The 56,481-nt window shown below is 65.5% G+C and carries 52 protein-coding genes and 1 tRNA gene (2 of these 53 cut by a window edge); 34 read left to right on the top strand and 19 right to left on the bottom strand.

Features of this window, described 5'->3' with window-relative positions; translation table 11 throughout:
- Positions 1 to 928: the 5' portion of an MBL fold metallo-hydrolase gene (locus LQV39_RS14935; protein WP_230026921.1), read on the bottom strand. It extends 125 nt beyond the left edge of the window; the window shows 928 of its 1,053 coding nt (coding positions 1-928); it begins with the start codon at positions 926 to 928; its stop codon lies off the left edge, out of view.
- Between the two features lie 136 nt (positions 929 to 1,064).
- On the opposite strand from LQV39_RS14935, the gene LQV39_RS14930 reads away from it, so the two are divergent.
- The 7 genes from LQV39_RS14930 to LQV39_RS14900 all read left to right on the top strand — a co-directional run bounded on the left by LQV39_RS14930 (position 1,065) and on the right by LQV39_RS14900 (position 8,508).
- The gene (locus LQV39_RS14930; RefSeq protein WP_230026920.1) at positions 1,065 to 1,490 is read left to right on the top strand and encodes a MerR family DNA-binding transcriptional regulator; all 426 of its coding nucleotides are present in this window, start codon (positions 1,065 to 1,067) and stop codon (positions 1,488 to 1,490) included.
- A gap of 242 nt (positions 1,491 to 1,732) precedes the next feature.
- The gene (locus tag LQV39_RS14925; protein WP_230026919.1) at positions 1,733 to 2,917 is read left to right on the top strand and encodes an isovaleryl-CoA dehydrogenase; all 1,185 of its coding nucleotides are present in this window, start codon (positions 1,733 to 1,735) and stop codon (positions 2,915 to 2,917) included.
- 154 nt (positions 2,918 to 3,071) lie between these two features.
- Positions 3,072 to 4,883 (top strand): bifunctional isocitrate dehydrogenase kinase/phosphatase, encoded by a 1,812-nt coding sequence (gene aceK / locus LQV39_RS14920; protein ID WP_230026918.1) that lies wholly within the window; start codon positions 3,072 to 3,074, stop codon positions 4,881 to 4,883.
- On the top strand, positions 4,880 to 6,079 hold the full coding sequence (locus LQV39_RS14915; protein ID WP_230026917.1) for an acetyl-CoA C-acyltransferase: 1,200 nt from the start codon (positions 4,880 to 4,882) through the stop codon (positions 6,077 to 6,079). Before aceK ends, LQV39_RS14915 begins: the two co-directional genes overlap by 4 nt.
- Before the next feature lie 60 nt (positions 6,080 to 6,139).
- On the top strand, positions 6,140 to 6,808 hold the full coding sequence (locus LQV39_RS14910) for an SDR family oxidoreductase (RefSeq protein WP_230026916.1): 669 nt from the start codon (positions 6,140 to 6,142) through the stop codon (positions 6,806 to 6,808).
- A 36-nt stretch (positions 6,809 to 6,844) separates the two neighbouring features.
- Positions 6,845 to 7,972 (top strand): acyl-CoA dehydrogenase family protein, encoded by a 1,128-nt coding sequence (locus LQV39_RS14905; protein WP_230026915.1) that lies wholly within the window; start codon positions 6,845 to 6,847, stop codon positions 7,970 to 7,972.
- Positions 7,969 to 8,508: a GNAT family N-acetyltransferase gene (locus LQV39_RS14900; RefSeq protein ID WP_230026914.1), complete on the top strand. Its 540-nt coding sequence runs from the start codon at positions 7,969 to 7,971 to the stop codon at positions 8,506 to 8,508. Before LQV39_RS14905 ends, LQV39_RS14900 begins: the two co-directional genes overlap by 4 nt.
- 1 nt (position 8,509) lies before the next feature.
- On the opposite strand, the gene LQV39_RS14895 is transcribed toward LQV39_RS14900, so the two are convergent.
- From LQV39_RS14895 to LQV39_RS14885, 3 genes are read right to left on the bottom strand one after another with little or no spacing between them, the layout of a single operon-like run.
- Positions 8,510 to 8,821 carry a type II toxin-antitoxin system RelE/ParE family toxin gene (locus tag LQV39_RS14895; RefSeq protein ID WP_230026913.1) on the bottom strand — a complete coding sequence of 104 codons (312 nt, stop codon included), beginning with the start codon at positions 8,819 to 8,821 and terminating at the stop codon, positions 8,510 to 8,512.
- The gene (locus tag LQV39_RS14890; RefSeq protein WP_230026912.1) at positions 8,818 to 9,057 is read right to left on the bottom strand and encodes a type II toxin-antitoxin system ParD family antitoxin; all 240 of its coding nucleotides are present in this window, start codon (positions 9,055 to 9,057) and stop codon (positions 8,818 to 8,820) included. Before LQV39_RS14890 ends, LQV39_RS14895 begins: the two co-directional genes overlap by 4 nt.
- Positions 9,058 to 9,113: 56 nt before the next feature.
- The gene (locus tag LQV39_RS14885; protein ID WP_230026911.1) at positions 9,114 to 10,130 is read right to left on the bottom strand and encodes a zinc-binding alcohol dehydrogenase family protein; all 1,017 of its coding nucleotides are present in this window, start codon (positions 10,128 to 10,130) and stop codon (positions 9,114 to 9,116) included.
- Between the two features lie 102 nt (positions 10,131 to 10,232).
- On the opposite strand from LQV39_RS14885, the gene LQV39_RS14880 reads away from it, so the two are divergent.
- Together LQV39_RS14880 and LQV39_RS14875 are read left to right on the top strand one after the other, a co-directional pair.
- Complete coding sequence (locus tag LQV39_RS14880) at positions 10,233 to 11,141, top strand: LysR substrate-binding domain-containing protein (RefSeq protein WP_307727853.1); 909 nt, start codon at positions 10,233 to 10,235, stop codon at positions 11,139 to 11,141.
- Between the two features lie 114 nt (positions 11,142 to 11,255).
- Entirely contained in the window at positions 11,256 to 11,795 is a 540-nt protein-coding gene (locus tag LQV39_RS14875) for a PaaI family thioesterase (protein ID WP_230026910.1), read from the top strand.
- Here the strand turns inward: LQV39_RS14875 and LQV39_RS14870 are convergent, their stop codons facing one another.
- The 3 genes from LQV39_RS14870 to LQV39_RS14860 all read right to left on the bottom strand — a co-directional run bounded on the left by LQV39_RS14870 (position 11,796) and on the right by LQV39_RS14860 (position 17,779).
- Positions 11,796 to 12,857: an LD-carboxypeptidase gene (locus LQV39_RS14870; RefSeq protein ID WP_230026909.1), complete on the bottom strand. Its 1,062-nt coding sequence runs from the start codon at positions 12,855 to 12,857 to the stop codon at positions 11,796 to 11,798.
- A 98-nt stretch (positions 12,858 to 12,955) separates the two neighbouring features.
- Entirely contained in the window at positions 12,956 to 15,808 is a 2,853-nt protein-coding gene (locus tag LQV39_RS14865) for a TonB-dependent receptor domain-containing protein (RefSeq protein ID WP_230026908.1), read from the bottom strand.
- A gap of 183 nt (positions 15,809 to 15,991) precedes the next feature.
- The gene (locus LQV39_RS14860) at positions 15,992 to 17,779 is read right to left on the bottom strand and encodes an ABC transporter substrate-binding protein (protein WP_374199435.1); all 1,788 of its coding nucleotides are present in this window, start codon (positions 17,777 to 17,779) and stop codon (positions 15,992 to 15,994) included.
- Positions 17,780 to 17,934: 155 nt separating this feature from the next.
- Between LQV39_RS14860 and LQV39_RS14855 the strand changes: the two genes are divergently transcribed.
- From LQV39_RS14855 to LQV39_RS14845, 3 genes are read left to right on the top strand one after another with little or no spacing between them, the layout of a single operon-like run.
- Positions 17,935 to 19,173 carry a nucleoside recognition domain-containing protein gene (locus tag LQV39_RS14855; RefSeq protein WP_230026907.1) on the top strand — a complete coding sequence of 413 codons (1,239 nt, stop codon included), beginning with the start codon at positions 17,935 to 17,937 and terminating at the stop codon, positions 19,171 to 19,173.
- Positions 19,174 to 19,192: 19 nt separating this feature from the next.
- Positions 19,193 to 20,872 (top strand): D-alanyl-D-alanine carboxypeptidase/D-alanyl-D-alanine-endopeptidase, encoded by a 1,680-nt coding sequence (gene dacB, locus LQV39_RS14850; RefSeq protein WP_230026906.1) that lies wholly within the window; start codon positions 19,193 to 19,195, stop codon positions 20,870 to 20,872.
- Positions 20,869 to 21,429, top strand: a complete 561-nt coding sequence (locus tag LQV39_RS14845; protein ID WP_230026905.1) for a GNAT family N-acetyltransferase — start codon at positions 20,869 to 20,871, stop codon at positions 21,427 to 21,429. Before dacB ends, LQV39_RS14845 begins: the two co-directional genes overlap by 4 nt.
- A 6-nt stretch (positions 21,430 to 21,435) precedes the next feature.
- On the opposite strand, the gene LQV39_RS14840 is transcribed toward LQV39_RS14845, so the two are convergent.
- The 9 genes from LQV39_RS14840 to murQ all read right to left on the bottom strand — a co-directional run bounded on the left by LQV39_RS14840 (position 21,436) and on the right by murQ (position 31,136).
- Positions 21,436 to 22,164, bottom strand: a complete 729-nt coding sequence (locus LQV39_RS14840; RefSeq protein WP_230026904.1) for a hypothetical protein — start codon at positions 22,162 to 22,164, stop codon at positions 21,436 to 21,438.
- A 100-nt stretch (positions 22,165 to 22,264) separates the two neighbouring features.
- Positions 22,265 to 22,888 (bottom strand): M15 family metallopeptidase, encoded by a 624-nt coding sequence (locus LQV39_RS14835; protein WP_230026903.1) that lies wholly within the window; start codon positions 22,886 to 22,888, stop codon positions 22,265 to 22,267.
- Positions 22,885 to 23,790: a LysR family transcriptional regulator gene (locus LQV39_RS14830; RefSeq protein WP_230026902.1), complete on the bottom strand. Its 906-nt coding sequence runs from the start codon at positions 23,788 to 23,790 to the stop codon at positions 22,885 to 22,887. Before LQV39_RS14830 ends, LQV39_RS14835 begins: the two co-directional genes overlap by 4 nt.
- A 59-nt stretch (positions 23,791 to 23,849) precedes the next feature.
- Complete coding sequence (locus tag LQV39_RS14825) at positions 23,850 to 24,776, bottom strand: N-acetylmuramoyl-L-alanine amidase (protein WP_230026901.1); 927 nt, start codon at positions 24,774 to 24,776, stop codon at positions 23,850 to 23,852.
- Positions 24,777 to 24,813: 37 nt separating this feature from the next.
- Entirely contained in the window at positions 24,814 to 25,749 is a 936-nt protein-coding gene (locus tag LQV39_RS14820; RefSeq protein WP_230026900.1) for an N-acetylglucosamine kinase, read from the bottom strand.
- 252 nt (positions 25,750 to 26,001) lie between these two features.
- The gene (locus tag LQV39_RS14815) at positions 26,002 to 27,612 is read right to left on the bottom strand and encodes a glycoside hydrolase family 10 protein (protein ID WP_230026899.1); all 1,611 of its coding nucleotides are present in this window, start codon (positions 27,610 to 27,612) and stop codon (positions 26,002 to 26,004) included.
- A 16-nt stretch (positions 27,613 to 27,628) separates the two neighbouring features.
- Positions 27,629 to 28,771: an acyltransferase family protein gene (locus tag LQV39_RS14810; RefSeq protein WP_230026898.1), complete on the bottom strand. Its 1,143-nt coding sequence runs from the start codon at positions 28,769 to 28,771 to the stop codon at positions 27,629 to 27,631.
- A gap of 155 nt (positions 28,772 to 28,926) precedes the next feature.
- Positions 28,927 to 30,192: an MFS transporter gene (locus tag LQV39_RS14805; RefSeq protein ID WP_230026897.1), complete on the bottom strand. Its 1,266-nt coding sequence runs from the start codon at positions 30,190 to 30,192 to the stop codon at positions 28,927 to 28,929.
- A 62-nt stretch (positions 30,193 to 30,254) separates the two neighbouring features.
- Positions 30,255 to 31,136 carry an N-acetylmuramic acid 6-phosphate etherase gene (gene murQ, locus LQV39_RS14800; protein WP_230026896.1) on the bottom strand — a complete coding sequence of 294 codons (882 nt, stop codon included), beginning with the start codon at positions 31,134 to 31,136 and terminating at the stop codon, positions 30,255 to 30,257.
- 155 nt (positions 31,137 to 31,291) lie between these two features.
- Between murQ and LQV39_RS14795 the strand changes: the two genes are divergently transcribed.
- The 12 genes from LQV39_RS14795 (at position 31,292) to LQV39_RS14740 (ending at position 45,705) form a co-directional block, all read left to right on the top strand.
- Complete coding sequence (locus LQV39_RS14795; RefSeq protein ID WP_230026895.1) at positions 31,292 to 32,659, top strand: serine hydrolase; 1,368 nt, start codon at positions 31,292 to 31,294, stop codon at positions 32,657 to 32,659.
- A 95-nt stretch (positions 32,660 to 32,754) separates the two neighbouring features.
- A complete protein-coding gene (locus tag LQV39_RS14790; protein ID WP_230026894.1) occupies positions 32,755 to 33,984 on the top strand; it encodes a D-amino acid dehydrogenase in 1,230 nt (409 codons plus the stop codon).
- Between the two features lie 392 nt (positions 33,985 to 34,376).
- Positions 34,377 to 34,829, top strand: coding sequence for a YchJ family protein (locus LQV39_RS14785; RefSeq protein ID WP_230026893.1), 453 nt, complete (start codon positions 34,377 to 34,379; stop codon positions 34,827 to 34,829).
- Between the two features lie 17 nt (positions 34,830 to 34,846).
- Positions 34,847 to 36,454, top strand: coding sequence for a carboxyl transferase domain-containing protein (locus LQV39_RS14780; protein ID WP_230026892.1), 1,608 nt, complete (start codon positions 34,847 to 34,849; stop codon positions 36,452 to 36,454).
- Between the two features lie 2 nt (positions 36,455 to 36,456).
- Positions 36,457 to 37,245, top strand: a complete 789-nt coding sequence (locus tag LQV39_RS14775; protein ID WP_230026891.1) for an enoyl-CoA hydratase/isomerase family protein — start codon at positions 36,457 to 36,459, stop codon at positions 37,243 to 37,245.
- Between the two features lie 5 nt (positions 37,246 to 37,250).
- Positions 37,251 to 38,600, top strand: coding sequence for an adenosylmethionine--8-amino-7-oxononanoate transaminase (gene bioA / locus LQV39_RS14770; protein WP_230026890.1), 1,350 nt, complete (start codon positions 37,251 to 37,253; stop codon positions 38,598 to 38,600).
- Positions 38,597 to 39,802, top strand: a complete 1,206-nt coding sequence (gene bioF / locus LQV39_RS14765) for an 8-amino-7-oxononanoate synthase (protein WP_230026889.1) — start codon at positions 38,597 to 38,599, stop codon at positions 39,800 to 39,802. The genes bioA and bioF overlap by 4 nt, the downstream gene beginning before the upstream one ends.
- Positions 39,799 to 40,623: a dethiobiotin synthase gene (bioD, locus tag LQV39_RS14760; RefSeq protein WP_374199434.1), complete on the top strand. Its 825-nt coding sequence runs from the start codon at positions 39,799 to 39,801 to the stop codon at positions 40,621 to 40,623. Before bioF ends, bioD begins: the two co-directional genes overlap by 4 nt.
- Positions 40,602 to 41,675, top strand: coding sequence for a biotin synthase BioB (bioB, locus tag LQV39_RS14755; protein WP_374199433.1), 1,074 nt, complete (start codon positions 40,602 to 40,604; stop codon positions 41,673 to 41,675). Before bioD ends, bioB begins: the two co-directional genes overlap by 22 nt.
- 134 nt (positions 41,676 to 41,809) lie before the next feature.
- On the top strand, positions 41,810 to 43,855 hold the full coding sequence (locus LQV39_RS14750) for an acetyl/propionyl/methylcrotonyl-CoA carboxylase subunit alpha (RefSeq protein ID WP_230026887.1): 2,046 nt from the start codon (positions 41,810 to 41,812) through the stop codon (positions 43,853 to 43,855).
- A 9-nt stretch (positions 43,856 to 43,864) separates the two neighbouring features.
- Positions 43,865 to 44,794, top strand: a complete 930-nt coding sequence (locus LQV39_RS14745) for a glyoxylate/hydroxypyruvate reductase A (RefSeq protein WP_230026886.1) — start codon at positions 43,865 to 43,867, stop codon at positions 44,792 to 44,794.
- A 2-nt stretch (positions 44,795 to 44,796) separates the two neighbouring features.
- Positions 44,797 to 45,705 carry a hydroxymethylglutaryl-CoA lyase gene (locus LQV39_RS14740; protein ID WP_230026885.1) on the top strand — a complete coding sequence of 303 codons (909 nt, stop codon included), beginning with the start codon at positions 44,797 to 44,799 and terminating at the stop codon, positions 45,703 to 45,705.
- Positions 45,706 to 45,809: 104 nt separating this feature from the next.
- Here LQV39_RS14740 and LQV39_RS14735 read toward each other — a convergent pair.
- Positions 45,810 to 45,886, bottom strand: a tRNA-Pro gene (locus tag LQV39_RS14735).
- 100 nt (positions 45,887 to 45,986) lie between these two features.
- Here LQV39_RS14735 and LQV39_RS14730 point away from each other — a divergent pair.
- Entirely contained in the window at positions 45,987 to 46,622 is a 636-nt protein-coding gene (locus tag LQV39_RS14730; RefSeq protein WP_230026884.1) for a hypothetical protein, read from the top strand.
- A gap of 96 nt (positions 46,623 to 46,718) precedes the next feature.
- Here the strand turns inward: LQV39_RS14730 and rsmI are convergent, their stop codons facing one another.
- Complete coding sequence (gene rsmI, locus LQV39_RS14725; RefSeq protein ID WP_230026883.1) at positions 46,719 to 47,627, bottom strand: 16S rRNA (cytidine(1402)-2'-O)-methyltransferase; 909 nt, start codon at positions 47,625 to 47,627, stop codon at positions 46,719 to 46,721.
- Between the two features lie 10 nt (positions 47,628 to 47,637).
- Here rsmI and LQV39_RS14720 point away from each other — a divergent pair, with 10 nt between their 5' ends.
- The 7 genes from LQV39_RS14720 to LQV39_RS14690 all read left to right on the top strand — a co-directional run bounded on the left by LQV39_RS14720 (position 47,638) and on the right by LQV39_RS14690 (position 52,100).
- Positions 47,638 to 48,918, top strand: coding sequence for a penicillin-binding protein activator (locus tag LQV39_RS14720; protein WP_230026882.1), 1,281 nt, complete (start codon positions 47,638 to 47,640; stop codon positions 48,916 to 48,918).
- Position 48,919: 1 nt separating this feature from the next.
- The gene (locus LQV39_RS14715; RefSeq protein WP_230026881.1) at positions 48,920 to 49,282 is read left to right on the top strand and encodes a YraN family protein; all 363 of its coding nucleotides are present in this window, start codon (positions 48,920 to 48,922) and stop codon (positions 49,280 to 49,282) included.
- A 63-nt stretch (positions 49,283 to 49,345) separates the two neighbouring features.
- Positions 49,346 to 49,942 carry a phosphoheptose isomerase gene (locus tag LQV39_RS14710; RefSeq protein WP_230026880.1) on the top strand — a complete coding sequence of 199 codons (597 nt, stop codon included), beginning with the start codon at positions 49,346 to 49,348 and terminating at the stop codon, positions 49,940 to 49,942.
- Positions 49,932 to 50,558 carry a BON domain-containing protein gene (locus LQV39_RS14705; protein WP_230026879.1) on the top strand — a complete coding sequence of 209 codons (627 nt, stop codon included), beginning with the start codon at positions 49,932 to 49,934 and terminating at the stop codon, positions 50,556 to 50,558. The genes LQV39_RS14710 and LQV39_RS14705 overlap by 11 nt, the downstream gene beginning before the upstream one ends.
- 68 nt (positions 50,559 to 50,626) lie before the next feature.
- Positions 50,627 to 51,148, top strand: a complete 522-nt coding sequence (locus tag LQV39_RS14700; protein ID WP_230026878.1) for a peroxiredoxin — start codon at positions 50,627 to 50,629, stop codon at positions 51,146 to 51,148.
- Positions 51,149 to 51,229: 81 nt separating this feature from the next.
- On the top strand, positions 51,230 to 51,862 hold the full coding sequence (locus tag LQV39_RS14695; protein ID WP_230026877.1) for a hypothetical protein: 633 nt from the start codon (positions 51,230 to 51,232) through the stop codon (positions 51,860 to 51,862).
- 34 nt (positions 51,863 to 51,896) lie between these two features.
- Complete coding sequence (locus LQV39_RS14690; RefSeq protein WP_230026876.1) at positions 51,897 to 52,100, top strand: hypothetical protein; 204 nt, start codon at positions 51,897 to 51,899, stop codon at positions 52,098 to 52,100.
- Positions 52,101 to 52,238: 138 nt separating this feature from the next.
- Here the strand turns inward: LQV39_RS14690 and LQV39_RS14685 are convergent, their stop codons facing one another.
- Positions 52,239 to 54,224, bottom strand: coding sequence for a helicase-related protein (locus tag LQV39_RS14685; RefSeq protein ID WP_230026875.1), 1,986 nt, complete (start codon positions 54,222 to 54,224; stop codon positions 52,239 to 52,241).
- A gap of 200 nt (positions 54,225 to 54,424) precedes the next feature.
- Between LQV39_RS14685 and LQV39_RS14680 the strand changes: the two genes are divergently transcribed.
- Positions 54,425 to 56,242, top strand: coding sequence for a sensor histidine kinase (locus tag LQV39_RS14680; RefSeq protein ID WP_230026874.1), 1,818 nt, complete (start codon positions 54,425 to 54,427; stop codon positions 56,240 to 56,242).
- Positions 56,239 to 56,481, top strand: the 5' portion of a protein-coding gene (locus LQV39_RS14675) for a response regulator (RefSeq protein ID WP_230026873.1). It continues 168 nt past the right edge of the window; 243 of the gene's 411 nt are visible here — the first part of the coding sequence; its start codon is at positions 56,239 to 56,241; its stop codon lies beyond the right edge, outside the window. Before LQV39_RS14680 ends, LQV39_RS14675 begins: the two co-directional genes overlap by 4 nt.

Here is a 56,481-nt window from a genome sequence, read left to right as displayed (position 1 = left end):
GCTGGCGCCGGAACATCAGCGGGACAATGTCAACTGCCGAGCGCGGCTCAGTGCAGGCTGCACGGACCTCCTCCAGACGCGCAACGTGGTGTGCGCGCAACTGTTCGATCCGCACGTGCAGGCCGCGGAAGGGTTTGCCATGCGAGGGCAGCACCAGGGTGTCGTCCGGCAGATCGGCAAACTTGTCCAGCGAGCCCAGATATTGGGCAAGCGGATCGCCTTCCGGCTCGACCGCGAACACCGACACGTTGGTCGAAATGCGCGGCAGCACCATGTCGCCGGAAATCAGGATATGCCCCGCCTCCGCATACAGCGAGACGTGTTCGGGCGAGTGGCCGAAGCCGGTGATCACGCGCCATTCGCGGCCGCCGATGTCGACGCGCTGGCCGTCCTGCAGCCGGGTATAGGCGGGCGGCACGGCCGGCACCAGCGAGGGATAATAATTGCGGCGGCCCTGCATCTGCTCGAGCATGGCCGGATCGACCAGGCCGTGGCGCTGGAAGTGGTGGATTGCCGATGGGCCGTCCACGCCCGGCAGCGCGGCCGCCATCATGCGTGCGAAGCCGAACTCGGCGGCGCTGGTCCAGAACGGCGCCTTAAAACGCTCGCACAGCCAGCCGGACAGGCCGACGTGGTCCGGATGGCAGTGGGTCGCGAACACGCGCAGCAGCGGCTGCTGAGCCATCGCGCCCTTAAACAATTGCTCCCAGGCGGCACGCGTAGCCTCGGTGCTGGCGCCGCAGTCGACCAGCGCCAGCCCTTCCCTTCCCTCGACCCCGTCGTCCATCAGCCACAGGTTGATGTGGTCGAGGGCGAAGGGCAGCGGCATGCGCAGCCAGCGCAAGCCGGGTGCGATGTCGTGCACGGTGCCGATGGGCGGGATCGTATCGCCGAAGGGGTAGCTGAGCTGGGATTCGAGAGGATTCATGCGAAGTTCTTTCGTGGTGGATCGGCGCTGCACGCTACAATGCAATCAAGATTGCCGTTGACGTTAACGGAAACTAAAATGCGGGAAATAGAAGCGCAGCCGCGATTCTATGTGATTTTCGACTATGCAGAATAATATGGGCCCCACCTACACCATCGCCGAACTGGCGCGCGAATTCGACATCACCGCCCGCGCCATCCGCTTCTACGAAGATCAGGGTTTGCTGAGCCCGATGCGCGAGGGACAGGGCGGCCGCAACCGCGTCTACACCCCGCGCGACCGCACGCGACTGAAACTGACCCTGCGCGGCAAGCGCCTGGGGCTGACCCTGTCGGAAATCAAAAGCATCGTCGACATGTACGAGTCGCCGAAGGACACCACGGCCCAGATCAACCGCTTCCTCGGCGTCCTGGCGCACCAGCGCGAAACGCTCGAGCAGCAGCGCGCCGACATCGAAATGTCGCTGGCCGAGATCGCCGTCCACGAGGAAGAATGCCGGCGCCTGCTGGCGGATGCGGGTCGCGATGGGGATGCGGAGCCGCAGGAGCGGAGTGCGGCGTAAGTAGGCGCTCACCTACTAGCTCGTCGTTCCCGCGAAAGCGGGAACCCATGCTGAGTTTCCGACAAAGCTAAGGTTCGCTTTACGCGTACTCAGCATGGAGGGAATAGTGCCGGGGGCACTATTCCCACTTTCGCGGGAATGACGTGTTGTTTGGTTGACGTTTACGTTAACGTCACTCCGCGCTATCATCCCACCTAGCCACCCCGCCAACCATAACGACACACGAGACACGAGAGGACGACATGCTGCATCTGCCAGGCTTGACCTTTGACCACGGCGAGGACATCGCCGCGCTGCGCGAAGCAGTGCAACAGTTCGCGGCGAGCGAAATCGCGCCGCGCGCTGCCGAGATCGACCGTACCGACCAGTTCCCGATGGACCTGTGGAAGAAGATGGGCGAACTGGGCCTGCTGGGCATCACCGTCGGCGAGGAATACGGCGGCGCCAACATGGGTTACCTGGCCCACATCGTCGCGATGGAAGAGATCTCGCGCGCCTCGGCCTCGGTCGGCCTGTCCTACGGCGCCCACTCGAACCTGTGCGTCAACCAGATCAAGCGCAACGGCAGCGAAGAACAAAAGCAGAAATACCTGCCCAAGCTGATCTCGGGCGAGCACATCGGCGCACTGGCCATGTCCGAGCCGAACGCCGGCTCCGACGTCGTCAGCATGAAGCTGCGCGCCGAGCTGAAGGGCGACCGCTACGTCCTGAACGGCACCAAGATGTGGATCACCAATGGCCCGGACGCCGACACCCTGGTGGTCTACGCCAAGACCGACATCGACGCCGGCCCGCGCGGCATGACCGCCTTCCTGATCGAAAAAGGTTTTAAAGGCTTCTCGATCGCGCAAAAGCTGGACAAGCTGGGCATGCGCGGCTCGCACACCGGCGAACTGGTGTTCCAGGATTGCGAAGTGCCGGTCGAGAACGTGCTGGGCGGCGTGGGTAAAGGCGTCAACGTGCTGATGTCGGGCCTGGACTTCGAGCGCACCGTGCTGTCCGGCGGCCCGCTGGGCATCATGTCGGCCTGCATGGACGCGGTCGTCCCCTACATCCACGAGCGCAAGCAGTTCGGCCAGGCCATCGGCGAGTTCCAGCTCATGCAGGGCAAGATCGCCGACATGTATTCGACCACGATGGCCTGCCGCGCCTATGTGTATGCAGTCGGCCAGGCCTGCGACCGCGCCGATAACGCCGCCGCCGTGCGTGCCCTGCGCAAGGACGCCGCCGGCGCCATCCTGTACAGCGCCGAGAAGGCCACCTGGATGGCGGGCGAAGCGATCCAGACCCTGGGCGGCAATGGCTATATCAACGAGTATCCGGTCGGTCGTCTCTGGCGCGATGCGAAGCTCTACGAAATCGGCGCGGGCACCAGCGAGATCCGCCGCATGCTGATCGGGCGTGAGTTGTTTGGCGAGACGGCGTAAACTTGCTCGTCATTCCCGCGCAGGCGGGAATCCATGCTGAGTATGCGATAACCGCACCACTAACTCTGTCGAATATTCAGCATGGATTCCCGCTTTCGCGGGAATGACGATGTTCGCAGCATTTCGATATTCCTCCACCGCGCGATAGAAACCGATGACACAAGCTGCCTTCCCCAAGCTGCTGTCCTCCCAGATCGCCTTCGACATCGCGCAGACCATCCTGGATGGCTTCGACCGCCACTACGCGCTGTTCCGCCAGGCCAGCCAGGCAGCAAAGGCGCATTTCGAGCGCGCCGACTGGGCCACCGCCCAGCGCGCCGCGCGCGAGCGCATCGATTTCTATGACAAGCGCGTGCAGGAATGCGTGCGCATCCTCGAGGACGAATACGCGCCCGGGGAGTTCAACGACGCCACCTGGCGCGAAACCAAGCTGCATTACATCGGCCTGCTGACCGGCCACAAGCGCCCGGAGCTGGCCGAGAGCTTCTTCAATTCCGTCAGCTGCCGGCTGCTGCACCGCAGCTACTACCGCAACGAGTTCATCTTCGTGCGTCCGGCCGTCTCGACCGAGTACATCGAGACCGACGAGCCGCAGCCGACCTACCGCGTCTACTACCCGGCCGCGGACGGCTTGCGCTTTGCTCTGCGCCGCATCGTCACCAACTTCCAGCTGGCCCGTCCCTTCGCCGACCTCGATCGCGACATTGGGCTGGTCGAGCGGCGCATGATGGAAGCGTTCGGGCTGGACAAGGCGGAGCCGAACCAGCAGCTGCAGGTGCTCTCGAACCTCTTCTTCCGCAACAAGGGCGCCTACATCGTCGGCCGCGCCATCGACGGCGCCCGCGAATATCCCTTCGTGATCCCGGTGCTGCACGACGGCCGCGGGCAGCTGGTACTGGACACGGTGCTGACCGAGCCGGACCATGTGCTAACCCTGTTCTCGTTCACGCGCGCCTACTTCATGGTCGACATGGAAGTCCCCTCAGCCTATGTCCAGTTCCTGCGCAGCCTGATGCCGAAGAAGCCGAGAAGCGAGATCTACACGGTGCTCGGCCTGCAGAAACAGGGCAAGACCCTGTTCTACCGCGACTTCCTGCAGCACCTGAAGCACAGCTCGGACCTGTTGCGCATCGCCCCCGGCATCCCCGGCCTGGTGATGCTGGTGTTCGAGCTGCCCTCCTTCCCCTATGTATTCAAGGTGATCAAGGACTGGTATCCGCCCCCAAAAGAAACCACGCGCGAGAACATCAAGGAAAAATACCTGCTGGTGAAGCACCACGACCGCGTGGGCCGCATGGCCGACACCCTCGAATACTCGGACGTCGCCTTCCCGCTGGCGCGCTTCTCGGACGGGCTGCTGGCGCAGCTGCGCCGCGACGCGCCCTCGCTGCTCGAGCTTGAGGCCGACCGGGTTATTATCAAGCACCTCTACATCGAGCGCCGCATGGCGCCGCTGAATCTCTGGCTGCAGGACGCCGAGCGCAGCGGCGACCAGGCCCGCCTCGCACATGGCGTGATCGAATACGGCAATGCGATCCGCGACCTGGTGGCGGCGAATATCTTCCCCGGCGATATGCTGTACAAGAATTTCGGCCTCACACGCCAGGGCCGCGTCGTGTTCTACGATTACGACGAGATCGAGTACCTGAGCGACTGCCAGTTCCGCGACATCCCGGCCGCGCGCAACGAGGAGGACGAGATGGCGGCCGAGCCCTGGTACCCGATCGGCAAACACGATGTCTTTCCCGAGCAGTTCGAACGCTTCCTGCTTGGGAATCCGAACATCCGCACCATCTTCATGCAGCACCACGCCGAACTGCTTCAGCGCGCCTGGTGGCAGTCACACAAGGAGCGCATCCAGGCGGGCATCGTCGAGGACGTGTTCCCGTATGCGCAGCAGATCCGTTTTCAACAATCCAACCCGGCGGCCAGTCCGCAACCTTCCTTTTTGGAGCACACACAATGAATGATCCAGTCGTTATCGTCGGCGCAGCCCGTACCCCGATGGGCGCCTTCCAGGGCGATTTCTCCTCGAAGACCGCAAGCGACCTGGGCGCGGTGGCCATCAAGGCCGCCGTCGAACGCGCTGGCGTCGATCCGCAAAAGGTCGAACACGTCTACTTCGGTAACTGCCTGATGGCCGGCCAGGGCCAGGCCCCGGCGCGCCAGGCGCTGATCAAGGCCGGCCTGCCGATGTCCACCGGCGCCGTGACCCTGTCGAAAATGTGCGGTTCCGCGATGCAGGCCGCGATCTTCGGCTACGACGCGCTCGCAGCCGGCAGCGCCGACGTGATCGTCGCCGGCGGCATGGAGTCGATGACCAACGCCCCCTACCTGATCCCGAAGGCGCGCGGCGGCTACCGCATCGGCCATGCGCCGATGTTCGACCACATGATGCTGGACGGCCTCGAAGACGCCTACTCGCGCAACGAGAAGACCGGCGAAGGCCGTTCGATGGGCACCTTCGCCGAAGAGTGCGTGGCCACCTACCAGTTCTCGCGCGAAGACCAGGACAACTTCGCGATCGAATCCGTCAAGCGCGCGCAAGCCGCCAACAACGACGGTTCGTTCGCGTGGGAAGTCGCGCCGGTCAGCGTCGCCAACCGCCTGGGCGAGCAGATCATCGAAAAGGACGAAGGCCCGCTGAAGGCCAAGGTCGACAAGATCCCGTCGCTGCGTCCGGCCTTCAAGAAGGACGGCACCGTGACCGCCGCCTCCTCCTCGTCGATCAACGACGGCGCCGCCGCGCTGGTCATGATGCGCGAATCGACCGCCAAGGAACTGGGCCTGACCCCGATCGCCCGCATCGTCGGACACGCCACCCACGCACAGGAACCGAACCTGTTCACCACCGCGCCGATCGGCTCGATGCAGAAGCTGTTCAAGAAGACCGGCTGGAAGGCCAGCGACGTCGACCTCTTCGAGATCAACGAAGCCTTCGCCGCGGTGCCGATGGCCGCCATGCGCGACCTCGACATCCCGCACAGCAAGGTCAACATCCACGGCGGCGCCTGCGCCCTGGGCCACCCGATCGGCGCCTCGGGCGCGCGCATCATCGTCACCCTGCTGGGCGCGCTGAAGAAGACCGGCGGCAAGCGCGGCGTGGCCTCGCTGTGCATCGGCGGCGGCGAAGCGACGGCGATGGCGATCGAGATGGTGTAAGCAGGACGCAACGCAGCGTGGTAGGGTGGGCGGATTCCGTCCACCCCACAGGAGAAGAACATGTCCACCGCACTCATCATCGGCGCTTCCCGCGGCATCGGCCACGAAATGGTCCGCCAGTACCGCGCCGACGGCTGGCGCGTCATCGCCACCGCCCGCAAGCCGCACGACTGCGAGGAACTGCGCCAGCTGGGCGCCGAGGCGCACCAGCTCGACGTGACCAATCCGGAAGCGATCGGCGGCCTGGGCTGGAAACTGGACGACGAGAAGATCGACCACGCCTGGCTGGTAGCCGGCGTCTACGGCCCGCGCCATGATGGCTTCCCGACCCAGCAGGAGTTCGACGAGGTCATGCACACCAACGTGCTGGCGGCGATGCGCCTGCTGCCCATCGTCGGCCCGCTGGTGGCGAATGCGCGCGGCAGGCTGGCGGTGATCTCCTCGCGCATGGGCTCGATCGGCGAGCGCACCGGCGCCGGCGGTTCGCTCTACCGCGCCAGCAAGGCGGCGCTGAACTCGGTGCTGAAGGACGCGGCACTGACCTTCGGGCCGCAGGGCGTGACCTGCATCAGCTTCCACCCGGGCTGGGTGCAGACCGACATGGGCGGCGCCGGCGCGCCGCTCAGCGTCGAGGAAAGCGTGCGCACGCTGCGCGCGACCCTGGCCGGCGCCGATCTCTCGCAGCACGGCTCTTTCCTGAACCACGACGGTACACCGATCGCCTGGTGAACCGCCACTGAATAACGATAACGACACACGAGACATATGATCCTGAGCGAAGAACACCAGATGATCCGCGACGCCCTGCGCAGCTATTCGCAGGAGCGCCTGGCGCCCAACGCAGCACGCTGGGACCGCGAGCAGCATTTCCCGAAAGAAGAGCTGAAGGAACTGGCCCAGCTGGGCGCCTTCGGCGTGGCCGTGCCGGAGCAGTATGGCGGCGCTGGCCTCGACTACGTGTCGCTGGCCCTGGTGCTGGAAGAGATCGCGGCCGGCGACGGCGGCACCTCGACCATCATCTCGGTCAACAACTGCCCGGTATGCTCGATCGCGATGATGTACGCGAACGAGGCGCAAAAGGAAAAGTGGCTACGCCCGCTGGCGCAAGGCGAAATGCTGGGCGCCTTCGCCCTCACCGAGCCGCACACCGGCAGCGATGCCGCCGCGCTGCGCACGACCGCCGTCCGCGATGGCAATGAATACGTCATCAACGGCACCAAGCAGTTCATCACCAGCGGCAAGAACGGCGACGTCGCCATCGTCATGGCCGTCACCGACAAAGCCGCCGGCAAGAAGGGCATCAGCGCATTCTGGGTGCCGACCAATACGCCCGGCTACATCGTCGCCGGCATCGAGCACAAGATGGGCCAGCATTCGTCGGACACCGCGCAGATCGTGTTCGAGAACTGCCGCGTTCCGCTCGAGAACCTGATCGGTGAAGAGGGCCAGGGCTACAAGATCGCCCTGTCCGGCCTGGAGGGCGGCCGCATCGGCATCGCCTCGCAATCGGTGGGCATGGCGCGCGCTGCTTTCGAAGCGGCGCTGGCCTACGCCAAGGAGCGCGAGAGCTTCGGCACCCAGATTTTCGACCACCAGGCCGTGCAGTTCCGCCTGGCCGAGATGGCGATGCAGATCGAGGCCGCGCGCCAGCTGATCCTGCACGCTGCATCGATGAAGGACGCGGGCGTGCCCTGCCTGAAGGAAGCGGCGATGGCCAAGCTGTTCGCTTCCGAGATGGCCGAGCGCGTCGTCTCCAGCGCCATGCAAGTGTTCGGCGGCTACGGCTACGTGGCCGACTTCCCGGTCGAGCGCATCTACCGCGACGTGCGCGTATGCCAGATCTACGAAGGCACCAGTGACATCCAGAAGATCCTGATCGCACGCGCACTGTGATCATCCGGCCGGCAGAGGCGGCCGACCTGCCGGCCTTCTTCGTCTACCTCGAAGACCATTTGCGCGACAACGGCCGCGATGGTGCGCCGCTGTTCCAGCCCTTGTCGCGGGCGCAGTCGCCGCTGCCGCAGGGCTTGAAAGCCTCCTTCGTCGACGGTGTCGCGATCCCGGTCGGCCAGCCGCGCTGGCGCCGCCTGTGGCTGGCGCTGGATGCGCGCGGTTCGATTGCCGGGCATATCGACTTGCGTGCGCGGCCCGAGCCGGGGGCGCGGCACCGGGCGATGCTGGGGATGGGTGTGCATCGGGCTTACCGCCGCCGCGGGCTTGGTGCGCAGCTGTTGGGCACCGCGATCGATTGGGCGAGTGGTGAGGAGCGTCTCAAATGGATCGACCTCGAGGTGCTGTCCGAGAACCATCCGGCTGTCGCGCTCTACCTGCGTGCAGGGTTCACGATGACAGCGCGGATCGAGGACATGCTGGAGATCGATGGGGAGAGTCTTGATCTCAGCTATATGAGCTTGTCTTTGCGCACCTGAATCAGTTCAGCGTGCGCGGCATGTCTCGATGCTCGTGAAGCACGCGCAATATGTCGATATATTCCTCGTGTTCCACATAAAAGATCAGAAAAGGGAACTTGCCCATCTTTTGGAACCGCAAGCCGGCAATATTCAGCTCATGCGAATAGCGTAGCGACCCGATGCGTGGCGTCTTGCCAATCAACTGGACATGCCGCTTTAACTCGTCGATGAAACGATCTGCAGTCGCGACCGATTCGGCCGCATAGTAGTCGACGGCTTCTCCGATATCCTCGTCGGCGGCGGCGCGACGGATAACGGGCTTGGAGATCATTTTCGGCCGTTACTTCGTGCCCGGTCGCGCAGCGAATCGAAATAATCGTCGTCCGCCACGCCGGTTTGCGGCGATTCCGCCCCTTCGACCAACAACTTACGCAGCTTCTGCTGTTCGTGGTCTTTCCGGATCAGTTCGCGGATGTACTCGCTGCTGGTTCCATAGTGGCGCGTCGCAACTTGCTCATCCACGAAAGCCTTCAGGGCATCGGGTAGGGAAATATTCATCGTGCTCATGAATCCATCCTACCACTCTTGCCAATTTTTGGCAAATTTTGCCAAGCGGTGTCTGCTTAGAACCCTTCCAGCACAATCTTGCCGCGCGCCTTGTTCGACTCAATCAGCGTATGCGCCCGCCGCAAATTCTCCGCATTGATCTGCCCGAAGTTCTCATTGGCCGTGGTCCGAATCGTCCCCGCATCCACCAGCTCCGCCAGCCGGTTCAAAATGCGATGCTGTTCGATCATGTCCTCCGTATTGAATAGCGAACGCGTGAACATCAGCTCCCAGTGCAGAGAAATCGCCTTGCGCTTGAACTTCATGATGTCGATCGGCGTCGCCGGGTCGTCGATCAGGCTGTACTTGCCCTGCGGTGCGATGGCCTCGACCACCTGGTCGAAGTGAGCGTCGCTGTGGGTCAGGCTGGTCACGTACTCCGGCGCAGGCAGCCCGGCGGCGGCGATTTCCGCGGCCAGCGGCTTGCTGTGATCGATCACGTGATGGGCGCCCAGCTCGCGCACCCATTCACGCGTTTCGACACGCGAAGCGGTGCCGATGATGGTCAGCTGCGTCAGCTGGCGCGCCAGCTGCACCAGGATCGAGCCGACGCCGCCGGCCGCGCCGATGACCAGCAGGGTCTTGCCCTTGCCTTCGGGACCGGTGGGTACCTGCAGGCGGTCGAACAGCATCTCCCAGGCCGTCAGGCCGGTCAGCGGCAGCGCCGCGGCGGCGCCGAAGTCCAGCGACGCAGGCATGCGGCCGACGATACGCTCGTCGACCAGCTGCAGCTCGCTGTTGCTGCCGGCGCGGGCGATCGAGCCGGCGTACCAGACGCGGTCGCCCGGCTTGAACAGGGTCACGTCCGGGCCGACGGCCTTGACGATACCGGTGGCGTCCCAGCCCAGCACCTTCCACCCATCGCCTTCCGGCTTGGCGCTTTTCCTTACCTTGGTGTCGACCGGGTTCACCGACACCGCGCGCACCTCGACCAGCAGGTCGTGGCCTTCGGCGACCGGGTCGGGCAGCGTGATGTCGACCAGCGATGCGGCTTGATCGATGGGGAGGTTGTTCTGGTATCCGATGGCTTTCATTTAAAGCGCTCCTGGTTGGATTAACGATGCGATGGATGCCATTCTGACCAGCCCGCGCCTTTTGATAAACTGGGCAATCCTGATATCACTTTCAATAAAATCTTGAAAATCCGGAATTTGCAGGACCTCGCCACCTTCGTCGCCACCGCCGAGCAGGGCAGCTTGTCGGCAGCAGCACGCATGCTCGCGCTGTCCCCGGCCGTCGCCAGCGCCAGCCTGAAGCGCCTGGAGGCCGACCTTGGTGTCGCGCTGTTCATCCGCAGCACGCGCAGCATGCGCCTGACCCTGGCCGGCGAACGCCTGCTCGGACGCAGCAAGGCTTTACTGGACGGCCTGCGCGAAGCGGAAGACGAGCTGCGCGCCGGCCAGGACGCCATCGAAGGCCAGCTGCAGATCTCGATGCCCTCCGACCTCGGGCGCCACGTGGTGCTGCCCTGGCTGAACGATTTCCAGGCGCGCTACCCGGGCGTGAAACTGCGCCTGCAGCTGACCGACCGCCTCGCCAACATCTACCGCGAGCCGGTCGACATCGCGCTGCGCTTCGGCGTGCCGCCCGAATCGAGCATGGTGGCGCTGCCGCTGCTGGCCGAGAACCGGCGCGTGTTGTGCGCTTCGCCCGCCTATCTGGCGCGGCGCGGCGTGCCGGCCTCCCCGCGCGAGCTGGAGGACCACAACTGCCTGTGCTTCATGCTGGACGAAAGCGTCAACGACCGCTGGCGCTTCCGCAAGGGAGACGAGGAGATCGAAGTCGTGGTGCAGGGCGACCGCCTGGCCGACGATTCGGAAGTCGTGCGGCGCTGGTCGCTGGCGGGACTCGGCATCTGCTACCGCTCGCGCATCGACGTGCACGCGGACCTGGCCAGCGGCCGCCTGCGCCTGATCCTGCCGGAGTGGCAAGGTGTGAATGCGCCGCTGACGATGCTGGTGGCGAACCGCAAGCAGGTATCGCCGGCGGTGCGGGTGCTGCGCGAATTCCTGGTGGCGCGCTGCAAGGCGCTGACGAGCGCCTGAAGGCCGGTGAGGCCTCCGCCAGCAGAGATCACGCCGGCAGTGCAGAATGCTTCTTTCAAGGCCACACGTGGGCACAGGGTGCCCACCCTACGCACAACACAATAAGGAGACAGCATGGACGCACAGGCGACGATCGAACAATGGCAGCAGGAGCTGGACGCGGTACGCACGCGCGCAAAGGAAAACGGCGCGCACGCCGGCGTGGTCCCCTTTGCGCAGGCGCGCGAGATGAAGGGCCTGGACATCATGCAGGCACTGCTGGAGGGCCGCTTCCCCTATCCGCCCATCGCGGAGACGCTGGATTTTTCTCTCGTCAAAGTCGAGCGCGGCCAGGCGACCTTCCAGGGCGCGCCCCAGCAAAAACACCTGAACCCGATGGGCACCGTGCACGGCGGCTGGTACGCCACCCTGCTCGACTCGGCGGTCGGCTGCGCGGTGCAGACCATGCTGGAGCCGGGCCAGGGCTATACGACGGCGGAGCTGAGCGTGAATCTGGTGCGCGGCGCGCGCCTGGATGGCGGGCCGCTGCGCGCGATCGGCACGGTCCTGCACTGCGGCCGCCAGCTGGCCACCGCCGAGGGCAAGATCGTCGATGCGCAGGGTCGTCTGATCGCGCATGCGACCACGACCTGCCTCGTGTTCGAGGCCAGGTAATCAGCTGACCGCCGGCTCCAGCAAGGTCAGCGTCTGCCGCTCCGTATCGAGCGTGGCGCGCACGCCAACCGGCATCGTGAACTGGTTGCGGATGTGGCCGAAGGAGTAGCCGGTCACCGCCGGCGCCTGCAGCGGCTGCAGGTGCACGTCCAGGGTCTCGTCCAGCGTCAATGAGGAACCGTTGCCCTGCGGGCCGCAGTTCTCGCAAATGCCGATCATGACGCCGGCCGCCTTGTCCAGGCCGACGGCCAGGTCGAGCTGGGTCATCCAGCGGTCGATCCGATACGGCTCCTCGTTCACCTCTTCGATGAACAGCAGGCTGTCCTTGAAGTCGGCCGCATACGGCGTACCGGCCAGCGCGGCTACCAGCGACAGGTTGCCGCCCATGAGCGGGCCGGTGGCGCTGCCGCCATGCACGGTGCGCACCGCGTACTGCGGCTCCAGCAGGGCGCGGCGTGCGTTCTCCTGGGCCATCGGAATCGTGTAGCTGGCACGCGGGTCGCTCAGCACCGCCAGCATGTGCTCGTTCGAGTACTCGGACGGCGTGCTCGAGGCCACCGGGCCGTGGAAGGTCACCACGCCGGCATGGCGGTGGATGGCCAGGTGCAGGGCCGTGATGTCGGAGTAGCCGAGCAGGATCTTCGGGTGCTTGCGGATCAGTTCGAAGTCCAGGTGCTTCAGCAGCGAGATGCAGCCGGAGCCGCCGCGGATCGCCCAGATGGCTTTCACGTCCGGATCGCGGAACATGCCGTGCAGGTCAGCAATGCGGGCGGCGACGGTGCCGCCGTAATTGCCCCAGACCTCGCGCAGGTAGTTGCCCGGTTTGACGCGGAAGCCCAGCGCCTCGATGTTCTTGACGGCCTTCTGGATCGAGGCGTCGCTGGTGTAGCCGCCGGGCGCGATGAGGCCGACCAGGTCGCCTTTCTTGAGGCGCGGTGGTTTGATCAGGTGTTTCATGGGAGAGGTGGGCGCACGCCTGGGCTTGGCGCTGGAAAAGGAGGCCGGCAGCAGCAGCGAGGCAGCTGCGAGCTTCCCGAAACCGCGTCTGCTGATGTTAGACATGTCCGTTGGCGTCCGAATTAAACAATGAAAAACGGCCCGCGGGCCGGGGAGACTGGCTCCCCGGTCGACGGGCCGTTGCTGTCAGCGCTTGAAGCCGATCAGAAGAACTTGTGGTTCACCATCAGGGTGAACGAACGGCCACGCGGGTCCGCTACGCGCGGCTCCCAGGTGCTGCCCGCGCCCGAGTTGCTGTCGTAGGTGATCGCGAACGGCGGGTCCTTGTCGAGCAGGTTCTTGATACCGGCCGTGATGCTGGTACCCGGCACGCCGGTGTAGGTCAGGCTCAGGTGGAAGATCGAGTACGGCTTGACGTCCGGATCGAGGTCGGCCGGATGGACGACACCGTTGGCAACGCCCGGCAGCACCTGGTCCTTGTAGCCTGCACGGTAGACGTTGGTCAGCGTGCTGCTCCAGTCACCCTGCTTGTAGGTCACGAAGGCGGTGTGCTTCCACTTCAGGCCGAGGTCGCCGGTAAAGAGGAACTTGCCGATTTCGCTAGGACCGAAATCGCTGGTCGTGGTAGCGCGCGACTTCTTCTCCAGCAGGCGGGTGCCGTCGATGCTCGCGGTCCAGGTACCCTGGCCCAGTTTGCCGTTGGTGCGGGCGCCCAGTTCCAGGCCGCGGGTGATGCGCTCACCGGCGTTGACCCAGCGCTGGTCGACGGCGAGCAGGTTGCCGGAAGCGTCACGCAGGAACTGGTCCTTGAACAGGCCGTAGTTCGCGGTCATGGTCGCCAGCGTGAACGAGTCGATGGTGTTCTGCTTGCGGATTTCCCACAGGTCGGCATTCATCGAGAAATTGGCCAGCGGCTGCCAGACCACACCCAGGGTGCCCTGCTTGGCGGTCTCAGGACCCAGGGTAGTTTTGCCACCCGTCAAAATCACCGGGGTGATCGATTCGCAGCCCGGCTTGGTGCTGTCGACCTTCAGGGTCGGGCACTTTTCCGGATCGGCCAGGTCCTTGCCGGCGTACTGCGACTCGGTGATGCCGTTGAACAGCTGGTTGAACGACGGTGCGCGGAAGCCGGTGTTGTACGAACCACGGAACATCAGCGAATCGATCGGCTGGAAGCGGAACGAGTACTTCGGGTTGAAGGTGTTGCCGAAGCCCGAGTAATGGTCCTGGCGGCCGGCGATGTTCAGCTCGAACGACTTGGTGACCGGGATCAGGAATTCGAAATACACGGCCTTGACGTCGCGGCTCTTTTCCTTCAGCGCGTTCTGGTCGTCGAAAGGCGCGTTCAGGATAGCAGGGCGGGCAGCAGCTGCGCGTCCGTCGCCGTTGAACTCGTAACCTTCGCGGCGCAGGTCGGTACCGATGGCGGCCATGACGGCGCCGGCCGGCAGGTTGAAGATCTCGCCCGACAGCGCGGCGTCGGCCTGCGTCAGGGTGGTCTTGCCGCCGTACATGGTGACGCCTTCAGCCGAAGTGCTGTTGATCAGGTCGATCGCGGCCTGGCTCTGCTTCTCGCCCGGCAGCAGGAAAGGATTGATGATGCCGGTGCCCAGCGCATTGGCCAGGGCGACGGTGTAGTTGTAGCCCTTGCCCAGGTGCGATTCAGCTTCGCTGTAGGCCTTCGATGCGCCGATGCGGTAGTCGAAGCGGCGGCCGAACAGGGTCAGCGGACCATCCGCGCCGACTTGCAGGCGGCCTGCCTTGCTTTCGGTCTCGATCTCGCGGTTGCCGCACTCCATGCAGCGCCAGCGGTAGGCGATCGGCTTGCCGTAGTTGGCGGCGATGCTCGGGAACACCTTGACCAGCTCGTTGTACACCATGTTATAGGCGGAGCCGGTGCTCGGGTAGAACGAGCTGTACGGGAAGTTGACGGTCGACGGCGAAATCTGGTTCGGCGAGAAGCTCTTCTTCGAAGTCACTTGCGAACCGACCGCTTCGACGAACAGCTGGTGCTCGCCGCGCTGGATGGTCAGGCGCGCCAGGCCGTTATTGCTGGTTACCGGCTGCTGCAGGACGGCCGCACGGCCCGTGTCCCATGCGCAGCCATAGGCCGCGCCCGGGGTATCCCACAGTTTTTCGTCGTAAGCCTGCATGCCGTCGATGCTGTTGCAGCCCTTGCCGCCCGGCAGGTCGAGGATGCTGATGCCGTTGTACAGGGTGGTGCCGCCCGGCGCCGCCACGCCGCTGGCGTTGGTGCCCAGCAGGGTCGGGCCGTAGGAGGTCGGCGACACGCCGTACACGTTGGCGAAAGGCGCACCGCGGGTATCCACCGACACGCCGCGGTTCGGCTGGAAGGTCTGGACGAAGTCGCGCTGGTTGCCTTTCAGGGCGTTGTTCTCGGCGCGGGCGCCGGTCGCCAGCAGGTTCCAGCCGTCCTTGTCGAGGTCGCCCCAGCCGCCGGTCAGGGAGGCGCGTGCGATGTTCGAGCCGCCGTGCTGGGTGGCGTCTTCGAAGACGTTGGCTTCCAGGCCATGGTAATTTTTCTTGGTGATGAAGTTGATCACGCCGCCGATCGCGTCGGTACCGTAGATCGCCGAGGCGCCGTCCTTCAGCACCTCGACGCGCTCCACCGCCGCGAACGGAATCGCATTCAGGTCGACCGCCGAACCCTTCATGCCGTAGGTCGCCACGCGGCGGCCGTTCAGCAGGACCAGGGTCGAATCGGCGCCCTGGCCGCGCAGGTTGGCGCTCGAGGCGCCGTTGTTGCCGCGCTGGGCGCCGGTGGTGACGTCGGAGTTCGACGCCAGGTTGTCGGAGCCGTTGCCGTTGACGTTCAGGTTGGCGATCAGCTGCTCGGCGGTGACGATGCCCTGGTCTTCCATCTGCTTGCGGCTGATGATTTCCAGCGGCAGTGCGCCTTCCTTGGCGATGCGCTTGATGCTACTACCGGTGATTTCGACGCGTTGGATCGGTTTCGCCTGCTCCGCTTCCTGTGCGATGGCTGGGCTGACGATGCCGATCAGGGCAATCATCTGTGCTAACTTCTTTAACTTCACGCGTCTCTCCTTGGTAGTGCTGCAGCGTTTGTCTTGGGATAGTTTTACTGTCACGTAATGTCAATGCATTACGTTATTATTAATTTCGAGGGTACGCGGACGTATTTGCGCGTTCCAATGAAAAATCCGGAATCGAGTATAACTACAGGGAATGTTTTGCTAGGGAAAATCTAGCGGAAACTATCATTTCGCTAGGGTAGCGCGTGCTCTTTCTGCAACATCGAGGTCGAGATAACGCCATTGCGTGAATTCCACGGGATGGCGTTTGTAGTTTTTCAGCCACGGTTGACGAATATCAGCCGACAAAACATGGGTCAGCGGCACCCACGGGTTATAGGCGTGGATCAGCTGGTTCATCTCGAAATACAGCTTCTGGCGCTCCGGGCCGTCCTGCAACGCATGCGCTTTTTCGTAGCGTTCGTTATAGGCCGGCAGGTTGAAGCGGGAGTAATTGGCGCGGCCCGCGTTGGGCCCGTAGAGCAGCTGGTAGAAGTTGTCGCCATCGGGGAAGTCGGCCACCCAATTACTCTCGAACATTTGCACCTTGCCCAGGCGCGAGGCCTTGATGATCTCCGGCTTCTTGTCCGACTTGAACACCACGCGCAGGCCGATCGCGTTCAGGCATTTTCTCCACAGCTCGTCGCGCAGGCGGCCGCCGACGGTGGCTTCGCTGCTCATCACCAGGGTCAGCGCCTCGCCGTTCGGCTGGCGGCGAAAACCGTCGGCATCGCGCTTGCCGTAGCCGTAGCGGTCGAGCAGCGCGTTCGCCAGCGCCGGATCGTAGGGCACGGGGCTGTGGTAGTTCGGGTCGTAGCCGAGCACGCCGGATGGCAGCGGCGAATCGGCCTTCATGGCAAAGCCCTTCTTCAGCAGGGCAATATCCTCGGCATTGTTATAACTCAGGGAGATGGCCCGGCGCAGCGCCACCTTTTCCTTGCCATAGCCGCCGACCACCGGGTCCTGCATGTTCATCCACATGTAGTAGGTCTGCAGCACCGGGAAGCGGTACAGCTGCATGCCGCGCGCCGACAGCTCGGGCTTCAGCTTGCCGTCCCGGATGACCATGTCCGTCATCGATTCCGGCACCTGCTCCATGTAATCGTATTCGCCGTTCAGGAAACCCAGCATGCGGCCCTGGAATTCCTCGGCAATCTTGACCTCGACGCGGTCCACGCGCGGCAGGCGCTGGCCCTCGAGACTGGCGGCCAGCGCCTTGTCCCCGGCATCGTTGCCGGCGCCCAGGCTGGTGTGGAAGACGGCGCTGGAATCCGGATTTTTCAGCAGCACGATGCGGTCGCTGTGCTTCCAGTCGCCGATCATGAAGGGGCCGGTGCCGACCGGATGGTTGCCGGCCTGGCCCGGATAGGCATCCATCACCTCACGCGCGACCACGGATGCGGCCGGCATCGCCATGTAGAACAAAAAGTTATTGTCCGGCTCCTTTAAACGGATGCGCAGGGTGTAACGGTCGACCGCCTGCAGGCCGGGGATCTCGGTGGCATAGCTGAAATTCTTCTTCAGCGCCTCGTCGCCTTGCAATTTGCCGTCGAAGATATAACCGAAGGGCGAGTGCAGGCTGGGGTCGTACAGGCGCTTGAAGCTGTAGACGTAATCCTGGGCAGTGACTTCGCGCTTTTTGTCCTTGAAGGCGGGATCCGGCGTGAAATGGATGCCGGGACGGAGGCGGAAGGTGTAAGTGCGGCCGCCATCCTCCACGGTCGGCAGGCCGGTCGCCGTGTTGCCCTGCAGTTTCACGGGCCGCGCCAGGTAGTCGTAGCGCAGCAAGGGATCGAACAGGTTTTCCAGCAAGGACAGCGTGGCCAGGTCCGAACCGACCGCCGGGTCGAGGCCGGCTTCGCTGGTCGACAGGAACATGTGCAGGACCTTGGCTTCCCCGGCTTGAGCGGACTGGACAGGCAGGTGCAGCAGGGAATAAGCCAGCGCGGCGGCGGCGAGGGTGCGGAATTTCATCCTTCTATCATAGGCCGAGCGCTTAGCGGCAAGCAATACATAACTTTTTCACATAGCCTCGGCGCATTCTTTCATCATGGCAGCTTGCGCTGCGCCTATACTCTCCGCTGCACAATCGAGCGCACGCTCGCGCTTGGTGGAACAAACGACATCACATGGCTCTGAATTACATCTGGATCGGCTTTTTCCTGGTTGGCTTCGTCGCGGCGCTGGCCCAGTGGATCTTCCTTGGAGATACCGAAATCTTCAAGCGCATCATCGACGGCACCTTCGATTCCGCCAAGATGGGCGTGATGGACATCGCCCTGCCGCTGGCCGGCGTGATGACGCTGTGGCTGGGCATCATGAACATCGGCGAAAAAGCCGGCGCGGTCGGCTGGCTGGCGAAAGTCATCTCGCCATTCTTCTCGCGCATCTTCCCGGAAGTCCCGAAGGATCACCCGGCCACCGGCCACATGGTGATGAATTTTTCCGCCAACCTGCTGGGCCTGGACAATGCCGCTACCCCCTTCGGCCTGAAGGCGATGGAAAGCCTGCAGACCCTGAACCCGCAAAAGGACACGGCCAGCAACGCCCAGATCATGTTCCTGGTGCTGCACACCTCGGGCCTGACCCTGATTCCGCTGGCCATCATGGCCCAGCGCGCCATCCTCGGCGCCAAGGATCCCTCGGACATTTTCATTCCCTGCATGATCGCGACCTATGTCGCCACCGTCACCGGCATCATCGCCGTCAGCATCCGCCAGCGCATCAACCTGCTCAACGGCGTCGTGCTGAGCTGGCTGGGCGGGATGACGGCCGCGATCGTCACCTTCATCTGGTACATCACGACTTTCCTCAGCAAGCCGGAAATCGAGACCTTTTCCAAGGTCGCCAGCAACCTGATCCTGTTCTCCATCATCGTCGTGTTCATCGTCGGCGCGCTGCGCAAGGGCGTCAACGTCTATGAGGCCTTCATCGAGGGCGCGAAGGGCGGCATCCAGACCTCGCTGACCATCATTCCCTACCTGGTCGGCATGCTGGTGGCGATTTCCGTGATCCGCAATTCCGGCGTGCTGGGCTTTATCGTGCAAGGCCTGGAATGGCTGATCCGCATGGCGGGCATCGACACCGCGTTCACGCCCGCCCTGCCGACCGCGCTGATGAAGCCGCTATCCGGCAGCGGCTCGAAGGCGATGATGATCGACGCCATGAAGACCTATGGCGTGGATTCCTTCGTCGGACGCCTGGCCTGCGTGTTCCAGGGCTCGGCCGACACCACCTTCTACATCGTCGCCCTGTACTTCGGTTCGGTCGGCGTGAAAAAGACCCGTTACGCCATCTCCTGCGGCCTGATCGCGGACCTGGCCGGCATCATCGCCGCCATCTCGGTGGCCTACGTGTTCTTCGGATAATTTTTACTAAAGGACCAGCATGTTCCGCCTCCGCTCGCTCGCCCTCGCCGCCGCCGTCGCCGCTTCCTTCGCCGCTTCCCCGCTTGCCCACGCCCAGCTGCCGGAACCGGTCGCGCAAGCGCTGCGCACGACCGGCATTGCGGAAGACGCGGTCAGCGTGCTGGTGCTGCGCGACGAGCAGACCGTGCTGTCCCACCTGGCCGACCGCCCCATGCAGCCGGCCTCGACCATGAAGCTGGTGAGCACCCTGGTCGGCCTGGAAACCCTGGGCCCCGTGTTTCGCGGCCGCACCGAGCTGCGCACCACCGGCGAGCTGCAGGGCGACACCCTGAAGGGCGACCTGGTGCTGCGCGGCGGCGCCGACGTCGACCTGTCCGGCGAGGCGCTGGAAAACATGCTGCGCAGCCTGCGCTACCAGGGCATCCGCAAGATCCAGGGCCACCTGGTGATCGACCGCCAGCTCTTCAATCCGGCGCGCGCCGACCTGGGCGCGCCGCCCTTCGACGAGTCGCCCGAGGCCTACTACAACGTCATCCCCGATGCGGCGATGATCAACAAGAACATGCTGCAGCTGGACCTGCGCTCGACCGGCTCGCAGCTGAAGGTGCAGATGCAGCCCGCGCTGCAGGGCGTGACCATCGCGCACGACATGAAACTGATCGACGCCAACTGCGAAAACTGGGAAAGCGGCTGGAAGCTGCCGGAAGCACTGCCGCAGAAGAACGGCGGCATCAAGGTCATGCTGCACGGGACCTTCCCGAAAAACTGCAACCAGAGCTATTCGATCAACGTGGTCGACCGCCAGGAATACGTGGACCGCCTGTTCCGCGCGACCTGGAAACGCCTGGGCGGAACCATTTCCGACACCACCATCGAAGGCGCTACGCCGCCGGGATCGCGCCAGCTGGCCGCGCACCTCTCGCGCATGCTGCCGGAAATCGTCCGCGACACCAATAAACCCTCCGACAACCTGCTGGCGCGCCTGGTCTTCCTCAGCCTGGGTTCGCTCGAAGCCGACCCGGCGCTGGGCAGCCGCCCGCAGCCGGGCAGCGCCGAGCTGACTTTCTCGCGCAGCGATGCCGCCGTGCGCAACTGGATGCGCGCCCACGGCATCGACGATACCGGCCTGGTGCTGGAAAACGGCTCCGGCCTGTCGCGTACCGAACGCATCACCCCGGCGCAGATGGGCGGCCTGCTGCTGGCCGGCCTGCGCAGTCCCTGGGCGCCGGAATTCCAGTCCAGCATGCCGATCGTCGCCGTCGACGGCACCATGCGGCGCCGCCTGCACGGCAGCCCGGCGGCCGGCCGCGCGCGCATGAAGACCGGCACCCTCAGCAACGTGGTCGCCCTGGCCGGCTATGTGCCGGACGCCACCGGCAAGCCGCTGGTGGTGGTGGCCTTCGTCAACAGCAGCCTGGCGGGCGGCGGCCGCGGCCGCGCCGTGGTCGACAGCCTGGTCGACTGGGTGGCGCACCTCGGCGGCCCTGCCCTGCCGGTACTGGCCGTGCCGGGACAGGCGGCGCCGAACCAGGCCACGCCAGGACCGCAGCCGACCCCGCAAGGCGTGCTGGCGACCCCGCCGGCCCAGCCCGCGCAGCCGCTGCAGCCGGCCCAGCCCCAGCCTCTGCCACAGCAGGGCGCCCTGCAACCCCAAGCACAGCCGCTTCAGCCTGCACAGCCAGCCGAAGCGGGCCGATGAGCCGCCCGGAACACGCCGCCGGCAACGCGAGCAGCAGCGCCGCCGGCATCCGCATCCGCCGCTTCACGGCCCGCGAGTGGCCGGCCTACCGCGCCCTGCGCCTGCGCTCGCTGGCCGACGCACCCCAGGCCTTCGGCAGCAGTTACGCCGCCGAGGAAGCCTGGGCGCAGGAACTCTGGATGGCGCGCCTGACCGCCGCCGAGGTTTCCAGCCGCGACTGCCCGCTGGTGGCGGAATCCGCCGGCCCGGACGGCGCCCTGCTCGGCCTGCTCTGGGCCAAGTGCGACGCCAAGGACGCCGGCATCGTCAACCTGTTCCAGATGTGGGTCGCGCCGGAAGCGCGCGGCCGCGGCGTGGCTGCCGCCCTGGTGGACGAAGCGCTGGCCTGGGCGCGCTCCATCGGCGCCCGCCTCGTCCAGCTGGGCGTCGTAGTCGACAACCAGGCGGCGATCCAGCTCTACCTGCGCAAGGGTTTCGGCAATGTCGGCACGCCCGAGCCGATCCGTCCGGGCTCGCCACTGCTCGAGCAAACCATGCAGCTGCAGCTCAGGCAATAAGCCTTATTACGGCACCGAACTCGGCTTCGCCGCGCCGGGCGCACTACCCGGCTGCGCGGCAGTCGGCGTTGTGGCTGAACCGGTCGCCGTGCTGGCCTGCGCGTTCGTGCCCGGTTCCATCCAGGGCGTGCCGGCCAGGTTCGGTTTCGCCTCCACCAGCGAGACGTTGGCGCCGGTGCCCTCGCGGATCGCGCGCACCACGTCCATCATCGTCGACTCGGTGAATTTTTCCGGCGTGCCCAGGAAGACGCTGCCCAGGCGCCGCGGCCATTGCATGATGCCGCCTTCGGGCTTGGTGAAGACGGCGTACATGTCGAGGTGGTAGCCGTTTTTATACGGGAACAGGCAGGCGACCAGGTTCATGTCCTCGGTGCCGCGCACGCGTGGCGTGGCCTTGGCGGTCCAGGAAGCGCCGTCGCAGCTGGGGCCCTTGGCCACCGGCTCTCCCGGCGGCGCGCTGGTCGGGTCGGCGATCTTGAAATGGCCGGGCAGATCGGTCGCCTCGACCCCGGGCGGGGTCGCGACCACCGCATCCTTGACGTTGCGGTTGATGCCGTCGGTGGCCGCCCTGGCGACCGTCTGCGCGGGCACCTCGGTCTTGATATCGAATACGCGGTAGTACTCCACCGTCGTGCTGCGCGAGGCCAGCGGGTTGCTGCCGTCTGCGGTGCTGCATCCTGCCAGCATGGCTGCCGTCACGGCGGCCACCGCGCATGCCATATTCAATCTTCTCATCGCGCCTCCCTGTTATTGGATGTATCGAAGGCTACGATTTTCGCGCTCGCTCATGCAGAACGCATGAGTTGGCTCAAGCGTGCGCGGGAACCTTTAGGTATCAGAGTACGCGGCGGAAGGTCTGGCGCACCAGGTTGCGGTCGCCGCAATCGAAGTGCCACCACTCGGTATTGATGCCGACGAAGCCGGCCTGGAACATCGCTTCGCGCAGCAGATGGCGGTTCGCGACCTGCGCTTCGGTGAGGGCGCCGGTCTGCAAAAAGCCTTCTTCCAGCTTCGGGTGCGAGAGTTCGGTCATGTCGTCGAAGCCGGTGCCCATATCGAGCTCGCGGCCGTCTTCGTCGAGGATGGTGATGTCGAGCGCCATGCCGTAGGAGTGGATCGAGCCGCGCTCCGGATTCGCGAGGTACATCTGCAGGCCGGTGCCCTCCAGCGCGTCCCACAGCTGCTGCTGCACGCGCTGCGGGCGCAGGGCGTCCAGGATCAGGGCGGTGCAGCCGGGGCGCTTTGCATGCAACCAGGCCACTACCCGCTCCAGCGCGGCGGCGGCATCGACGTGCAGCCAGGCGCAGTCGTAGGGCGAATACAGGTCGCGGCCGATGAAGTTGTTCGGGGTGGCGTAACGCAGGTCGACGGCGATGCCGGCGATGGTGGAGAGGTGACGGAACTCGGGATCGCCGGCGATGTCTTCGCTGGCGACCATCAAGGGACCCGTAATACTCATGAACTTCCTTTATCTAACAATGCGCGCGCGGTCGCGCCGATGCAGTTGGCCAGCTCGCGCGCGCCATGCGACAGCGGCGCGTGGCTCGCCGTCAGCAGGTAGAGCTGGACCGGGATCGCCGGCGCCCACTGGCGGCATTGCACCTTGTCGCGCGCCGCGGATGCCGCCGTAAACGGATCGAGCACCGCGCTGCCGGCGCCCGCTTCGACCAGCGAGCGGGCGATCTGGTAGGTCTGCACCACGGTGTGGAACACGGGATGCACGTCCTGGGCTTCGCAGGCGGCGACCACCATCTCGCCGAGCGGATCGCGGTCGGCGAGGCCGATCAATTCTCCTTTGAGGCCGCTCGGCGTGATCGGTTCGCGGCATTCTTCCTCGGACCAGGTGCCCTTGGGCGCCATCACCATCAGGTTGCCCGCAGCGATCGGCTCGGCTTCGATGCCGGGATGGCGCGGGTCCTGCAGCGACAGCGCCAGGTCGGCCTCGCCCAGGCGCAGCGCGTTCACGATCTCGCTGGTGTGGAAGGTCGCCAGTTCGCACCGGGTCTGGGAAAAATCGCGGCGCCACATTGTCAGCGCGGCCGGCAGCACGCTGATGGCGATGGTCGGCGTCGAGATCAGGCGCACGGTCTCGCCGGCGCGGTTTTTCAGGCTGGCGGCAAGGCGGCGGATGCCCTGCAGGTCGCGGTTCAATTTCTCGGTCTCGGCGAACAGGCGGTGCGCTTCCGGCTTCGGATACAGCTTGCCGCGCACGCGTTCGAACAGCGGCATGCCCAGCTGCAGCTCGGCATGCTGCAGCACCTTGGTCACGGCCGGCTGCGAGATGTGGAGAACCTGGGCGGCACCGCTGATGGTGCCGACCTGCATGATGGCGTGGAAAACTTCGATATGGCGCAGGCGCATCGCTCTATTCCTTCAAGTAGAACGAGAAGGATACGTAAAAGTGGCGCTGCCGGAAAGCATCAATGCTGGTCTTTTACAGGCGGTGTTGCGGGAACGGCAGTCGGATCGACCACGGCTGGGGCCGCTACCGGAGCCGGAACCGGCTCCACCGGCGGCACGCCCGGCACGCCGATGACGGGCGGCGGCACCGGTACCGGCGGCAGCGGGCCGGCCGGGTTGGTCAGCGCTTCCAGCAGGGCCGCTGTCTCGACGTCCGGCATGCCGTCGATGTTGGCAGGACGGTATTTCATCTGGAAAGCCGACAGCACGGTGCGGGTCTGCTCGTCCAGGTTGCCGGACTGGACCAGGCCATAGCCCCAGGTGGCCAGCTTCTTCTGGTACCAGGCCACGTCCGGCAGCTGGGTCTGGAAGATCGGCGTCACGAGGGCGACGCGGGCGGCGTCCGGCCACACGACCAGGCCGGCGTCGGCGAACTGCTTCCACGGGAACATCGGACCCGGGTCCTGCTTGCGCAGCGGGGCGATGTCGCTGTGGCCGAGCACGTTCTCCGGCGTGATGTGGTGGCGTGTGACGATGTCGCGCACCAGCGGAATGATGGCGTCGATCTGCGATTGCGGGAAAGGCGCGTAGACGCGGCCGTTCGGGGTGTCCTTCCAGCCCGAGTTGACGATCTCGATGCCGATCGAACTGTTGTTCAGCTGGGTATAGTTCTTCCAGCTCGAATTGCCGGCATGCCAGGCGGCATTCTTCTCGTCGACCAGGTTGTAGATGACCGGCTTGGGATCGTCGGTGACCATGTAGTGGGCGCTCACCTGCGCCTCGGTCAGGGTCTTCAGCGAAGACGCGCGGTCGCCGACGGTGTAATGCAGCACCAGGAAGCGGGCGCGCGAGCTCTGGCCCTTGGCCGTATAGGTCTTGTCGTATTGCGGGCCGGTGGCGCAGCCTGCCAGCAGGGCGATCAGGAGGGTGGCGGCAAGGGTCTTCATGGGTGCTTGGGTCTCGTCGAGTGTTTGGTATTGATGATTATGCCGCAGGGGTGGAAGGCAGCTCGACCGCCATGCGCGCCGCCGCGTAATGGGCGCCGCCCGAGGTCTGGCTGAATTCCAGTCCGGCCGGCAGCAGGTCGCGCATCGCCGCGACGATGGACGGGTGCAACTCGGCGGCGCGGCCCGACACCGCCACCGGCCGCGGCCCGAAGCGGCTGATCAATGCCCGCGCCAGGCGCGCCAGTTCGCGGCCGGCATTGCGCAGGATGGCGCCGGCGGCCGGGTCCTGGTCGGCGGTGGCGGCCACGGCCAGCGCCAGCTTGCCGACGGCGCCGCGTTCCTGGCCGTAGATGAACTGGCGCGAGTATGCCCAGTCATCGCCGCCGACGTAGTCGAATACGGCCTGCGCCATCTTCGAGGCGCGCCAGGCGCCGGGACGCTCGTCCTCGAGGCGCCAGATGTGGCGCAGCGCCTCTTTCGCGATCCAGAAGCCGCCGCCGCCATCGTCCAGCACCACGCCGCGGCCGCCGGCACGGTGGAAGGTACCGTCGCGGTCGATGAAGGCGCCGATCGAGCCGGTGCCGGCGTAGACCAGGTAGCCCTCACCCGGCGCGAAGCTGGCGCGGTAGGCGATTTCCATATCGCTGCAGAAGTGGATATCGGCCGCCTCCATGTGCAGCAGCTCGGCCAGCCAGCGCTGCAGCTGTTCGCTGTCGCCGCCGAAGCCGGTCAGGCCGGCCTGCACACGCGCCGGCACGCCGTGCGGCAGCACGGTCGCGGCCAGCTCGGCAAAGGTGGCGTGCACGGTTTCGCGGCCGTGCGGCGTGCCCATCTGCAGAGCGGACAAGCCCGCCACCTTGCCCTCGGCGAGGATGCCGCCGCCGGGCGCAGCCAGCGCCCAGCGGGTCTGGGTGCCGCCGGCGTCGATGCCGAGACCGAGCGCAGGGGTGGAGGGAGATTCGGGTTGGATCATGGTCGAAGCGAAGTGTACGCCTCTAGGGTGCGCGCACGCGAATGAAAGGGGGGCGTATGCGCATGACTAAAGGTTATGACGCCCCGCCGTCGTTCCCACGAAGGCGGGAACCCATACTGAACAACAGAATTCAGTACATCGGAAATACTGCAGTGTCATCGACATACCGACTTCGGGCACTCAGCATGGATTCCCGCTTTCGCGGGAAGTCAGGTCGGGCAATGCCCGGCATGACGGATCGAAAGCTAACGGTCAGGACTTCTTCCAGGCCTTCACCCGCGCACTCTCGTTACCCAGCCGGTCAATCCCACTCACCACCACCAGGTCCGCCGCCCCCAGGGTCGCATCGTCGGCCACCAGCCACTCGCTCACCCCCGCCGGCACCACCGTAAACTTCCACTGCCCGCCAAAGCGCGACCACACCGCATACAAGGTGTTCGCCCGGCCCGCCGCCAGCTTCAGGCGCACGGCATTGCCCTTGCGCGTGGCCGCCACCGAAGGCGCTTCCGGCACCGCCTTGCCCAGCCAGGGCGTCGAAGGCACCAGCGCCGGGGTCGCGTAGGAGATGGTCTTCAGTTGGTCGGCGATGCCCTTGCGGTTCTCCATCAGCGCGACCATGCTGAAGTGGACGTGGCCGCCCGCCGTCGGACGCGAGCGCGTAACGGCGATCTGGTCGATGATCTCCTGCGGCGGGCAATCCTTGGCCGGCGGCGCGATGCCGATGCGGCTGGTGTACAGGCCCGGCCAGATGTGGCGGCCCATGGTGTTCTGGCCGATCCAGTAGTCGAGCAGCTGGTCATAGGCCTGGCCCGGCTGCTTGAGCGACCAGTAGAGCTGGGGCGTGAAGTAGTCGAGCCAGCCGTTCTGCAGCCAGGTCTCGGCGTCCGCGTACAGCTTGTCGTACTGCGAGAAACCGGTGATGCCGGGCGGGCGGCGGTCCGGGCGGCCCAGGCCGAAGGGGCTGATGCCGAAGCGCACCCAGCTCTTCTCCTTGTGGATGCCCTCGTACATGGCCTGGATCAGGTGGTTCACGTTCTGGCGGCGCCAGGATGCGCGGTCCAGCTTGCCCCCCTGGGCCAGGTAGCGCTTCCAGGAAGGCTCGTCCGGGAAGTCGAGTTCCGTCTTGCCGGCCTTGCCGGTCAGCGCGGTCTCGTTGCCGGCCGTCGCATTGGGCGCCTCGATCGGGTAGGGATAAAAATAATCGTCGATGTGCACGCCGTCGATGTCATAGCGGCGCACCACGTCCATCACCACGTCCAGGGTCTGCTTGACGGCGGATTCCTCGCCCGGGTCCATCCATTCGAACTTGCCGTAGGTTTTGACGGCGGCCGGGTTGGTGCGGGTAATGTGATTCGGCGCCGCCGGCGACCTGGCGATGTTGTGGCGTGCGCGATAAGGATTGAACCAGGCATGCAGCTCGAGCCCGCGTGCGTGCGCCTGCGTGACCCAGAATTTCAGCGGGTCGTACCAGGGCTGCGGCGGCTTGCCCTGGGCGCCGGTCAGGTACTCCGACCACGGTTCGATCTTTGATGCGTAGATGGCGTCGGCCGAGGGGCGTACCTGCAGCACGATGGCGTTCAGGTTCATCGCCTTGGCGCGGTCGAGGATGGCGATCGCTTCCGCCTGCTGCTGGGCGGCGTTCAGGTTCTGCTTGCTGGGCCAGTCGATGTTGGCGACGGTCGAGACCCAGACGGCGCGGAATTCGCGCGGCGCGGGCGGCGGCGTCTCGCCATCGCCGGCGCCGGCCGTGGCGATCTTGCCCGCGCCCGGGGTCGTGGTACAGGCCGAGAACAGCCCGCTCAGCGCCAGCGCGCCGGCGACTCCCGCAAGCGCGAACGCGCGTCGTTGTTGATTAGCTTGCACCTTTACTCCTCTTTTCTTAGACTTTGACGAACCACTTCTTGCGCCACATGGCCCAGGCCACCGCGAACATCAGGGCATTGAACAGCACTGCGTGCAGCAGCGAGGTGTTCACGGGCCCGATCGGCAGCGCGGCAATCGGCGCATACAGGGTCTTGCCCAGCGAACGCAGGCTGCCGTCCGGCTGGGTGAATTTGATAAAGCCGAACATCTTGGCCAGGAAACCCGACAGCGCGAAGATGAACAGCGCATTCATGCCATAGATGATGAAGGGCTTGCTCCAGCGCGCAGCAAGCTCGCGCACGCCGGCGTAGGGGTTCACGTCCAGCAGCCAGTAGAAGGCGGAAAACACGACCAAGGCCCAGCCCGTCATCAGGAAGCAATAGGACGGGGTCCACAGGCTCTTGTTAATTGGCATCAAGATGGTATCCAGGATCACGCCGATCCAGACGCACAACAGGCCGGCCAGCAGCATCCAGACGGTCTGCTCGGTACGGTTGATGTTCGTCGCCAGCCAGCGCCCGGCCAGCACGCCGAACAGCTGGCTGCACAGGGCCGGCAGGGTCGACACCAGCCCTTCCGGATCCCAGGTTTTACTCTGCACCCACAGGTGCTTGCCCAGCAGGGAACGGTCGATCCAGGCGCCGAAGTCCTGTCCCGGGGCCAAGACCCCGGCGCCGATGCCGGGCACCGGCACCAGCAGCATCAGCACGCTGTACAGGGTCAGCAGCGCGGCGATGATGGCCAGCTGCATGCGCCAGCCGCAGTAGACGACGATGGGCGCGGCCAGCAGCGTGCACAGCGCGATCCGCTGCAGCACCCCGGGAATGCGCACCTTCTCGACATTGAAATATGGCATGAAGTTGAGCAGGAAGCCGATCAGGAAGATCAGCGCGGCGCGCTTGGCCAGCTTGGCCAGCAGCTTGGGCTTGTCGGCACCTAGAGCAGCCAGGCGACCCAGCGACAGCGCCATCGCGACGCCGCCGATGAAGAGGAAGAAGGGGAAGATGCAGTCGGTGAAGGTCCAGCCATTCCACTTCGCGTGTTCGAGCTGGGAGTAGAGCTTGCCCCAGTCGCCCGGGTTATTCACCAGCACCATCGCGGCGATCGTGAAGCCGCGGAAGGCGTCGAGCGAAGCCAGGCGGCTGCTTGTGTCGCGCATCTTGGTGTGTCTCCCTTTTGTTATTGTTGTTTACACCCGCGGCCGTGAAACCGTCATTCCCGCGCAGGCGGGAATCCAAGTTGCACGCGCAGTCGAAACGCAAGCAAAACTTGGATCCCCGCCTGCGCGGGGACGACGTTTTACGGCCGCAGGCCTTACTTCTTCCCGAATTCCGGATCAATCCTCACCAACCCCGCCATCACAAACGCCGGAATCGTCGCCACGCACACCCACACAAAGAAATGCTGGTAGCCCAGCATCTCCTGCAGCTTCCCGCTCCACATGCCCGGCACCATCATCCCCAGCGCCATCAGGCCGGTGCAGATCGCGTAGTGCGCGGTTTTATACGGGCCCTCGCAGACCATGATCATGTACATCAGCATGGCGGTGAAGCCGAAGCCGTAGCCGAACTGCTCGATCGCCAGGAAGCCGGAAATGACGCCGAAGTTCTGCGGCTGGGTCGAGGACAAATAGACGAACACCAGGTCCGGCAGGTGCACCGCGGCCACCATCAGCCATAGGCAGCGCTTCAAGCCCCAGCGCGAGATCAGCCAGCCGCCGGCCAGGCCGCCGATGGTGAGCGCGATGATGCCGATGGTGCCGTAGGCGGTGCCGTATTGCGCGGTCGTCAGGCCCAGGCCCCCCTTCTCGACCGGGTCTTTGAGGAAGGGGGCGACCAGTTTCAGCAGCTGCGATTCGCCGAGGCGGAAGGTCAGGATAAAACCAAGGATCAGCCAGATGTCGCGCTTGCCGAAGAAGCTGCCGAAGGTGGCCAGGAAGGCGCGCAGCGGGTTGGTCCCTTCCGCCGCCGGGCGGTCGGCCTCGGGCCGCGGCAGCACCGCCTGGTGCCAGGCGAACAGCGCGAAAAACAGGCCGGCGAGGACGAAGAACACGATGGCCCAGGCCTGGTGCACGTCGTTCAGGGACACCGCCAGTGTGCCGGCCAGGATCACCAGCGGCCCCTGCCCCGCCAATGTCGCCAGCCGATAGAAGGTCGAGCGCACGCCCACGTAAGCCGCCTGCTGCTGCGGGCGCATGCCCAGCATGTAAAAGCCGTCGGCCGAGATGTCGTGGGTGGCGGACGCGAAGGCCATGATCCACATGACGGCCAGGCTGACGGTGAAGAAGGTAGGCAAATGCAGTGTCGCCCCGACGGCGCCCAGGCCGGCGGCCAGCAGCAGCTGCAGCGAGACCGTCCAGCCGCGCTTGGAGCCGAACATGTCGACCAGCGGCGACCAGAGCGGCTTGATCACCCAGGGCAGGTAGAGCAGGCTGGTGTAGAAGGCGATGTCGGTGTTGGAGATCCCCATGTCCTTGTACATGACGACCGACAGGTTGTTGGCGACGATGTAGGGGATCGCCTGGCCGAAGTACAGGGAGGGCACCCACAGCCACGGGTTCTTTGCTTGCGATGTCTGCATAACTCTTTCGTGATCCCAGGCCAGGCGCGGCGCATGCGCCGCTGGGGTTCAGCGGAACCGCGTCAGCTGGCGAGAGCTTCGCGCACGCTGCCGTTGGCGCTGTCCAGCAAGGCGCGCGCCTGTTCGACCTGGATTTTCTTGGACAAGGCCACGATCGCAACCTTGACGTGGAAGCCGCACTGCTCCAGCACCTGGCGCGCCGATTCGTCGTCGGCGCCCGTCGCGAAGGTGGTCAGGCGAATCGCCCGGCGCACCAGCTTGGCGTTGGTTGCCTTCAAGTCTACCATCAGGTTGCCATAAACCTTGTTCAAACGCACCATCAGGGCGCTCGAGAAGGCGTTCAGCGCGATCTTCTGCGAGGTGCCGGCCTTCAGGCGGGTGCTGCCCGAAATCGCTTCCGGGCCGGTGTCCAGGGTGACGCCGATTTCGGCCTCGGTGGCGACCGGCGCATCCGGATTATTGGCGAAGCCGACGGTCAGGGCGCCGGCGGCGCGCGCCGCGCGCAGGGCGCCCAGCACATAAGGCGTGCCGCCCGATGCCGCGATACACAGCACCACGTCGTCCTTGCTCACGTTCACGCTCTGCAGGTCGGCCGCGCCCTGGGCTATGTCGTCCTCGGCGCCTTCGACGGCGACGAACATGGCGTCGGTGCCGCCGGCCAGCAGCGCCACCGCGCGGCCGTGCGGCCAGGAGAAGGTGGGATACAGTTCGACGCTGTCCAGCACGCCCAGGCGGCCGGAGGTACCGGCGCCGACGTAGATCAGGCGTCCACCCGCTTCCATGCGCGGCAAGGCGGCCGTCACGGCAGCGGCGATGCGCGGCGCGGCGGCGCGTACCGCCTCCACGGCCTTGAACTGGTCATCGACCAGCACATTCACCAGCTCGGTGGTGGGATATTGATCCAGGGAAGCGTGTTGCGAGGCGGGGGTTTCGGTGTTCAGCATAATAAAACCAGTGTAATACCAATCACAACAGCCTGCCATGAAAGGATCGGCCGTTATCATTACGAAAAGTTATGCACAGCTTCGGCCTATTCATTGGCATGGCGCACGCCGACTCCGTATGCTGGTCATGATAAAGACAATGAGAAGGGGACGCGATGAACCAGGGCAGGCGCACGCTGTTGGGAATGGCTTTATTGGGCATGATCGATCCGCTGAGGGCGGCCACACCCGCGTCCGGCCGTGCATCGTCTTCCGCCATGCCTGTCGCGCTGAAGGCGAAGCTCGACCAGGAACTGGCGGCCATCGTCGCGAATCCCGCCTGCGAACTGGCCAGCCTGTCGGTGCTGGCGATCCGCGACGGCCGCATTGCTTATGAAGCCCAGTTCGGCCAGCGTTTTATCGGCGCCGGCGGCGTCGCCAGTAAACCGGTCGATTCGCACACCCTGTTCCGCATCGCCTCGATCTCGAAGATGATGACCACCCTCGGCTTGATGCGTTTGGTCGAGGCGGGCAAGGTCGATCTCGATGCCGACGTCTCGACGTATCTCGGCTTCAGCCTGCGCAATCCGCATTTCCCGGACCAGCCCATCGTCCTGCGGCACCTGTTAACGCATACGTCGTCCCTGCGCGACGAAGCCGGCTATTCGTGGGGCACGGACGTCGCCTTGAAAGACGTGCTGGTCCCCGGCAGCCGCCTGCATGGCGAAGGCAAGATGTGGGCGGCGAACGCCGGCCCGGGCGCCTATTTCACGTACTGCAATCTCGGCTGGGGCGTGATCGGCACCATCATGGAACGTGTCACTAGCGAACGCTTCGACCGTCTGATGCGGCGCCTGCTGGTCGAGCCGCTGGGCCTGCACGCCGGCTACAACCCGTCCGAACTGCCGGCCAGCGACGTCGCCAACATCGCGACCTTGTACCGCAAGCGCACCGTCGACACCGAGGTGTGGGACGCGAACGGACCCTGGATCGCCCAGGCCGACGACTACTCTCGCTCCCCGCCGGCGCCGGCGCCCGGCATCGAGCGCTACGTGATCGGCGCGAACGCCACGCCGTTCAGCCCGACCGGCGGCATGCGCATCTCGGCCCACGACATGGGGGTCATCATGCAGATGCTGATGAACGGCGGCGTGCACGAAGGACAACGTATCTTGCAGAAGGCGACCCTGGACCGCATGTTCGCGCGCCAGTGGACCTACGATGGTAAAGGCGGCAACGGCGACAGTCTCGACGGCCTGTTCAATTGCTGGGGCCTGGGCAACGAGCAGTTCCCGGACGATCCCGCCACCCGCACCCGCCTGGTCGAGGGCGGCGGTTTTGCGGCGGTTGGCCACCTGGGCGACGCCTACGGTTTGATGTCCGTGTTTGCCGCGGATTTGAAGAACCGCAACGGCATGGTCGCGCTGGTGGGCGGCACGTCGACCGACCCGCTGGCCTACAAGGGCGCCTATTCCTCGCTGGCCCGTTTCCAGGAACAGATCCTCACGGCGATGCATCGCCGCGCCATCCTGGTGCGTGCATGACTGGCGGTTATGCCTGCCCGCGCTACATTCATTAGCGAAAGCAAGGGTCAGCCCCTAAGCTTTCACGTATTGTCGAATAAAAATAGTGTGCGCGGATGCAAGAAATAATCGTGATCGGCGGGGGTGTTGTCGGCCTGACCTCGGCCTGGTGGCTGCTCGAGGCGGGCCACAAGGTCACGCTGCTCGAACGTGCACCACAAGTGGGCACCGGCACCAGCTTCAGCAATGGCGGCCAGCTGAGCTACCGCTACGTCTCGCCGCTGGCCGACGTCGGCGTACCGCTGAAAGCCTTGCAATGGATGTTCCAGGAGTACGGCCCGCTGCGCTTCAAGCCCCAGGTCGACCTGCACCAATGGACCTGGCTGGCGTCCTTCCTGGCCAACTGCCGCGCCGACGCCAACCGCAAGACCACGAATAAACTGCTGCAGCTGGGCGAACTGTCGCGCCGCGCGATGGTCCAGCTCGAGCCGGTGGTGCCGCCGGCATCCTTCCAGTGGCGCGAATCCGGCAAGCTGGTGGTCTACCGTACCCGCAAGGCCTTCGAAGCGGCGACTTCCAAAATGGAATCTTCCGGCACGACCCAGGTCTGGAGCGCGGCCGACTGCGTGGCCCATGAGCCGGCGCTGGCCGCCGTCGAAGACAAGCTGGAAGGCGGCATCTACAACGGCGGCGAAGCCGTGGCCGACTGCTACGCCTTCTGCGTGAGCCTGGCCGAGCGCATTGCCGCGCATCCGCGCTTCAACGGCTTCCTGCATGCGGACGCCCAGAGCTTCGTCACGGCCGGCGACAAGATCACCGGCCTGCAGACCAGCACCGGCCTGGTCAAAGCCGACGCCTACGTGCTGGCGGCCGGCATGCAAAGCCGCGCGCTGGGCAAGAGCGCCGGCATCTCGCTGCCGATCTACCCACTGAAGGGCTACAGCCTGACGGCGCCGATCCGGCCGGAAGACGTGGCGCCGGAGATCAGCGTCACCGATTTCGAGCGCAAAGTGTTGTACGCACGCATCGGCGGCAATCTGCGCGTGGCAGCCATGGTCGACATGATGGGCGAAGACCTGAGCCTGGACGCGCGCCGCCTGGCCAGCCTGACGCGCCAGGTGCGCGAAACCATGCCCAACGCGGCCGACTACAACAACGTCATCCCCTGGGCCGGCCTGCGCCCCGCCACCCCGAACAGCGCCCCCATCGTCGGCCGCTCGCCCTATTCGAACCTGTGGCTGAACATCGGCCACGGCCCCCTCGGCTTCACCTTCGCCTGCGGCACCGCCACCGTGCTGGCCGACTTGGTGCAAGGCAAAGCCCACCCTTCACGCTCGAAGGCCTGAGCCTGCGCTGAGCCCTTAAATTCGGGATTAATTCGGGGTCAGAGCACTTTTCTCTGCTAATTCGGGGTCAGAGCCCTTTTTTGGGCAATTACTCTGCGGCATTCAACGTCGATGAAACTGGCCTGGGCACGTTGAATAACAGCGACAGTGCTGCGGATTTGTGCTTGGCAGTCACAAATCTTCCGATTACGCGCAAAACGGGAAATGTGCTCTGACCCCGAATTAGCGCCGAAAAGTGCTCTGACCCCGAATTTTTTTCGGGACGGTTGAATTTATTTTCGGCAAAAGATGGCCGAAGATGCGGCAACGGCGTCCAATATGCTGTCTTCTCGGAAATTCCGAACAGGCACACCCTTTCACCTGAGCCTCTGAAATGGCGGATAATTGCCGCCATGTCTACCCCACCGAAATCCGGCTGCCCCTGCGGCAGCACCTTGCCCGTCCTGCGCTGCTGCGGCCCGTATATTGCCGGCGCAGAGCTGCCGCCCACGGCCGAGAAGCTGATGCGTTCGCGCTACACGGCCTATGTGATAGGGGTCGAAGACTACCTGCGCGCCACCTGGCACCCGAGTACCCGCCCAAGCGATCCCATCATCGACAAAAATGAAAAGATTCAATGGCTCGGACTTGAGATAAAATCTGCTTTACGTTTACGTCAACGTAAAGCAGATCTGCCGGAACAGACAGACCAGGACACCGTCGAATTCGTCGCCCGCTTCAGGGTCAATGGCCGCGGCCAGCGCCTGCACGAGATCAGTCACTTCGTGCGCGAACCCGAAGCGCCCGGCGGTGTGCCGCGCTGGTTCTATGTGGACGGCAGCTTCCCCGAGCAAGGTACTAAATAGAATACGCAGGAGACGCGATGCCCCAGATCGAAACAAAGCTCAACCCGCGCGGCGAGGATTTCAAGGCCAATGCCGCGGCCATGCAAGCCGTGGTGGACGACCTGCGCGCCAAAGTCGCCGCTGTCGCCCGTGGCGGCGGCGAAGCGGCCAGCGCGAAACACGTCGCCCGCGGCAAGCTGCTGCCGCGCGACCGCGTGCAGATGCTGCTCGATCCGGGCACGCCCTTCCTGGAACTGTCCCAGCTGGCGGCCTACGAGATGTATGACAATGCGGCCCCCAGCGCCGGCATCATCACCGGCATCGGCCGCGTGGCCGGCCAGGAGTGCGTGATCGTCTGTAACGATGCCACCGTCAAGGGCGGCACCTATTACCCGATGACGGTCAAGAAGCACCTGCGCGCCCAGGAGATCGCCGAGCAGAACAAGCTGCCCTGCATCTACCTGGTCGACTCGGGCGGCGCCAACCTGCCGAACCAGGACGATGTCTTCCCGGACCGCGACCACTTCGGCCGCATCTTCTACAACCAGGCGAACCTGTCCGCCAAGGGCATCCCGCAGATCGCGGTGGTGATGGGCTCCTGCACCGCCGGCGGCGCCTACGTGCCGGCGATGAGCGACGAGTCCATCATCGTCAAGGAACAGGGCACCATCTTCCTGGGCGGTCCACCGCTGGTGAAGGCCGCGACCGGCGAAGTCGTGAGCGCCGAAGACCTGGGCGGCGGCGACGTCCACACCCGCCTCTCGGGCGTGGCCGACCACCTGGCCCAGAACGATACGCACGCGCTGTCGCTGGCGCGCACCATCGTCTCGAACCTGAACCGCAGCAAGCCGCAACAGGGCGCGCTGCGTGAAACCCAGGAGCCGAAGTACGCGCCGGAAGAACTGTACGGCGTGATCCCGGTCGATACCCGCAAACCCTTCGACGTGCGCGAGGTGATCGCCCGCATCGTCGACGGCAGCGAGTTCGACGAATTCAAGGCGCGCTACGGCACCACCCTCGTCTGCGGCTTCGCCCACATCTTCGGCATGAAGGTCGGGATCATCGCCAACAACGGCATCCTGTTCTCGGAGTCGGCGCTGAAAGGCACCCACTTCATCGAGCTGTGCTGCCAGCGCAAGATCCCGCTGGTGTTCCTGCAAAATATCACCGGCTTCATGGTCGGCCGCAAGTACGAGAACGAGGGCATCGCCCGCAACGGCGCCAAGATGGTGACCGCGGTCGCCACCGCATCCGTACCGAAGTTCACCGTGATCATCGGCGGCTCCTTCGGCGCCGGCAACTACGGCATGTGCGGCCGCGCCTTCTCGCCGCGCTTCCTGTGGATGTGGCCGAACGCGCGCATCTCGGTGATGGGCGGCGACCAGGCGGCATCGGTACTGGCGACAGTAAAACGCGACGGCATCGAAGCCAAGGGCGGCCAGTGGTCGCCGGAAGAAGAAGCCGCGTTCAAGCAGCCGATCAAGGACCAGTACGAGCACCAGGGCCACCCCTACTTTGCCAGCGCACGCCTGTGGGACGACGGCGTCATCGATCCGGCCGACACGCGCATGGTGCTGGGCCTGGGCCTGTCCGCGGCGCTCAACGCCCCGATCGAAGACACGAAGTTCGGCGTATTCAGGATGTAATCATGGACAGCTACGATACTTTAGAAATTAGCGTTGCCAACAAGGTCGCAACCATCACCCTGAACCGCCCGGACGTGCGCAACGCCTTCAACGAAACCGCCATCGCCGACCTGACGATGGCCTTCGATGAAGTCAGCCAGGATGCGGACGTGCGCGCCATCGTGCTGGCCGCGAACGGCCCGGCCTTCTGCGCCGGCGCGGACCTGAACTGGATGAAGAAGATGGCCGGCTACTCGCACGAGGAGAACGAAGCCGACGCCCTGCGCCTGGCCGACATGCTGCGCACCATCTACTTCAGCCCGAAGCCCGTGGTGGCGAAAGTGCAGGGCGACTGCTACGCCGGCGGCATGGGGCTGGTGGCCGCCTGCGACATCGTGGTGGCCGCGGACGGCGTCAACTTCTGCCTGTCCGAAGTCAAATTGGGCCTGATCCCGGCGACGATTTCTCCCTACGTCATCAAGGCGATGGGCGACCAGGCCTCGCGCCGCTACTTCCTCAGCGCCGAGCGTTTTAGCGCGCAGGAAGCGAAACGCCTGGGCATGGCCCACGAAGTCGTCCCGGCGGAGGAACTCGACGCCACCGTGGCCGGCATCGTCAAGGCCCTGGTGAACAACAGTCCGAATGCCGTGCGCGAAGCGAAGAAGCTGGTGCGCGACATCGCCGGGCTGCCGATCGACGATGTGCTGCTGGCCGATACGGCCGGGCGCATCGCGGCGATCCGTGCATCCGCCGAGGGACGCGAAGGGGTCGCGTCCTTCCTCGAAAAGCGCAAACCCGCCTGGCTGGAATAAGAATCTTGAATCACCCGACACACCACAGCTCTTCCGACTGGATCGCGCGCAGCCTGCGCAGCGTCTGGCACCCATGCACGCAGATGCAGCACCACGAAGAGGTGCCGCTGATCGCCGTCAGCCACGGCAAAGGCCCGTGGCTGTATGACCATGAAGGCCGGCGCTACCTGGACGGCATCAGCTCGTGGTGGGTCAACCTGTTCGGCCACGCCAACCCGCGCATCAACGCGGCGCTCAAGCAGCAGCTGGATACGCTCGAACACGCGATGCTGGCGGGCTTCACGCACGAGCCGGTGGTCGAACTGTCCGAGCAGCTGGCCGCGCTGACCGGCCACGCGCTCGGCCACGCCTTCTATGCGTCCGATGGCGCATCGGCGGTGGAAATCGCGCTGAAGATGAGTTTTCACTACTGGCGCAACGCCGGCTACCCGAACAAGCAGGAATTCGTCTGCCTGCAGGGTTCCTACCACGGCGAGACCATCGGCGCGCTGGCCGTCACCGACGTCGCCCTGTTCAAGGATGCCTACGGCCCGCTGCTGCGCGCCGCCCGCACCGTGGCTTCGCCCGACGCCCGCAACGCCGTCGATGGCGAATCAAGCCAGGACGTGGCGCGCCGTGCGATCAAGGATGTCGAGCAGCTGTTCGAAGAGAGCGGGGAGAGCATCGCCGCCATCATCGTCGAACCGCTGGTGCAGTGCGCGACCGGGATGGCGATGCACGACCCGCTTTACCTGCAGCGCCTGCGCGAGCTGTGCGACAAGCACCACGTGCACCTGATCGCCGACGAGATCGCGGTCGGCTGCGGCCGCACCGGCACTTTCTTCGCCTGCGAACAGGCCGCCATCTGGCCGGACTTCCTGTGCCTGTCGAAGGGGATCAGCGGCGGCTATTTACCGCTATCGCTGGTGCTCAGCACCGATAAAATCTACGAAGCCTTCTACAGCGAAGACATCACGCGCGGCTTCCTGCACTCGCACTCCTACACCGGCAACGCCCTGGCCTGCCGCGCGGCGCTGGCGACCCTGCAGATCTTCCGCGACGACGACGTGCTGGTGAAAAACCGCGAAACGGCCACCCGCCTGATGCTGGAAATGGCGCCGCTGCTCGAGCACGAGCGCGTCACCAATTTCCGCCAGCGCGGCATGATCCTGGCCTTCGACGCCGTCGAGCCGGATGCGAAGCGTGCGTCGACCTTCGCGCGCCGCTTCTTCACCAGCGCGGTCGAGAACGAACTGCTGCTGCGGCCGATCGGCCGCACGGTCTACCTGATGCCGCCATATGTGCTGGATGAGGAAGAGATCGTCGGGCTGGCCGCGCGCACCCGCACCGTGTTCGAAAAGGTGATTGCAGAATGACCCAGGACCTGATCGCCGGCATCGAGCGCCAGCTGGACACGCTGGCGGCGCAAAGCCTGACGCGCCGCCGCCGTACCGCCGACTCGCCCACGGCGCCGCGCCAGCTGGTGGACGGCCGCCCCATGCTGGCCTTCTGCAGCAACGACTACCTGGGCCTGGCCGCGCACCCGCGCGTGGTCGCGGCCCTGCGCGAAGGCGCGGAACTGTACGGCGCCGGCAGCGGCGCCTCGCACCTGGTGTCGGGCCACAGCCGCGCGCACGCGCTGCTGGAAGAGCGCCTGGCTGCCTTCGAGGCGCCGCACCTGGTCGATGCGCGCGCGCTCTACTTCTGCACCGGCTACATGGCCAACCTGGCCGTGCTGACCGCGCTGGGCAGCGATCCGAGCGCGATGATCTTCTCGGAGGCGCTGAACCATGCGTCCCTGATCGACGGCGCCCGCCTGGCGCGGGCCGGCGTCACGGTCTACCCGCACGGCGACGTGGCGGCGCTGGAAGCGCAACTCATCGCCAGCAATGCAAGTGCAAAAATCGTCGTCACCGACAGCGTGTTCAGCATGGATGGCGACCTGGCGCCACTGCCGGCATTGCTGGCCCTGTGCGAGCGCCACGGCGCCTGGCTGGTGGTCGACGATGCCCACGGCTTCGGCGTGCTGGGCGCGCACGGCCGCGGCGCCCTCGAGCACTTCGGTCTGCGCTCGCCGAATCTGGTGTACGTCGGCACGCTGGGCAAGGCGGCCGGCGTCGGCGGCGCCTTCATCGCGGCCCATGCATCGGTGGTCGAGCTGATGATCCAGCGCGCCCGCCCCTATATCTACACGACCGCGGCGCCGCCGGCGCTGGCGCATGCGCTGCTGGCCAGCCTGGACATCATCGAGAGCGAGGAAGGCGCCGCACGCCGGGCGCACCTGAACCGGCTGATTGCGCTGCTCGACGACCAACTGAAACTGAAACGCTGGCAGCGCCCGCTGTCGCACACGGCAATCCAGCCCATCGTCATCGGCGGCAACGACGAAGCTTTATATGTGGCGAGCCGCCTGCACGAGCAGGGCCTGTGGGTGCCGGCAATTCGTCCGCCGACCGTGGCGCCGGGCACCGCGCGCCTGCGCGTGACCCTGTGCGCCGCACATACGGAAGACGAAGTGGCGCGGCTGGCTGCCACGCTCAATGCATTTGAACACCAGCTGGAAAGGAGCGCAGCATGAGCCTCAACGATCCCGAACAACCGGGCGGCGCGCAGCCTGAAGTCGGCTACGCGGAGCCGATGACGGCCAGCGCACCCGCTGTCGCCGCCATCCCGGCCCCGCTGGCGGCCGAGGGCGTGCCGACCCGCTTCGCCTGCTTCGTCACCGGCACCGATACCGAGATCGGCAAGACCCTGATCTCCGCCGCGATCCTGCACAAGCTGGTGCAGCACGGCCAGCGCGCCTGCGGCATGAAACCGATTGCGGCCGGCGCCGAGGAACGCGACGGCGAGCTGCACAACGAAGACGCCGCCATGCTGCGCGCCGCCGGCAACGTGCACCTGCCGCAGCACATCACCACGCCCTTCATGCTGCGCGAACCCTGCGCCCCGCACATCGCGGCGGAACTGGAAGGCGTGCGCATCGAGCCGGTGCCGATCCTGACCGCTTATGCCGAGATCCTGGGCGCCTCCGACGCCACCGTGGTCGAAGGCGTGGGCGGCTTCTGCGTGCCCTTCTCCGAGGAATTCGACAGCGCCGACCTGGCCGTGCAGCTCAACCTGCCGGTGATCATGGTGGTCGGCCTGCGCCTCGGCTGCATCAACCACGCGCTGCTGACCGCCGAGGCGATCGTCGCGCGCGGCCTGGTGCTGGCCGGCTGGGTCGCCAACCAGGTCGACCCCGACATGCGCTTCGCCGACGAGAACGTGGCCGCACTCGAACAGCGCATGCCCGCGCCCCTGCTGGGCCGCGTGCCGCGCCTGGACCAACCATCGGCCGCCGATGCAGCGGCCTATATCGAGCTCGCGGGCGTGCCGGGATGGCCGTCCGCGCGTTCCTGAAACACCAAAACAAGGATGCAAACATGACCCAAGTCGTCACCCTCCACCCGCCCGCGACCCCGGCCTCGCTGCCGAAGGACGCCACCTGGCCGCTGGCCGACGTGCTGGCCCTGTTCGAGCTGCCGCTGCCGGAGTTGATGTTCCGCGCCCAGCAGGCCCACCGCGCCAACTTCCCCGACGGCGACGTCGAACTGGCCACCCTGCTGTCGATCAAGACCGGCGGCTGCGAAGAAGACTGCGGCTACTGCCCGCAGGCGGCGCGCTACGACACCGGCGTCGAAGCCAAGAAGATCCTCGAACTGGACACCGTGCTGGCGGCAGCCGCCGAAGCCAAGTCCAAGGGTGCGACCCGCTTCTGCATGGGCGCCGCCTGGCGCAGCCCGAAAGAGCGCGACATGGAAAAGGTCGAAGCCATGGTGCGCGGCGTGAAGGCGCTGGGCATGGAAACCTGCGCCACCCTCGGCATGCTGGAAGCAGGCCAGGCCGAGCAGCTCAAGAACGCGGGCCTGGACTACTACAACCACAACATCGACACCTCGCCGGATTTCTATGGCGACGTGATCTCGACCCGCGAATACAACGACCGCCTGGACACCCTGGGCCGCGTGCGTAATGCGGGTTTAAAAATCTGCTGCGGCGGCATCGTCGGCATGGGCGAGACCCGCTCGCAGCGCGCCGGCCTGATCGCCCAGCTGGCCAACATGAACCCGTATCCGGAATCGGTGCCGATCAACCACCTGGTGCAGGTCGAAGGCACGCCGCTGCACGGCTTGCCGCCGCTGGACCCGATCGAATTCGTGCGCACCATCGCCGTCGCCCGCATCACCATGCCGAAGGCGCGCGTGCGTTTATCCGCTGGCCGGCGCGAGCTGGGCGAAGCGGTGCAGGCGATGTGCTTCATGGCCGGCGCGAATTCCATCTTCTACGGCGACAAGCTGCTGACCACCGATAACCCGGAAGCGAACGATGACCGTGCGCTGCTGGAGAAGCTGGGTTTGAAGACGCGCTCGGCGATGCTGGAGTCGGTGCAGAAGGAAAGTTGCGGTTGTTAAAACCCCCGTCGTCCCCGCGCAGGCGGGGACCCAAGTTTGCATGAGCAGTCGAAACGCCGACAGAACTTGGATCCCCGCCTGCGCGGGGACGACGTTCTAGAGCTAACACTTATAAATAACAGACGAGACACCACATGTTCACCAAGATCCTCATCGCCAACCGTGGCGAAATCGCCTGCCGTGTCGCCGCCACCGCGCGCCGCATGGGTATTCGTACCGTTGCCGTCTACTCGGAAGCCGACGCCGGCGCGAAGCATGTCGCGGTCTGCGATGAGGCGGTCTTGATCGGCCCGGCCGCGGCCAAGGACAGCTATCTGCGCGGCGACAAGATCATCGAGGTCGCGAAAGCCCTAGGGGCCCAGGCCGTCCACCCAGGCTACGGCTTCCTGTCCGAGAACGCGGAATTCGCCGAAGCCTGCGAGGCCGCCGGCCTGGTCTTCATCGGACCGCCGGGTTCCTCGATGCGGGCGATGGGTTCGAAGTCGGCGGCCAAGCAGCTGATGGAGCAGGCGAACGTGCCGCTGGTGCCGGGCTACCACGGCGACGACCAGGATCCGGAGCTGCTGCAGAGCGAAGCGAACCGCATCGGCTACCCGGTGCTGCTGAAGGCCAGCGCCGGCGGCGGCGGCAAGGGCATGCGCGTGGTGGAGCGCTCCGAAGATTTCCAGGCCGCGCTGGCCTCCTGCAAGCGCGAGGCGATTTCCTCCTTCGGCGACGACAAGGTGCTCGCCGAGAAGTACCTGCAGCGTCCGCGCCACATCGAGATCCAGGTCTTCGCGGACAAGCACGGCAACTGCGTCTACCTGCACGAGCGCGACTGCTCGGTGCAGCGCCGCCACCAGAAGGTGCTGGAAGAAGCGCCGGCGCCGGGCATGACCATTGAACGCCGCGCGGCGATGGGCGAAGCGGCGGTGGCGGCCGCGCGCGCGGTCGGCTACGTGGGCGCCGGCACCGTCGAATTCATCGCCAACCAGGACGGCTCCTTCTACTTCATGGAGATGAACACCCGCCTGCAGGTCGAGCACCCGGTCACCGAAATGATCACCGGGACCGACCTGGTCGAGTGGCAGCTGCGCGTGGCCGCCGGCCAGACGCTGCCGAAGCAGCAGCATGAACTGGCGATCCACGGCCATGCGATCGAGGCGCGCGTCTACGCCGAGAATCCGGAAAAAGGTTTTCTCCCTTCGATCGGCACGCTGCGCTTCATGGACGTCCCTTCGCATGTGTCGTTCGAACTGGGCTCGGGAGGCGGTACAAATGCGGCACCGGCCGGCGTGCGCATCGATTCGGGCGTGCGCGAAGGCGATGCCATTTCTCCCTTCTACGACCCGATGATCGCCAAGCTGATCGTCTGGGGCGCGGACCGCACCCAGGCGCTGTCGCGCATGGCGCAGGCGCTGTCCGAGTTCCATATCGTCGGCCTGGCGACCAACATCGCCTTCCTCAAGCGCCTGGTGGAAGGGCAAGCCTTCTCCAGCGCCGACCTGGACACGGGCCTGATCGAGCGTAACAACGCCTCCCTGTTCCCGGCCGCCGGCCCGGCGCCGAAAGCTGCGCTGGCCCTGGCCGCGGTCGCGCTGGCCGACGCCGAGCAGGCTTTGTCGGTATCGAGCAATCCGGCCGATCCGTGGACCAGCACCCACGGCTGGCGCATGAACGGCACCTACCGCCGCCAGCTCTCTTTCGGCGACGAGTACAGCGCCACGCTGGACGCCAGGACTTACGACCTTAAACTGGCCTACCACCCGCACGGCTGGGTGCTGGACCTCGACGGCGCGGCCCACCCGCTGGCGCTGGTGTCGAAGAACGGCGGCGAATACGCGATCCGCCTCGACGGCGCAGCCCTGCACGGCACCGTGCGCCGCGACGGCGAATTGCTGCACGTGTTCACCGGCGGCCAGCACTACACGCTGCACTACGCCGATCCGATGGCGCACGCGGGCGAAACCGAAGCCGCGGGCGGCCGCCTGACCGCGCCGATGCCCGGCAAAGTGGTCGCCGTGATCGCGAAGGACGGCCAGACCGTCAAGAAGGGCGAAGCGCTGGTGATCATGGAAGCGATGAAGATGGAGCACACGATCGCGGCGCCGAGCGACGGCCTGGTCGAAGAGATCCTGTACCAGGTCGGCGACCAGGTGGCCGACGGCGCGCCGCTGCTGGCCTTCAAGGCCGCCGCGTAAGAGGAGACCATGCGCATCCTCCTGTACCGCGGCGACGGCGTGATCGAGCCGTGGGCGCGCGATTTCGCGCAGGCGCTGCCGCAGGCCGAGACGGTCACCTGGCAAGAGGGACAAAGCCTCGACGCCTGCGACTACGCGGTCCTGTGGGCGCCCGTGCCGGCCCTGCTCGACCAGCTGTCGCGTGTAAAAGCGATCTTCCTGATGGGCGCGGGCGTCGACGCCATCCTGAAATTCGGCGACGCGCTACCCGACGTACCGGTGATCCGCCTCGGCGACGCCGGCATGGGCGAGCAGATGGCGGAGTATGTCGCGTATGCGGTGCTGCGCTACTTCCGCCGCTTCGACGAGTACGAGCAGCAGGCGCGCCAGGGCATGTGGAATCCGCTGGCCGCGCGTAAAAAGGAAGAATTCACGGTCGGCGTGCTGGGGCTCGGCAAACTCGGCATCCCGGTGGTGCAGGCGCTGCGCCAGCTCGGTTTTCCGGTGCGCGGCTGGAGCCGCACGGCCAAGGATCTGCCTGGCGTGGACTGCTTTGCCGGCATGGACGCGCTCGACGACTTCTTGCGCGGCACGCGCGTGCTGGTCAGCATGCTGCCGCTGACGCCGGAGACCAATAACCTGCTGGACCGCGCGCGGCTTTCGGCGCTGCCCGAAGGCGCCTACGTCATCAACGTCGCGCGCGGCGCCCAGGTCGCCGAGCCGGACCTGCTCGCGCTGATCCGCTCCGGCCATATCGCGGGCGCCACGCTGGACGTGTTCCGCAACGAACCGCTGCCGGCGCCGCATCCGTTCTGGAGCGAGCCGCGCATCACCATCACGCCGCACATCTCGGCGCTCACGATCCGCGAGGAAGCCGTGCGCCAGATCGCGCACAAGATCACACTGCTCGAACAGGGCGAGCACGTCGCCGACGTGGTCGACCGCAACCGGGGATATTGAAAATGAATCTGCCTAAACAAGTCAAAATCGTCGAAGTCGGCCCGCGCGACGGCCTGCAGAACGAAAAAGAGAACGTCTCCGCCGCCGTAAAAATCGAGCTGGTCGACCGCCTGTCGCGCGCCGGTTTTACGAACATCGAGGCGGCTTCCTTCGTCTCGCCGAAATGGGTGCCGCAGATGGCCACCAGCGCGGAGGTCATGGCCGGCATCGCCCGCCGCCCGGGCACCCTCTATTCCGCGCTGACGCCGAACATGCAGGGTTTCGAGGCGGCGCTCGCAAGTAAAGCCGATGAAGTCGTGATCTTCGGCTCGGCCTCGGAAGCCTTCTCGCAAAAGAACATCAACTGCTCGATCGCCGAATCGATCGCGCGCTTCGAAGCGGTCGCGAAGGCCGCCAAGGAGCGCGGCCTGCGCCTGCGCGGCAGCATCAGCTGCTCCTTCGGCTGCCCCTACCAGGGCGAAGTGCCGCTGGACGCCGTCGCCGACGTGGTGGCGCGCATGCGTGACCTGGGCTGCGACGAGATCGACATCGCCGACACGATCGGCGTCTCGACCCCGCGCAAGACGCAGGCGGTGATGGAGACGGCGGCGCGCGCGTTCCGGCTGGACGGTATCTCCGGCCACTTCCACGATACCTACGGCCAGGCGCTGGCGAATATTTACGCCAGCCTGGAAGTGGGCGTGTCCATCTTCCATTCGTCGGTGTCCGGCCTGGGCGGCTGCCCGTACGCGAAGGGCGCAACCGGCAACGTCGCCACCGAAGACGTGGTTTACATGTTGAACGGCCTGGGCATCGCGACCGGCATCGACCTGGACCAGGTGGTCGATGCGGGCGCCTTCATTTCGCAGCAGCTGGGGCGCAAGGGTGTGAGCCGTGCGGGGAATGCCTTGCTGGCGAAGCGCGCTGGTTGATTGGTAATGTGAACGTGGGCTCGGGGAGCCCACGACACAAACGTCATCGCCACGCGGAAATGAAAAAGGCCGACAGCTTTCACTGTCGGCCTTTTCGGTATACTTGGTCGGAGTACAAGGATTCGAACCTTGGACCCTCTGGTCCCAAACCAGATGCGCTACCGGGCTGCGCTACACTCCGAAGACAGCCATCATAACTTCCGCGGCGCTCGCGGTCAAGGAAAGCGCCTGCGAATGTGCGCGGTTGAGGCTTTCCGGCACAGGAATCGATGGAGCTGCACATGAATGCTGTAATCGACGGATTTTCGAATACCGGCTTGACGAGCCTGCCTGACCGTAAGACCACGACACGCGTGGCGGCGGGCATCGCCATCTCGGTGGCCGTGCACGCGTTGTTGCTGGCCATTTACCGCCAGCCGCAGCCGGCGGCCTTGCCCGCAGCCGTCAGCGAACCGCTCACCGTGCGCCTGCAGGTCGCACCGGAGACGCCGCCGGTGACTGAACCCGTGCAGCCCCCGAAACAGGCCGAGACGCCAGCCAGGCCGGCACCGGCGTCGCGCGCACCTGCGCCACGCACACCACGCCGCATCATCGCCGTACAGCCGCAGCCGGCTTCGGAAGAAAAACCCTTTGCCGTCGAAACGCCGCCGCCTGCGGATACGGCATCCAGAGACACGCCGCGCTTCAATCTGGACGCTGCGCGCAATGTCGCCCGCAAGGTGGCGAACGAGCCGGATCCGGCCAAGGTGGGCACCGCGCTGGAACGCTTGCCGCCACCGCCTTTGCAGACCGAATCGAAACTGGAGCGGGGCATCAAGGAGGCGAAGCGGCCGGATTGCAAGGATGGGGTGCCGGGGGGATTGCTGGCGCCGATCTTTCTGGCGATGGATAAGAAGGATAGTGGGTGCAAGTGGTAGCGCCTGAATTGTCATTCCCGCGCAGGCGGGAATCCAAGTTTCATGAGCCGTCGAAACGCGTGCAACTTGGATCCCCGCCTTCGCGGGGACGACGATTTAAGCGTCACCCTTGATTTGCAGGGCCCTTTCATACAGTGCATTCTTCTTCCGCCCCGTAATCTGCGCCGCCAGATTCGCCGCCTGCTTCACCGAGCACTCCGTCAGCAGGATCTGCAAAATCCGCTCGGCATCAAGCTCCCCTTCGTCTGCCGACGGCGCCGCGCCTTCGACCAGCACCACGAATTCGCCGCGTTCGCGGTGCTGGTCGGCCTTGACCCAGGCCAGCGCCTCGCTCAGCGGGCAGCGGTGGATTTCTTCGAACATCTTGGTCAGCTCGCGCGCGAACACGACCTGGCGGGTCGGCTCGAATACCGCCGCCAATGCCTCGACGCAGTCGGTGATCCGGTGCGGCGCCTCATAGATCACGAGGGTCGAGGTGTCGAGCTTGAGCTGGGCCAGTTCCGTTTCGCGCTGCTTCGCCTTGGCCGGCAGGAATCCGACAAAATGGAAGCGGTCGTTCACGAAGCCGCTGGCCGACAGCGCCGCGACCGACGCCGAGGCGCCGGGCACCGGCACCACTTGCAGGCCGGCCTTGCGCACGGCGTCGACGATGCGCGCGCCGGGGTCCGACACGGCCGGTGTGCCGGCGTCCGACACCAGCGCCACGCGCTCGCCAGCGAGCAAGCGCTGGATCAGCTTTTCGGCCGCTTCGCGTTCGTTGTGCTGGTGCGCCGCCACCATCTGCTTGTTCAGGCCAAAGCGCGTCAGCAGGGCGCCGGTCTTGCGCGTGTCCTCGCAGGCGACGACGTCGGCGATCAGGAGCACATGCAGGGCGCGCAGGGTGATGTCGGTGACATTGCCGATCGGTGTGGCCACCACGTAAAGCGTTGCGGTAGGATAGGACTGCTGGGCTGCCTCACCCAGGACGGGCAATTGGGCGATCTGGCTGGACTGAATGGCGGTCATGGGGGAACGGATGCTGATTAAAAAACTGAAAGCGCTGGGCGCGGGACTGACATTCCTGCTGCTGGCCGGCTGCAGCACGGTAAGCCTGGACGAGCCGCAGGGATTGTGCGCGCCCAAGGGCGCAAACACAAGTCCCCGCAGCGGCGATTACGCCTGCCCGGAACCCGAGCCCGCGCGCGCGCCGGCCTATGTGCCGCCGCCGCGCGAAGTGGAAACCTCGCCGGTGCATACCGCGCCCATCCTGCTGCCGGGCCAGGAAGCCCGGGCCGGCACCGCGCCCGCCGCCAGGGGCGCCGGCCCGGTCCGTATTGCCCTGCTGCTGCCGATGAATTCCTCCAGCCTGGGCGGTGCCGCCGCAGCGGTGCGCGCCGGCTTCATGGCCAGCGTCGAGCGCGACGGCGCCGGCATCGCGGTCGACCTCGTGACCACCGACGACAGCACCGGCGGCACGCTCGCTTCCTATGCCGACGCCGCCGCCTCGCACGAGGTCGTGGTCGGCCCATTGGCCCGCCCCGCCGTCAGCGCGCTGGCCACCGGCGGCGGCGTCAGCCGCACGACCGTTGCCCTGAACCATCCCGAGCCACGCGGAAACCTGCCACGCGGCATGCTGGTCGCCGGTCTCTCGATCGAGGACGAGGCCAGGCAAGCCGCCGAATGGGCGGCGCGCGAGCATCCGCAAGGCCGGGTGCTGATCCTCACCGGTAACGCGCCTTGGGCCCAGCGTGCGGCGGCCGCCTTCGAGGCGCGCTGGAACGAGCTCGGCCATACGGGCCAGCGTTTCAACGTCCCCTCCACCGAAGGCCGCGTCGACCAGGCCCTGATCGGCGACCTGAAGGCGCGCCTGGACGTCGATCCGCCCGAGCTGCTGTTCGCCGCGCTCGACGTGGTCGAGCTGCGCCAGGTGCGCGCCCAGACCGGCACCACGATTCCCTGCTACACCGGCAGCGCCGGCAATCCGGGCCGCGCGGCCCCCGGCGCGGCGATCGGCGAGCTGGAAGGCCTGCGCGTGGTCGACCTGCCCTGGCTGGTGCGCCCGGACCACCGCGCGGTGATGGTTTACCCGCGCCCACCCGAGGCCGAACAGCCGTTGACCATGAGCCGCCTGTACGCCCTCGGCATCGACGCTTTCCTGGTCGCGCGCGAACTGGCGCTGCGGCCGGGCGGCCCCTTCGTCATCGACGGCGTCACCGGCCGCCTGGAGGTGGACCCCAGGGAGCCGCGGCTGCAGCGGCGCGAAGCCATGGCCGTCTACCGCAACGGCAATTTCGAACCCGTCGACGCGGGGCCCTGAGATGTGGCCGGCCCGCCTGTCGCAAAAGCAGGAACAGGGTCGAAAAGGGGAAGAATCGGCGCTGGCGTATCTTCAACGCCACGGTTTAGTGCTGATCGAAGCGAACTTCCGGTGTAAATTGGGTGAGATCGACCTGGTCATGCGCGAGGGCGAGACCCTGGTCTTCGTCGAGGTGCGCCAGCGCGCCGACCGTAGCCGCGGCGGGGCCGCCGCCAGCATCACACCGGCAAAAATCCGCCGTATCCTGCGCGCCGCCCAGGTGTATTTGCAGCGTTTCAGGCGCCTGCCGCCCTGCCGCATCGACGTCGTCGCCATCGATGGCGTCCAGCTGGAATGGTTACGGAACGCCATCGAAGCCGCCTGAAATGTAAGCAATTTTTATCCCACTTGCGCGGTAGACCTTGCCGCTGCACTATAATCTTCGACCATGAATACTCAACGCATCCTCGCCCATTTCCAGGAAAGCGCCGAACTCAAATTGAAGTCGGGCCAGCTGCTGGCACAACCCATTTCCAACGCCATCGAACTGATGTTCAATGCGCTGTCCAACGGCAACAAGATCCTGGCATGCGGCAATGGCGGTTCCGCCGGCGATGCCCAGCACTTCGCTGCCGAGCTGGTCGGCCGCTTCGAGCGCGAGCGTTTCCCGCTGCCGGCGATCTCGCTGAGCACCGACACCTCGATCATCACGGCGGTCGGCAACGACTACAGCTTCAACGAGATCTTCAGCAAGCAGGTCCAGGCCCTGGGCCAGGCCGGCGACATCCTGCTGGCGATTTCGACCTCCGGCAATTCCGCCAACGTGCTGGCGGCCGCCGAAGCGGCGCTCGAGCGCGAGATGCGCGTCGTCGCCCTGACCGGCAAGGACGGCGGCAAGCTTGGCGCGCTGCTGACCGAGGCCGACGTACATATCAATGTGCAGCACAGCCGCACCGCACGCATCCAGGAAGTGCACCTGGTGGCGATCCACAGTATCTGCGACGGCATCGACGTCGCCTTGTTCGGAGAAGAAGATGCAAGTTAAGAAAGCCGTCCTGACCGCCGCCCTCCTCGGTTCCCTGGTGGTCTCGCTGCAAGGCTGCGTGGCCGTGGTTGCCGGCGGCATGGTGGCCGGCGCGATAGCGAGCACCGATCGCCGTACCCTGGGTACCCAGACCGAAGACAAGGGCATCGAGGTGAAGGCAGCAACCCGTCTGCCGCAGGTTGTCGGCGACGCCGGTCACGTCAACGTCAACAGCTACAACCGCAAGGTGCTGCTGACCGGCGAGGTACGCGACGACGCCATGAAGCGCGCGGTCGAGAACGAAGTACGCGGGATTGCCAACGTCGACAACGTGATCAACGAGCTGATCGTTGCCGGCCCATCGAGCTACACCTCGCGCTCGAGCGACGCCCTGATCACCAGCAAGGTGAAACTCAGCCTGGCCGACAAGAAGACCGTCTCGGCGAACTCCTTCCAGGTCGTGACCGAGCGTGGCAACGTCTACCTGATGGGCCTGGTGACCCAGCGCGAAGGCAATATTGCCGCCCAAGTAGCGCAGGGCGTGTCCGGTGTCATGCGCGTCACCAAGATGTTCGAGTACATCAGCGAAGAAGACCTGCGCGCGATGCAGCCGCAGTCGCCGCCGCAGGCGCAGTAACACTTCAAACCGAGTGGCGGCGGACGATATAAAATAGTTCGTCGCCCTTTCACGGATGAGATGAAGCCATGACCGCCTCGCGCCCGAACCGTTCCCGCATCAAGCTGCTCACCTTCGGCGCCGTCGCGATCGCGGTGGCCTGCGGCGCCGGCGTCGCCGTCTTCAGCCGCCAGCAGGCACCCGACGTCACCTTCATCAGCATCGACGGCCAGAAGATCAGCTCGCAGGACTTGCGCGGCAAGGTCGTGATGGTCAATTTCTGGGCAACCTCCTGCGCCACCTGCGTGAAGGAGATGCCGCAGATGGTCGACACCTACAACAAGTTCAAGGGGCAGGGCCTGGAATTCGTCGCCGTCGCGATGAGCTACGATCCGCCCAACTACGTCCTGAACTATGCCGAGACCCGCAAGCTGCCGTTCAAGGTCGCGCTCGATTCGGGCGGCGACCTGGCCAAGCAGTTCGGCGACGTGGCCATGACGCCGACCACCTTCGTCATCGGCAAGGACGGCAAGATCCTCAAGCGCTACCTGGGCGAGCCGGATTTCGCCTCGCTGCACGCGCTGCTGCAGAAATCGCTGGGCAGCAGCTGACATCACACCTGCGCACCCCTGACTTCCCGCAAACTCTGCCCGTCCGTCTGGTCCAAGCTTGACGCGTTCGCTGGAGACCCTATGCGCAAGCCGATCAAGTCCCTGCTCTTGCTTCCCTGCCTGCTGGCAGCCGGCTGCACGAGCGTGGACCCCGGACTGCGCAACACCGTGGTCCTGCATTACCAGCACGTCGCCAACGTGCACCGGATCGACTTCCGCAACCCGGTGCGTCTGCGCCGCAATGAAGCGATCCACTTCGTGCAGCCGCTGGAATCGCAGGGCTTCTGGGCCGTGTTCGTCCTGTGCAGCATCGACGTCACCGGCGCAAAAGTGCCGGCCTTCTACTACGACATCGACCGCTTCCGCGTGCAGTTCGGCGGCCACCGCTTCGGCCCGCTGCGCCCCTACACCTTGCGGCTGGACGACTCGATAGCCCTGAACACGCGTACCGACACGGCCGCCATCGTCGAGGCCATCGCGGCCGAGATCCACGAGGGCCCGCCCAGCCAGGTGTTCCGGCACGGCTTTTATACGAACCTCGACTACCGCTTCGCGATCTACGTGCCGCAGGCCCTGAGCGATTACGCGGGCGAGGAACTGCCGCTGCGCTATGTCGGCGGCACCACCATGGTGTTGGGCAATGGCACGCCACCCTCGGACATCCCGGTGGCGGGCGCGGACGGCGCCGGGATCGCAGCGCGCTGCCGCCCATGATCGCTTAAGCTGTGAGCATCGAAGGGCGACAGACATGAGCGCAGCGGACAACACGATGACGGTCGAACAGGCTTACCGGGCCATGCTGGCCTTTATCCAGCGCGAGGTGGAGCTGACGGAATCCAGCGATCTGGCGGATTTGGTGAGCGAGTACAAGCTGGGGCCGGATGGGCGGGCCAGGGATCCGGCGCTTTGGGAAGAGTGGCTGGAGGCGGTGGAGAAGGTCAAGGCGAAATAAGCGTCGTTCCCGCGAAAGCGGGAACCCATGCTGAGGTGCCGAAGTCCGCCATCCGATAGAGCCGCAATATTTCTACGTACTGGCTCGTGTTGCTCAGTATGGGTCCCCGCTTTCGCGAGGACGACGTGCTGGAGCTAATCACCACCTACCCCGCTCCTTCTTCGACTGCTTTTTACGCGCCGCCGCATTCTGCTGCTGCAACAAAGAATCCACCCGCTCCGATGCCTCCCGCGCCAGCTGCTGGGCCAGCTCGATACTCGGGAAAAACGCCGGCATCCGGTAACCCAGCCAGGCATAGGCCGAGTACATGCGGCAGGTATCCTCGACTTCCTGCAGGTTCTGCCAGAACATTTCTTGCGGATGAGGCTGGAGCTTGCAGATTTTCTTTTTCGCCAGCGACTGCGCCCAATGCGACCAGGCGCTCTCCAGCGTCGGCACCCGGGTCGAGATCGGCACCAGCGACATCGTGAATTTTTCGGCCACCGACAGATCGAGGGTATCGAGCCACTCGGCGCGCTCGTTCTGTTCTTCCGTGATGCGCGGGTAGAAAAAGCCGTCCGGCACGTCGATGTTGTGCACGAAGCGGCGCAGCAGTTTCACCAGCGATGTTTCTCCCGTCACCGAAGCGATGCGGTGCAATTGCTCCAGCGAAGGCGCGACCGCGAAGCCGCTGGCTTTGACGGGCGGGATCTTTTCCTTCATCAGGGCGCGCATGATGTCGTGGGTATCGTCGTCGTAGCCGGCGACAAAGCCTTCCTCGTGCACGCCGTAGCGCCCGGCACGGCCGGCGATCTGCTTGGCCAGCGCGGCCGAGATCTCTTCCTCTTCATAGCCGTTGTATTTCACCGCGGTCGTCATCACGATGCGCTGGATCGGCATGTTCAGGCCCATGGCCAGGGCGTCCGTGCCCACCACGATGTCGGCCTGCCCCTCCCGGAAACGCTCGGCCTGGGCGCGCCGCACTTCCGGCGACAGATTGCCGTAGACGGTGGCCACCGACAGGCCGATTTCCGTGATCATGTCGCGCCACATCAGCACGTCGCGCCGGGAGAAGGCGATGACGGCGTCGCCGCGCCGCAGGTTTCGGATCTTGCGCACGGCGCCTGGCTCCATCGACAGCGGCGCCTTGCGCTTCAACACGTGGACTTCGAGCGGGCATTCCAGGCGTTCGGCCAGCGCCTCGATCGCGCGCCGCGCTTCCGGCGCCCCGACCAGGTAGACGGTCGAGGCCGGCGCGCCGCACACGGCCGCGGTCCAGGCGGCGCCGCGGTCGCGATCGGCCAGCATCTGGATTTCGTCGATCACCGCCACTTCTACTTTCGTCTTCGTGTCCAGCATCTCGACCGTGCTGGCGACGTGGGTCGCGTTCTCGGCCAGGCGCCGCTCTTCGCCCGTGATCAGGCTGACGGCCAGCGCTTCGCCATCCTCCTTGACCGCCCCCTGCAGGCGTTCGTAGTTTTCCAGCGCCAGCAGGCGCAGCGGCGCCAGGTAGACGCCGCTATCGGCCTGGGCCAGGTGCTCCATCGCGCGGTGGGTCTTGCCCGAGTTCGTCGGACCGAGCAGGGCGATGAAGCGACGCGCCATCTTGCTGGCGACCTCGAAGGATTGAGGATATTCCGCCAGGTTGATGCTTTCCTTGGTGCGCGCGGCGTGGCGCTCTTCCTGGTCGCGCTCGACGGCGTGCTCGAGGCGCTGATGGATGCGCTCGAACACGTATTCGGCCGGTTCCGAGGTTTCCAGTTCTTCCAGAACGTGCAGGAACAGCATCGGGTCAAAGCCGGCGTCGTCGCACTGGTCGGCGATCTCGCGGACGAATTCCTCGACCTCCTGGTTCAGGTCGTCCATGGCGTCGCGGGTGGCGCGTTCCTCGATGAGTTCGCGGCGGGCGCTTAGATCCATCTTGCGCCACTTGCTCGGCTTGGCCAGCACGCCGCGCGCCGGCACCAGGCGGTAGTCGACGTGCAGGCCGTCCACGCGCACGGCGCCGCTGAAGCGCAGGAAGACGCGCCCTTCCATCTTGACCAGTTCGGCGCCGCGCTCGTGCAGCTTCAGTTCGCGCTCGAGGAAGGCGTCGTCGTCCTGGGTTTCGTCGTCGGTAGCGGCTTGGTAACGGGGATTGCTCATGTGTAAATCATGCAATATTGAGTAGGTGTCACTATATCGCGGAAGCCCGCAGCGGCCTGTTCACGAAGGCCGGACCGCGATCTGTTGCGGCAGATACAAAAAGTTCCCGGGAATAGAAGCAGGAAGCAGAATATTATTTTCCAATAAGAAATTTTCAACTATAGTCTGGCGTTCCACCAAGGCGCGCAGGAGACTCTTCCATGAAAAACAACCGGATCGGCATGATACTCGTCGTATCGTCGCTGGCCGTGATCGCGCTCGTGATGGCTCTGCTGCTGCAGCGCCAGCAAAGCCAGCATGCGGAGCAGGTGCGCGCGCAGGGCCTGGGCATGGTGCGCTCGCTGGCGGCCTTGCCGGCCTCGGTGCTGGCACCAAGCGCGGGGCATCCCGGCGTGCTCGATTCGGTGCTGGCCTACCGCGACAATCCGGATTTCGCCTATGCCGCGGTGAGCGCCGGGAATGGCCGCAACCTGGCCGAAGTCGCCAGCCCCGGCGTCATCCTGCCGCCCGCCGCGCCGCTGGCGGTGACCGGCTTCGACGAGCGCCTGGTCGATCCGGCCAACGACCAGCGCGCGATTCGCGAATTCCGCGGCCCGCTGGCCAGTGCCGAAGGCCGCCTGCAGGTACGCATCGGCTACTTCGAGCCGCGTCCGATGGCCGCCATGAAGGACCTGCAGTTCTATGCGCTGATCGCGCTGGCCATGTTCCTGCTGGTGCCCCTCATCTATTTGACGATCAAGCGCGAGATGGCGCCGCTGACAGCGCTCGGCGAGCAGCTGGCGACCATCGCCGCGCGCCAGCCGGCCACGCTGCCCGCGGTGCAGCCGGACCAGGACGTGCGCGGCCTTGCGACCAAGCTGAATCGCTATCTCGACCAGGCCAGCAACCGCATCCGCGAGCTGGAGCAGGACAACGTGGCGAACATGGCGAGCAGCCGCCTGCTCGAATACAACAGCAACAAGATGCAGGCGGTCCTGCACTGCCTGCCGGACGGCATGCTGGTGCTGGACCAGGCCGGCGACGTCACCTTCGCCACCGGAAAGATCGAGCCGCTGCTGGGCGTGCCGGTGGACGAGGTCTTGTCGCAGCCGCTCGACACCTGGTGCCGCGACCCCGAGCTGCGCGCGATGCTGGCGCGCTTCCGCACGGCCGGCCCGGACAACCGCAGCCAGATGACGATCGAATTCAATCCGGCGCTGGTGCCGGACAAGCGTTTGTGGGTCACCGCCCAGGCGCTGCACGGCCACGCGATGGTCTATGGCACCCTGGTGGTGGTGCGCGACGCCACCCGCGAACACCTCGCGCGCCAGGCCGGCAACGACTTCGTCGCCCACGTGTCGCATGAATTGAAATCGCCGCTGAACGTGATCGGGATGTACGGCGAAATGCTGGCCGACGAAGGCGCCGCCGATCCGGCGGTGCGGGTCGAGGCGATCAACGTGATCCAGGACGAAGTCGAGCGCATGAGCTCCCTGGTCAACAACCTGCTCAACGTCAGCAAGCTGGAAATGGGCAGCATGCGCCCCGACCGCCACCGCGTCAAACTCGAGGAACTGCTGCGCGACGCGTCGCAGCAGGCGCGCGCCCGCGCCGAAGCGAAAGGCATCCGCCTCGAACTGCAGGTGGCGCGCGACATCGCCGCCGTCTCGGTGGACAAGGACCTGTTCTGCATCGCCCTGAACAACCTGCTGAACAACGCGATCAAGTACAACAAGCCGGGCGGCAGCGTGGTGCTGGCCGCCGACGAAGCCGATGGCGACGTGGTGGTGGCGGTGCGCGACAGCGGCATCGGCATGGCCCCCGAGGACCGCGCGCGCGTGACCGAGAAATTCTTCCGCGTGCGCGAAACCGGTCCGGACCAGCGCGGCGGCCATGGCCTGGGACTGTACCTGGCCAACCAGATCGTCGAGCTGCACCACGGCCGCCTGACGATCGACAGCGAGCCCGGACACGGCAGCGTGTTCTCGATCCACCTGAAGAAAATGCCCGCGCTGGTCGAGGGAGCCCACGTTTTATGAGCAAGCGCACCATCCTGATCGTCGACGACGAGGCCCACGTGATCCGCGTGCTGCGCCTGATGCTCGAGCGCGAGGGCTACGAGGTGCACAGCGCCGCCGACGGTGCCGAGGCGCTCGGCAAGATGTCCGCGCGCCTGCCCGACGTCATGGTCAGCGACATCCAGATGGACGGCATGAACGGCCGCGAACTGTGCCGCACCGTGCGCGAGCGCTATCCCGACGCCGCCTTCCCCATCCTC

The organism is Massilia sp. Bi118, assembly GCF_918697865.1.
Classification (GTDB): domain Bacteria; phylum Pseudomonadota; class Gammaproteobacteria; order Burkholderiales; family Burkholderiaceae_D; genus Telluria.
Note: the sequence above shows the minus strand (reverse complement) of the source record. Positions and strands in the feature narration are given on the sequence as shown.

Coding starts and splice junctions, on each gene's coding strand:
- LQV39_RS14740 (WP_230026885.1), top strand. CDS start 44,797: ATGAATCTGCCTAAACAAGTCAAAATCGTCGAAGTCGGCCCGCGCGAC.
- LQV39_RS14845 (WP_230026905.1), top strand. CDS start 20,869: ATGAGCCGCCCGGAACACGCCGCCGGCAACGCGAGCAGCAGCGCCGCC.
- LQV39_RS14855 (WP_230026907.1), top strand. CDS start 17,935: ATGGCTCTGAATTACATCTGGATCGGCTTTTTCCTGGTTGGCTTCGTC.
- LQV39_RS14925 (WP_230026919.1), top strand. CDS start 1,733: ATGCTGCATCTGCCAGGCTTGACCTTTGACCACGGCGAGGACATCGCC.
- LQV39_RS14915 (WP_230026917.1), top strand. CDS start 4,880: ATGAATGATCCAGTCGTTATCGTCGGCGCAGCCCGTACCCCGATGGGC.
- LQV39_RS14775 (WP_230026891.1), top strand. CDS start 36,457: ATGGACAGCTACGATACTTTAGAAATTAGCGTTGCCAACAAGGTCGCA.
- LQV39_RS14795 (WP_230026895.1), top strand. CDS start 31,292: ATGAACCAGGGCAGGCGCACGCTGTTGGGAATGGCTTTATTGGGCATG.
- LQV39_RS14910 (WP_230026916.1), top strand. CDS start 6,140: ATGTCCACCGCACTCATCATCGGCGCTTCCCGCGGCATCGGCCACGAA.
- LQV39_RS14715 (WP_230026881.1), top strand. CDS start 48,920: ATGTGGCCGGCCCGCCTGTCGCAAAAGCAGGAACAGGGTCGAAAAGGG.
- LQV39_RS14730 (WP_230026884.1), top strand. CDS start 45,987: ATGAATGCTGTAATCGACGGATTTTCGAATACCGGCTTGACGAGCCTG.
- bioD (WP_374199434.1), top strand. CDS start 39,799: ATGAGCCTCAACGATCCCGAACAACCGGGCGGCGCGCAGCCTGAAGTC.
- LQV39_RS14750 (WP_230026887.1), top strand. CDS start 41,810: ATGTTCACCAAGATCCTCATCGCCAACCGTGGCGAAATCGCCTGCCGT.
- LQV39_RS14780 (WP_230026892.1), top strand. CDS start 34,847: ATGCCCCAGATCGAAACAAAGCTCAACCCGCGCGGCGAGGATTTCAAG.
- LQV39_RS14785 (WP_230026893.1), top strand. CDS start 34,377: ATGTCTACCCCACCGAAATCCGGCTGCCCCTGCGGCAGCACCTTGCCC.
- LQV39_RS14680 (WP_230026874.1), top strand. CDS start 54,425: ATGAAAAACAACCGGATCGGCATGATACTCGTCGTATCGTCGCTGGCC.
- LQV39_RS14700 (WP_230026878.1), top strand. CDS start 50,627: ATGACCGCCTCGCGCCCGAACCGTTCCCGCATCAAGCTGCTCACCTTC.
- LQV39_RS14745 (WP_230026886.1), top strand. CDS start 43,865: ATGCGCATCCTCCTGTACCGCGGCGACGGCGTGATCGAGCCGTGGGCG.
- murQ (WP_230026896.1), bottom strand. CDS start 31,136: ATGCTGAACACCGAAACCCCCGCCTCGCAACACGCTTCCCTGGATCAA.
- LQV39_RS14820 (WP_230026900.1), bottom strand. CDS start 25,749: ATGATCCAACCCGAATCTCCCTCCACCCCTGCGCTCGGTCTCGGCATC.
- LQV39_RS14790 (WP_230026894.1), top strand. CDS start 32,755: ATGCAAGAAATAATCGTGATCGGCGGGGGTGTTGTCGGCCTGACCTCG.
- LQV39_RS14705 (WP_230026879.1), top strand. CDS start 49,932: ATGCAAGTTAAGAAAGCCGTCCTGACCGCCGCCCTCCTCGGTTCCCTG.
- aceK (WP_230026918.1), top strand. CDS start 3,072: ATGACACAAGCTGCCTTCCCCAAGCTGCTGTCCTCCCAGATCGCCTTC.
- LQV39_RS14695 (WP_230026877.1), top strand. CDS start 51,230: ATGCGCAAGCCGATCAAGTCCCTGCTCTTGCTTCCCTGCCTGCTGGCA.
- rsmI (WP_230026883.1), bottom strand. CDS start 47,627: ATGACCGCCATTCAGTCCAGCCAGATCGCCCAATTGCCCGTCCTGGGT.
- LQV39_RS14690 (WP_230026876.1), top strand. CDS start 51,897: ATGAGCGCAGCGGACAACACGATGACGGTCGAACAGGCTTACCGGGCC.
- LQV39_RS14870 (WP_230026909.1), bottom strand. CDS start 12,857: ATGTCTAACATCAGCAGACGCGGTTTCGGGAAGCTCGCAGCTGCCTCG.
- LQV39_RS14875 (WP_230026910.1), top strand. CDS start 11,256: ATGGACGCACAGGCGACGATCGAACAATGGCAGCAGGAGCTGGACGCG.
- LQV39_RS14720 (WP_230026882.1), top strand. CDS start 47,638: ATGCTGATTAAAAAACTGAAAGCGCTGGGCGCGGGACTGACATTCCTG.
- LQV39_RS14830 (WP_230026902.1), bottom strand. CDS start 23,790: ATGCGCCTGCGCCATATCGAAGTTTTCCACGCCATCATGCAGGTCGGC.
- dacB (WP_230026906.1), top strand. CDS start 19,193: ATGTTCCGCCTCCGCTCGCTCGCCCTCGCCGCCGCCGTCGCCGCTTCC.
- LQV39_RS14835 (WP_230026903.1), bottom strand. CDS start 22,888: ATGAGTATTACGGGTCCCTTGATGGTCGCCAGCGAAGACATCGCCGGC.
- LQV39_RS14840 (WP_230026904.1), bottom strand. CDS start 22,164: ATGAGAAGATTGAATATGGCATGCGCGGTGGCCGCCGTGACGGCAGCC.
- LQV39_RS14890 (WP_230026912.1), bottom strand. CDS start 9,057: ATGAGCACGATGAATATTTCCCTACCCGATGCCCTGAAGGCTTTCGTG.
- LQV39_RS14930 (WP_230026920.1), top strand. CDS start 1,065: ATGGGCCCCACCTACACCATCGCCGAACTGGCGCGCGAATTCGACATC.
- LQV39_RS14685 (WP_230026875.1), bottom strand. CDS start 54,224: ATGAGCAATCCCCGTTACCAAGCCGCTACCGACGACGAAACCCAGGAC.
- LQV39_RS14825 (WP_230026901.1), bottom strand. CDS start 24,776: ATGAAGACCCTTGCCGCCACCCTCCTGATCGCCCTGCTGGCAGGCTGC.
- LQV39_RS14805 (WP_230026897.1), bottom strand. CDS start 30,192: ATGCAGACATCGCAAGCAAAGAACCCGTGGCTGTGGGTGCCCTCCCTG.
- LQV39_RS14810 (WP_230026898.1), bottom strand. CDS start 28,771: ATGCGCGACACAAGCAGCCGCCTGGCTTCGCTCGACGCCTTCCGCGGC.
- LQV39_RS14710 (WP_230026880.1), top strand. CDS start 49,346: ATGAATACTCAACGCATCCTCGCCCATTTCCAGGAAAGCGCCGAACTC.
- LQV39_RS14885 (WP_230026911.1), bottom strand. CDS start 10,130: ATGAAAGCCATCGGATACCAGAACAACCTCCCCATCGATCAAGCCGCA.
- LQV39_RS14905 (WP_230026915.1), top strand. CDS start 6,845: ATGATCCTGAGCGAAGAACACCAGATGATCCGCGACGCCCTGCGCAGC.
- bioB (WP_374199433.1), top strand. CDS start 40,602: ATGGCCGTCCGCGCGTTCCTGAAACACCAAAACAAGGATGCAAACATG.
- LQV39_RS14895 (WP_230026913.1), bottom strand. CDS start 8,821: ATGATCTCCAAGCCCGTTATCCGTCGCGCCGCCGCCGACGAGGATATC.
- LQV39_RS14860 (WP_374199435.1), bottom strand. CDS start 17,779: ATGAAATTCCGCACCCTCGCCGCCGCCGCGCTGGCTTATTCCCTGCTG.
- bioF (WP_230026889.1), top strand. CDS start 38,597: ATGACCCAGGACCTGATCGCCGGCATCGAGCGCCAGCTGGACACGCTG.